Annotated in this window: 46 protein-coding genes, 6 pseudogenes and 1 other annotated feature; of the genes and pseudogenes, 18 read left to right on the top strand and 34 right to left on the bottom strand. The window is 52.1% G+C overall.

Going from position 1 to position 50,333, the window contains the following annotated elements; all coding sequences use genetic code 11:
• Positions 1–373 (top strand): MFS transporter (locus ACUU1I_RS05425; protein WP_449144812.1); only part of this gene is annotated, 373 nt, incomplete at its 5' end.
• 110 nt (positions 374–483) lie between these two features.
• The gene (locus ACUU1I_RS05420; RefSeq protein WP_000535957.1) at positions 484–1,407 is read left to right on the top strand and encodes a carboxylate/amino acid/amine transporter; all 924 of its coding nucleotides are present in this window, start codon (positions 484–486) and stop codon (positions 1,405–1,407) included.
• 3 nt (positions 1,408–1,410) lie between these two features.
• Here ACUU1I_RS05420 and nlpA read toward each other — a convergent pair whose 3' ends face one another.
• Positions 1,411–2,229: a lipoprotein NlpA gene (gene nlpA, locus ACUU1I_RS05415; protein WP_000779437.1), complete on the bottom strand. Its 819-nt coding sequence runs from the start codon at positions 2,227–2,229 to the stop codon at positions 1,411–1,413.
• 221 nt (positions 2,230–2,450) lie between these two features.
• Here nlpA and yicS point away from each other — a divergent pair, with 221 nt between their 5' ends.
• Positions 2,451–2,744, top strand: a complete 294-nt coding sequence (gene yicS / locus ACUU1I_RS05410) for a protein YicS (RefSeq protein WP_000805509.1) — start codon at positions 2,451–2,453, stop codon at positions 2,742–2,744.
• Between the two features lie 40 nt (positions 2,745–2,784).
• On the opposite strand, the gene nepI is transcribed toward yicS, so the two are convergent.
• From nepI to adeQ, 3 genes are all read right to left on the bottom strand, one after another.
• Entirely contained in the window at positions 2,785–3,975 is a 1,191-nt protein-coding gene (gene nepI / locus ACUU1I_RS05405; protein ID WP_001288549.1) for a purine ribonucleoside efflux pump NepI, read from the bottom strand.
• A gap of 210 nt (positions 3,976–4,185) precedes the next feature.
• Complete coding sequence (locus ACUU1I_RS05400; RefSeq protein ID WP_005051995.1) at positions 4,186–4,638, bottom strand: DUF1198 domain-containing protein; 453 nt, start codon at positions 4,636–4,638, stop codon at positions 4,186–4,188.
• A gap of 52 nt (positions 4,639–4,690) precedes the next feature.
• Positions 4,691–6,025 (bottom strand): adenine permease AdeQ, encoded by a 1,335-nt coding sequence (gene adeQ / locus ACUU1I_RS05395; protein WP_024260662.1) that lies wholly within the window; start codon positions 6,023–6,025, stop codon positions 4,691–4,693.
• Between the two features lie 174 nt (positions 6,026–6,199).
• On the opposite strand from adeQ, the gene adeD reads away from it, so the two are divergent.
• Positions 6,200–7,966 (top strand): adenine deaminase, encoded by a 1,767-nt coding sequence (gene adeD, locus ACUU1I_RS05390; protein WP_001065668.1) that lies wholly within the window; start codon positions 6,200–6,202, stop codon positions 7,964–7,966.
• Positions 7,967–8,011: 45 nt separating this feature from the next.
• On the opposite strand, the gene uhpT is transcribed toward adeD, so the two are convergent.
• The 7 genes from uhpT to ivbL all read right to left on the bottom strand — a co-directional run bounded on the left by uhpT (position 8,012) and on the right by ivbL (position 15,223).
• Positions 8,012–9,403, bottom strand: a complete 1,392-nt coding sequence (gene uhpT / locus ACUU1I_RS05385; RefSeq protein ID WP_000879206.1) for a hexose-6-phosphate:phosphate antiporter — start codon at positions 9,401–9,403, stop codon at positions 8,012–8,014.
• A 137-nt stretch (positions 9,404–9,540) separates the two neighbouring features.
• Positions 9,541–10,860, bottom strand: a complete 1,320-nt coding sequence (gene uhpC / locus ACUU1I_RS05380) for an MFS transporter family glucose-6-phosphate receptor UhpC (RefSeq protein ID WP_005115989.1) — start codon at positions 10,858–10,860, stop codon at positions 9,541–9,543.
• Between the two features lie 9 nt (positions 10,861–10,869).
• A complete protein-coding gene (gene uhpB, locus ACUU1I_RS05375; protein WP_005052000.1) occupies positions 10,870–12,372 on the bottom strand; it encodes a signal transduction histidine-protein kinase/phosphatase UhpB in 1,503 nt (500 codons plus the stop codon).
• Complete coding sequence (gene uhpA, locus ACUU1I_RS05370; RefSeq protein ID WP_000633668.1) at positions 12,372–12,962, bottom strand: transcriptional regulator UhpA; 591 nt, start codon at positions 12,960–12,962, stop codon at positions 12,372–12,374. Before uhpA ends, uhpB begins: the two co-directional genes overlap by 1 nt.
• Positions 12,963–13,036: 74 nt before the next feature.
• Positions 13,037–13,327, bottom strand: a complete 291-nt coding sequence (ilvN, locus tag ACUU1I_RS05365) for an acetolactate synthase small subunit (RefSeq protein ID WP_001181713.1) — start codon at positions 13,325–13,327, stop codon at positions 13,037–13,039.
• A gap of 3 nt (positions 13,328–13,330) precedes the next feature.
• Complete coding sequence (gene ilvB, locus ACUU1I_RS05360) at positions 13,331–15,019, bottom strand: acetolactate synthase large subunit (protein ID WP_000168492.1); 1,689 nt, start codon at positions 15,017–15,019, stop codon at positions 13,331–13,333.
• A gap of 105 nt (positions 15,020–15,124) precedes the next feature.
• Positions 15,125–15,223: an ilvB operon leader peptide IvbL gene (gene ivbL / locus ACUU1I_RS05355; RefSeq protein WP_001312198.1), complete on the bottom strand. Its 99-nt coding sequence runs from the start codon at positions 15,221–15,223 to the stop codon at positions 15,125–15,127.
• A 564-nt stretch (positions 15,224–15,787) separates the two neighbouring features.
• Here ivbL and tisB point away from each other — a divergent pair.
• The gene (tisB, locus tag ACUU1I_RS05350) at positions 15,788–15,877 is read left to right on the top strand and encodes a type I toxin-antitoxin system toxin TisB (RefSeq protein WP_000060506.1); all 90 of its coding nucleotides are present in this window, start codon (positions 15,788–15,790) and stop codon (positions 15,875–15,877) included.
• Positions 15,878–16,000: 123 nt separating this feature from the next.
• On the opposite strand, the gene ysdE is transcribed toward tisB, so the two are convergent.
• Positions 16,001–16,075 (bottom strand): protein YsdE, encoded by a 75-nt coding sequence (gene ysdE / locus ACUU1I_RS05345; RefSeq protein WP_211180519.1) that lies wholly within the window; start codon positions 16,073–16,075, stop codon positions 16,001–16,003.
• Positions 16,076–16,156: 81 nt separating this feature from the next.
• Here ysdE and emrD point away from each other — a divergent pair, with 81 nt between their 5' ends.
• A complete protein-coding gene (gene emrD, locus ACUU1I_RS05340; RefSeq protein ID WP_005115977.1) occupies positions 16,157–17,341 on the top strand; it encodes a multidrug efflux MFS transporter EmrD in 1,185 nt (394 codons plus the stop codon).
• Positions 17,342–17,348: 7 nt separating this feature from the next.
• Here emrD and ACUU1I_RS05335 read toward each other — a convergent pair whose 3' ends face one another.
• Genes ACUU1I_RS05335 through ACUU1I_RS05325 form a run of 3 tightly spaced genes read right to left on the bottom strand, consistent with a single transcriptional unit; the run spans position 17,349 to position 18,542 of the window.
• Complete coding sequence (locus tag ACUU1I_RS05335) at positions 17,349–17,846, bottom strand: radical SAM protein (protein ID WP_000148041.1); 498 nt, start codon at positions 17,844–17,846, stop codon at positions 17,349–17,351.
• Positions 17,843–18,205 carry a DUF202 domain-containing protein gene (locus tag ACUU1I_RS05330; protein ID WP_001113432.1) on the bottom strand — a complete coding sequence of 121 codons (363 nt, stop codon included), beginning with the start codon at positions 18,203–18,205 and terminating at the stop codon, positions 17,843–17,845. The genes ACUU1I_RS05335 and ACUU1I_RS05330 overlap by 4 nt, the downstream gene beginning before the upstream one ends.
• Positions 18,195–18,542: a YidH family protein gene (locus ACUU1I_RS05325; RefSeq protein ID WP_000703968.1), complete on the bottom strand. Its 348-nt coding sequence runs from the start codon at positions 18,540–18,542 to the stop codon at positions 18,195–18,197. The genes ACUU1I_RS05330 and ACUU1I_RS05325 overlap by 11 nt, the downstream gene beginning before the upstream one ends.
• A 108-nt stretch (positions 18,543–18,650) precedes the next feature.
• On the opposite strand from ACUU1I_RS05325, the gene yidI reads away from it, so the two are divergent.
• The gene (yidI, locus tag ACUU1I_RS05320) at positions 18,651–19,064 is read left to right on the top strand and encodes a protein YidI (protein ID WP_000511292.1); all 414 of its coding nucleotides are present in this window, start codon (positions 18,651–18,653) and stop codon (positions 19,062–19,064) included.
• Positions 19,065–19,110: 46 nt separating this feature from the next.
• On the opposite strand, the pseudogene ACUU1I_RS05315 reads toward yidI, so the two are convergent.
• A pseudogene (locus ACUU1I_RS05315) lies at positions 19,111–20,494 on the bottom strand (sulfatase-like hydrolase/transferase).
• 34 nt (positions 20,495–20,528) lie between these two features.
• A pseudogene (locus ACUU1I_RS05310) lies at positions 20,529–22,244 on the bottom strand (solute:sodium symporter family transporter).
• 166 nt (positions 22,245–22,410) lie between these two features.
• On the opposite strand from ACUU1I_RS05310, the gene ACUU1I_RS05305 reads away from it, so the two are divergent.
• Positions 22,411–23,304: a helix-turn-helix transcriptional regulator gene (locus ACUU1I_RS05305; RefSeq protein ID WP_005071780.1), complete on the top strand. Its 894-nt coding sequence runs from the start codon at positions 22,411–22,413 to the stop codon at positions 23,302–23,304.
• On the opposite strand, the pseudogene ACUU1I_RS05300 reads toward ACUU1I_RS05305, so the two are convergent.
• Positions 23,301–24,115: pseudogene (locus ACUU1I_RS05300) on the bottom strand (family 4 glycosyl hydrolase). The gene ACUU1I_RS05305 and the pseudogene ACUU1I_RS05300 sit on opposite strands and share 4 nt — an antisense overlap.
• Positions 24,115–25,731, bottom strand: a pseudogene (locus tag ACUU1I_RS05295) (PTS sugar transporter subunit IIB). The pseudogenes ACUU1I_RS05300 and ACUU1I_RS05295 overlap by 1 nt, the downstream one beginning before the upstream one ends.
• 294 nt (positions 25,732–26,025) lie before the next feature.
• On the opposite strand from ACUU1I_RS05295, the gene ACUU1I_RS05290 reads away from it, so the two are divergent.
• Positions 26,026–26,700: a GntR family transcriptional regulator gene (locus ACUU1I_RS05290; protein WP_005071775.1), complete on the top strand. Its 675-nt coding sequence runs from the start codon at positions 26,026–26,028 to the stop codon at positions 26,698–26,700.
• A gap of 38 nt (positions 26,701–26,738) precedes the next feature.
• On the opposite strand, the gene ACUU1I_RS05285 is transcribed toward ACUU1I_RS05290, so the two are convergent.
• The 3 genes from ACUU1I_RS05285 to ibpA form a co-directional block, all read right to left on the bottom strand.
• Complete coding sequence (locus ACUU1I_RS05285; protein WP_001279752.1) at positions 26,739–28,400, bottom strand: putative transporter; 1,662 nt, start codon at positions 28,398–28,400, stop codon at positions 26,739–26,741.
• 195 nt (positions 28,401–28,595) lie between these two features.
• On the bottom strand, positions 28,596–29,024 hold the full coding sequence (gene ibpB / locus ACUU1I_RS05280) for a small heat shock chaperone IbpB (protein ID WP_001243431.1): 429 nt from the start codon (positions 29,022–29,024) through the stop codon (positions 28,596–28,598).
• A gap of 111 nt (positions 29,025–29,135) precedes the next feature.
• Positions 29,136–29,549 carry a small heat shock chaperone IbpA gene (ibpA, locus tag ACUU1I_RS05275; RefSeq protein ID WP_001243437.1) on the bottom strand — a complete coding sequence of 138 codons (414 nt, stop codon included), beginning with the start codon at positions 29,547–29,549 and terminating at the stop codon, positions 29,136–29,138.
• Positions 29,543–29,615: a sequence feature (ROSE (Repression Of Heat Shock gene Expression) occurs in the 5'-region of heat shock genes and acts as an RNA thermometer to modulate expression.), on the bottom strand. (Overlaps the previous gene by 7 nt.)
• 238 nt (positions 29,616–29,853) lie before the next feature.
• Here ibpA and ACUU1I_RS05270 point away from each other — a divergent pair.
• On the top strand, positions 29,854–30,186 hold the full coding sequence (locus ACUU1I_RS05270) for a YceK/YidQ family lipoprotein (protein ID WP_000620886.1): 333 nt from the start codon (positions 29,854–29,856) through the stop codon (positions 30,184–30,186).
• A 1-nt stretch (position 30,187) separates the two neighbouring features.
• Here the strand turns inward: ACUU1I_RS05270 and ACUU1I_RS05265 are convergent, their stop codons facing one another.
• On the bottom strand, positions 30,188–31,402 hold the full coding sequence (locus tag ACUU1I_RS05265) for a DUF3748 domain-containing protein (RefSeq protein WP_005071768.1): 1,215 nt from the start codon (positions 31,400–31,402) through the stop codon (positions 30,188–30,190).
• Positions 31,403–31,502: 100 nt separating this feature from the next.
• Between ACUU1I_RS05265 and cbrA the strand changes: the two are divergent.
• Positions 31,503–32,521, top strand: a pseudogene (gene cbrA, locus ACUU1I_RS05260) (colicin M resistance lipid reductase CbrA).
• Here the strand turns inward: cbrA and ACUU1I_RS05255 are convergent.
• The 5 genes and pseudogenes from ACUU1I_RS05255 to dgoR all read right to left on the bottom strand — a co-directional run bounded on the left by ACUU1I_RS05255 (position 32,482) and on the right by dgoR (position 37,204).
• Entirely contained in the window at positions 32,482–33,819 is a 1,338-nt protein-coding gene (locus ACUU1I_RS05255) for an MFS transporter (RefSeq protein WP_000253451.1), read from the bottom strand. The pseudogene cbrA and the gene ACUU1I_RS05255 sit on opposite strands and share 40 nt — an antisense overlap.
• 74 nt (positions 33,820–33,893) lie before the next feature.
• A pseudogene (dgoD, locus tag ACUU1I_RS05250) lies at positions 33,894–35,042 on the bottom strand (galactonate dehydratase).
• On the bottom strand, positions 35,039–35,656 hold the full coding sequence (gene dgoA / locus ACUU1I_RS05245) for a 2-dehydro-3-deoxy-6-phosphogalactonate aldolase (protein WP_001198724.1): 618 nt from the start codon (positions 35,654–35,656) through the stop codon (positions 35,039–35,041). Before dgoA ends, dgoD begins: the two are co-directional and overlap by 4 nt.
• On the bottom strand, positions 35,640–36,518 hold the full coding sequence (gene dgoK, locus ACUU1I_RS05240) for a 2-dehydro-3-deoxygalactonokinase (RefSeq protein WP_000127103.1): 879 nt from the start codon (positions 36,516–36,518) through the stop codon (positions 35,640–35,642). Before dgoK ends, dgoA begins: the two co-directional genes overlap by 17 nt.
• Entirely contained in the window at positions 36,515–37,204 is a 690-nt protein-coding gene (gene dgoR, locus ACUU1I_RS05235) for a D-galactonate utilization transcriptional regulator DgoR (RefSeq protein ID WP_000174305.1), read from the bottom strand. The genes dgoK and dgoR overlap by 4 nt, the downstream gene beginning before the upstream one ends.
• 277 nt (positions 37,205–37,481) lie before the next feature.
• On the opposite strand from dgoR, the gene ACUU1I_RS05230 reads away from it, so the two are divergent.
• Entirely contained in the window at positions 37,482–38,138 is a 657-nt protein-coding gene (locus ACUU1I_RS05230) for a YidX family protein (protein ID WP_000772934.1), read from the top strand.
• A 45-nt stretch (positions 38,139–38,183) separates the two neighbouring features.
• Here ACUU1I_RS05230 and yidA read toward each other — a convergent pair whose 3' ends face one another.
• The 6 genes from yidA to dnaA all read right to left on the bottom strand — a co-directional run bounded on the left by yidA (position 38,184) and on the right by dnaA (position 45,772).
• Positions 38,184–38,996 (bottom strand): sugar-phosphatase, encoded by an 813-nt coding sequence (gene yidA, locus ACUU1I_RS05225; RefSeq protein ID WP_000985547.1) that lies wholly within the window; start codon positions 38,994–38,996, stop codon positions 38,184–38,186.
• Between the two features lie 113 nt (positions 38,997–39,109).
• The gene (locus ACUU1I_RS05220) at positions 39,110–39,508 is read right to left on the bottom strand and encodes a YidB family protein (protein WP_005052034.1); all 399 of its coding nucleotides are present in this window, start codon (positions 39,506–39,508) and stop codon (positions 39,110–39,112) included.
• Positions 39,509–39,747: 239 nt separating this feature from the next.
• Positions 39,748–42,162 (bottom strand): DNA topoisomerase (ATP-hydrolyzing) subunit B, encoded by a 2,415-nt coding sequence (gyrB, locus tag ACUU1I_RS05215; protein ID WP_000072067.1) that lies wholly within the window; start codon positions 42,160–42,162, stop codon positions 39,748–39,750.
• A 28-nt stretch (positions 42,163–42,190) separates the two neighbouring features.
• Complete coding sequence (gene recF, locus ACUU1I_RS05210; RefSeq protein ID WP_000060121.1) at positions 42,191–43,264, bottom strand: DNA replication/repair protein RecF; 1,074 nt, start codon at positions 43,262–43,264, stop codon at positions 42,191–42,193.
• The gene (dnaN, locus tag ACUU1I_RS05205) at positions 43,264–44,364 is read right to left on the bottom strand and encodes a DNA polymerase III subunit beta (protein WP_000673462.1); all 1,101 of its coding nucleotides are present in this window, start codon (positions 44,362–44,364) and stop codon (positions 43,264–43,266) included. Before dnaN ends, recF begins: the two co-directional genes overlap by 1 nt.
• A gap of 4 nt (positions 44,365–44,368) precedes the next feature.
• Complete coding sequence (gene dnaA / locus ACUU1I_RS05200) at positions 44,369–45,772, bottom strand: chromosomal replication initiator protein DnaA (protein WP_000059121.1); 1,404 nt, start codon at positions 45,770–45,772, stop codon at positions 44,369–44,371.
• Positions 45,773–46,068: 296 nt separating this feature from the next.
• Between dnaA and ACUU1I_RS05195 the strand changes: the two genes are divergently transcribed.
• The 6 genes from ACUU1I_RS05195 (at position 46,069) to mnmE (ending at position 50,235) form a co-directional block, all read left to right on the top strand.
• Positions 46,069–46,149 (top strand): protein YsdD, encoded by an 81-nt coding sequence (locus ACUU1I_RS05195; RefSeq protein ID WP_120795392.1) that lies wholly within the window; start codon positions 46,069–46,071, stop codon positions 46,147–46,149.
• 229 nt (positions 46,150–46,378) lie between these two features.
• Entirely contained in the window at positions 46,379–46,519 is a 141-nt protein-coding gene (gene rpmH, locus ACUU1I_RS05190; protein WP_000831330.1) for a 50S ribosomal protein L34, read from the top strand.
• Between the two features lie 16 nt (positions 46,520–46,535).
• A complete protein-coding gene (gene rnpA, locus ACUU1I_RS05185; protein WP_000239728.1) occupies positions 46,536–46,895 on the top strand; it encodes a ribonuclease P protein component in 360 nt (119 codons plus the stop codon).
• Positions 46,859–47,116: a membrane protein insertion efficiency factor YidD gene (gene yidD, locus ACUU1I_RS05180; protein WP_001307474.1), complete on the top strand. Its 258-nt coding sequence runs from the start codon at positions 46,859–46,861 to the stop codon at positions 47,114–47,116. The genes rnpA and yidD overlap by 37 nt, the downstream gene beginning before the upstream one ends.
• A gap of 2 nt (positions 47,117–47,118) precedes the next feature.
• A complete protein-coding gene (gene yidC / locus ACUU1I_RS05175; protein WP_000378252.1) occupies positions 47,119–48,765 on the top strand; it encodes a membrane protein insertase YidC in 1,647 nt (548 codons plus the stop codon).
• Between the two features lie 105 nt (positions 48,766–48,870).
• A complete protein-coding gene (mnmE, locus tag ACUU1I_RS05170; protein WP_001282349.1) occupies positions 48,871–50,235 on the top strand; it encodes a tRNA uridine-5-carboxymethylaminomethyl(34) synthesis GTPase MnmE in 1,365 nt (454 codons plus the stop codon).
• Positions 50,236–50,333 lie beyond the last annotated feature (98 nt).

Here is a 50,333-nt window from a genome sequence, read left to right as displayed (position 1 = left end):
AATCGCAGGCTATTACATGAAACGTATTGGCAAGCGACTATTAATGCTCATTGCTATCGTGAGTGGTATGTGTTTTTACGCCAGCGTACTCATGGCGACGACTCCGGCGGTTGAGCTGGAATTGCAAATTCTAAATGCCATCTTCCTTGGTATTCTCTGTGGTATCGGCATGCTTTATTTTCAGGACTTGATGCCTGAAAAAATAGGCTCTGCGACAACGTTATATGCAAATACTTCACGCGTCGGCTGGATTATCGCCGGCTCTGTTGACGGAATTATGGTTGAAATCTGGAGCTACCATGCGTTGTTCTGGCTGGCGATAGGGATGTTGGGTATTGCGATGATTTGCCTGCTGTTTATTAAAGATATTTAGCTCACCAGTCTGGGCTAAGAAAAATCGGCGTGGCGCAAACAGAGCCATCCTCGCCATTTTTGCTATCATGCCTGCATACATAAACGACAAAACAGTATGCAGAGGGAAAAATGGGTTCCACCAGAAAGGGGATGCTGAACGTTCTGATTGCCGCCGTGTTGTGGGGAAGTTCAGGGGTCTGTGCGCAATACATCATGGAGCAAAGCCAGATGTCGTCGCAGTTTTTGACTATGACGCGTTTGATATTCGCCGGTTTGATTCTGCTGACGCTGTCATTTGTTCATGGCGATAAAATCTTTTCTATTATTAACAATCACAAAGATGCCATTAGTCTGCTGATTTTTTCCGTGGTTGGCGCGCTAACCGTACAGCTCACTTTTTTGCTAACCATCGAAAAATCGAACGCAGCCACGGCAACGGTGCTGCAATTCCTCTCACCGACGATTATCGTCGCCTGGTTCTCACTGGTACGTAAATCGCGCCCGGGCATTCTGGTTTTCTGCGCTATTTTGACATCGCTGGTCGGGACTTTTTTATTGGTGACACACGGTAATCCGACGTCATTATCGATCTCTCCTGCCGCGTTATTCTGGGGCATTGCCTCGGCATTTGCTGCTGCATTCTATACCACCTATCCCTCAACGCTGATTGCCCGCTATGGCACGTTGCCTGTCGTCGGCTGGAGTATGCTGATCGGCGGTCTGATTCTATTGCCTTTTTATGCCAGACAAGGGACAAACTTTGTCGTTAACGGCAGTTTGATTTTGGCGTTTTTTTATTTGATCGTCATTGGTACGTCCCTGACATTTAGTCTGTACCTGAAAGGAGCACAATTAATTGGCGGTCCAAAAGCCAGCATTTTGAGCTGTGCAGAACCATTAAGTAGCGCGCTACTCTCTTTGCTGTTGCTGGGGATCACGTTCACATTACCGGACTGGCTGGGAACGCTGCTGATTCTGTCATCGGTAATTTTGATTTCAATGGATTCCCGTCGCCGCGCCAGAAAAATAAATCGTCCGGCGCGGGATGAGTGAGAATTACCAGCCAGGCACCGCGCCACCGTTAAAGATGGTTTCTGCCGCTTTAGCGACTTCGGATGATTGATAAGATTGCAGAAATTCCTTCACGTTTTCTGCATTCTTATTATCTTCCCGTGCCACCAAAATATTCACATACGGCGAATTTTTATCTTCAATAAATACACTGTCGTGCACCGGAGAAAGCCCGGTCTGCTGAATGTAAGTGGTGCTGATAATCGCCACATCAACTTTGGGATCATCCAGTACGCGCGGGAGCTGCGCCCCCTCGAGTTCCATAATCTGCAAATGACGAGGATTATCGGTTATATCCAGCGCGGTAGGTAATAACCCTTTTCCCTCTTTCAGAGTAATTAGCTTCTCTTTTTGCAACAGTAAAAGCGCACGACCAAGGTTGGTCGGGTCGTTGGGGATCGCCACTGTCGCGCCTTCTTTTATTTGCGCCACGGTTTTGATTTTTTTGGAATAACCCGCCATGGGGAAGACAAACGTATTTCCCACCGCTACCAGTTTATAACCATGCGCCTGATTATCTTGTTCAAGAAAGGGTCGATGCTGGAAGACGTTCGCATCAAGTTCGCCATGATTTGTCGCATCGTTCGGTAGCAACGAACCGCTAAATCCTACCAGTTGAACATCGAGGCCATATTTCTCTTTTGCCACCTTTTTAGCGACTTCCGCGACATCTTGTTCTGCGCCATTTATAACGCCAACTTTAATGTGTTTTGCATCGCTGCTACTCTGGTCGCAACCTGCCAGCAGAATTCCGGCCAGCAATAATGCGGCCCCTGTCCGTAGATGATGTGTTGTCAGTTTCATTTTTTTATCCTTTTATTAATGATTACCTGACTATAGCGGTAAGGTCGCTGCGGTTTAAAAAACGAAACGCTATCGATAAGAATAAAAAGGAATAAAAGTGGAATATAAAGTCTGGCACTTCTTACTGACCACGCAAGCGCGTTTCGTACAGCATGATGAGAGCGATGAAAGCAAACTACACTTATGCTTCATTCGATACACATTTGTAAAAGGTTGAATCCATGAAACCAACGACACTACTGCTTATTTTCACTTTTTTCGCTATGCCAGGCATCGTATACGCCGAGTCGCCTTTTAGCTCACTGCAGTCCGCAAAAGAGAAAACCACGGTATTACAAGATTTACGTAAAATTTGCACGCCACAGGCGTCATTATCAGATGAAGCGTGGGAAAAGTTAATGTTGTCAGATGAAAACAATAAACAACATATACGCGAGGCCATCGTGGCGATGGAACGTAATAATCAGAGCAATTATTGGGAAGCGTTGGGTAAGGTAGAATGCCCGGATATGTAAGAACAGCAACAACTACTGACCAACGCTTCTTTACCTGATATCAGGATTTCTTCATTTTCACCTTTGCAGTAACCAACAATGCAGTCAGCAACATCAATGTGCCGGACAACATCAACGGCGAAGTCAGACCAATATTATCCAGCGCATAACCGCCGATTGCCGCGCCACAGGTATTAGCAAGCTGAATAACCGCCACCTGAATAGACCCGGCTTTTTCTGCCTGATCGGCCAGCGAGCGGGTGATCCACGTTGACCAGCCGACGGGAACCAATGCAAAAGTTAGCCCCCAGATAATCGCCACGCCGGTAGCAACGATTTTATCGCTTCCCCACAACGTCAGTACCAACGCACTCACAGCCAGTATTAACGGCGCGCCTGCTAAGGCCAGTTTTACCGAACGTTTAAGAATGAACGACGAAAGCGACGTACCAATAAAGCTGGCGATACCAAAACTCAACAGCACCAGCGTTAAGCCATCCACGCCGAATCCCGCCAGGTTCATATACACCGGGCGAATATACGTGAAGAAAGCAAACTGCCCGGCGAAAGACATGAAGATGGCGATCATCCCTGCCATCACACCCGGACGTTGTAATAAGCGGAAAGTATTTTGTTTCTGATGCGAGGGTTCGCCTGGCAGTGAAGGCAATGATTTGATAATCCAGAAAATACACAGCACGCCCATCACCGCCGCCGCATTAAAGACATTGCGCCAACCGATAAGCTCGCCTAAAAAACTGCCCAACGGCGCGGCAATCACCAGCGCAATAGAAACCGCGCCGAAGATCACCGACAGCGCCTTCGGCACCGTACGCGGCGGTACCAGACGCATGGTCAGCGACGCCGACATCGCCCAGAACCCGCCCAGCGCCAGCCCCAGACAGGCACGACCGATTAAAAGCAAACTGAATGAGTTAGCAAAGGAAACCAGCAAGCAGGAGAGCGTCAGCAAAACGGCAAACAAAATAACAACGTAGCGGCGGTCAGTGGCCTGAATTGTCTGGGTAATAAACAAACTGGCAAACATTGCCACAAAGGCGGTCACGGTCACCGATTGCCCGGCAACCCCTTCCGAAATGCCTAAATCCTGGGCCATTGGCGTCAACAAACTGACGGGCAAAAACTCAACGATAATCAGACAGGCGACACAAAACGCCACCGAGAAAACGGCTGACCAGTTCGGTCGGGTGATGGCATCCGCGCCGCGGTTTTCGGCAATAAATTCACTCATGGTGTTACCCGTGGCATGTTTCAGGGGAAAAGCCGACCACTTTAACATTGAAATGTGTGACGCATTTAACGTTTTTGCAACTTTTACGGTGTTGCTTGAGCTGGAGTTAAGATCGAAACGGAACAGGGCAAAGATTACCGGATGCGGCGTGAACGTCTTATCCACCCGACAGGTCAGGCGCGGTCTGTAGGCTGATAAGACGAAACGGTTTCAATGCAACCAGTGAACGCCCTCGGCAGGCTGAAAGAACGCGTTATAGCGCATCTGAAAAGCATTAATATCCTGCATTTCAGGTTCGGTTTCACGCAGAAAACCCAGCGCCAGCCTGACCTGAGCATCGGTAATCGGCGCGGAAAGGCGGGCTTTTTGTAAAATCCGGTGCCATTGCAGCAGGTTCTGTTCGCTATCATCGACAATGACAATTTGCCAGATAAGCAACACCTGCGCGGCGTTTTGCAGGTGCGACTCATCCGGGCGATGCAAATAACGTAAAAATTCGTCACCGGCTGACTTTCCCATTTGATCGACCATCGACTCCACGGGTACGACATCGATATTCAGCCGATCGCTGAGACGGCGAATCGCTTTTCTGGCCCCGGATGTCAGCACCCGAAAACCAACCACAAACACTACCGCCAGCGTGGCGAGCATTATCCAGATCATGAGTTCTCCTGCGTAATCAGAACTCATGATATCTGGAAACCCTCGCCAGTTACTAATCCACCAGAATAATCTTCAATGCGAACAGAGCTGCGACCACCACCACACACAGGTTCAGATCGCGCCAGCGCCCGGTGCACACTTTCATGATGCAGTACGACATAAAGCCGAGTGCAATCCCTTCGGTGATCGAGAAAGTAAAGGGCATCATCACCGTGGTAATAAACGCAGGCACCGATTCGGTAAAATCATCCCAGTTAACGCGCGCCAGGCTCGAAGTCATCAGCACGCCAACAAAGATTAACGCTCCAGCGGTTGCGTAAGGAGGAACCATCGCCACCAGCGGTGAGAAGAACATAACTAACAGGAACATAACGCCGACCACGACAGCCGTTAGCCCCGTGCGACCACCGACTGCCACACCAGAAGTACTTTCAATATAGGCAGTAACAGACGAGGTACCGATAAATGCGCCTGCCACCGAACTGACGCTATCAACATACAGCGCCTTATTCATATTGGGGAATTTACCGTTGCTATCTATTAAGCCCGCTTTATCAGTTACACCAATTAATGTTCCTGATGAATCAAATAGGTTGATCAGCATAAAGGAGAAAATGATACCGGCGAGTTCAAGTGTTAACGCGCCGCTCAAATCTACTTCACCAATGACGCCGCTAATATCAGGCGGAATGGAATAGACGCCGCTAAAATGAACATCACCGAAAAATAATCCACAGCAAGACGTCACCACAATAGAAACCAGCACCGCGGCATGAAAATGACGTGATGACAACACGGTTATAATAAAAAACCCTAAAATACCTAACAACACGCCGTGAGAACTTAAATCGCCAATCATCACCAGCGTGTCTTTATTGGCGACAATAACACCAGTGTTTTTTAATCCCATTAAGGCAATAAATAATCCGATTCCACTGGTGATACCAATACGTAAACTTAATGGAATGTTGGAGATCATCCAGTACCGGATACGAAACAGCGTGAGCAAAAATAGCCCAATTGCGCCCCAGAATATCGCGCCCATCCCGGTCTGCCAGGAGATCCCCATCGCCCCCACGACCACGAACGCAAAGAAGGCGTTCAGCCCCATTGCCGGAGCCAGCACCACGGGTAAGTTAGCAAATATCCCCATCGCAATACTGCCGATACCGGCAATCAAACAGGTGGTAACAAACACCACTTTCGGGTCCATTTGTGCCGCGCCGAGGATTTGCGGGTTCACAAAAACAATGTACACCATGGTTAAAAAAGTGGTCATCCCCGCAATCAATTCTGTGCGGACGGTGGTCCCATGCTGAGGTAGTTTAAATAATCGCGAAAGCGTCCCTGATTCATTACTCACGTAATCGGTATTGTCATTATTCATTTTTTTGTCCATTGGAGGAGATTTAATCCCTTGCTTTTGTAAAACAAATGACAACAACGGTTCAGTGATAATTATCACATTTCAATTGCACATTAATAGATATTCTTTAATAATCTCGCGACGTTTCTTTATGATAAATAATAATCAAATTGATAAAATCAAAATGAGAAAAATATGAATAATTCTATTAACCATAAATTTCATCACATTAGCCGGGCTGAATACCAGGAATTGTTAGCCGTTTCCCGTGGCGACGCTGTTGCCGATTATATTATTGATAATGTCTCTATTCTCGACCTGATCAATGCCGGAGAAATTTCCGGCCCAATTGTGATTAAAGGACGTTACATTGCCGGTGTTGGCGCAGAATACGCTGATACTCCGGCTTTGCAGCGGATTGATGCTCGCGGCGCAACGGCGGTGCCAGGGTTTATTGATGCTCACCTGCATATTGAATCCAGCATGATGACGCCGGTCACTTTTGAAACCGCTACCCTGCCGCGCGGCCTGACGACCGTTATTTGCGACCCTCATGAAATCGTCAACGTGATGGGAGAAGCCGGATTCGCCTGGTTTGCCCGCTGTGCCGAACAGGCAAGGCAAAACCAGTACTTACAGGTCAGCTCTTGCGTGCCCGCTCTGGAAGGCTGCGATGTTAACGGTGCCAGTTTTACCCTTGAACAGATGCTCGCCTGGCGGGACCATCCGCAGGTTACCGGCCTTGCAGAAATGATGGACTACCCTGCCGTAATTAACGGGCAGAATGCGCTGCTCGATAAACTCGATGCATTTCGCTACCTGACGCTGGACGGTCACTGTCCGGGTTTGGGTGGCAAAGAACTTAACGCCTATATTGCTGCGGGTATTGAAAACTGCCACGAAAGTTATCAGCTGGAAGAAGGACGCCGGAAATTACAACTCGGCATGTCGTTGATGATCCGCGAAGGGTCCGCTGCCCGCAATCTCAACGCACTGGCACCGTTGATCAACGAATTTAACAGCCCGCAATGCATGCTCTGTACCGATGACCGTAACCCGTGGGAGATCGCCCATGAAGGGCATATCGATGCCTTAATTCGCCGCCTGATCGAACAACACAATGTGCCGCTGCATGTGGCATATCGCGTCGCCAGCTGGTCGACGGCGCGCCACTTTGGTCTGAATCACCTCGGCTTACTGGCACCCGGCAAGCAGGCCGATATCGTCCTGTTGAGCGATGCGCGTAAGGTCACGGTGCAGCAGGTACTGGTGAAAGGCGAACCGATTGATGCGCAAACCTTACAGGCGGAAGAGTCGGCGAGACTGGCGCTGTCTGCCCCGCCATATGGCAATACCATTGCCCGCCAGCCAGTTTCCGCCAGCGACTTTGCCCTGCAATTCACGCCCGGAAAACGCTATCGGGTCATTGACGTCATCCATAACGAATTGATTACGCACTCCCGCTCCAGCGTCTACAGCGAAAATGGTTTTGATCGCGATGATGTGTGCTTTATTGCCGTACTTGAGCGTTACGGGCAACGGCTGGCTCCGGCCTGTGGTTTGCTCGGCGGCTTTGGCCTGAATGAAGGCGCGCTGGCTGCGACAGTCAGCCATGACAGCCATAATATTGTGGTGATCGGTCGCAGTGCCGAAGAGATGGCGCTGGCGGTCAATCAGGTGATTCAGGATGGCGGCGGGCTGTGCGTGGTACGTAACGGCCAAGTACAAAGTCATCTGCCGTTACCCATTGCCGGGCTGATGAGCACCGACACGGCGCAGTCGCTGGCGGAACAAATTGACGCCTTGAAAGCCGCCGCCCGTGAATGCGGTCCGTTACCCGATGAGCCGTTTATTCAGATGGCGTTTCTTTCTCTGCCAGTGATCCCCGCGCTAAAACTAACCAGTCAGGGGCTATTTGATGGCGAGAAGTTTGCCTTCACTACGCTGGAAGTCACGGAATAATAAAAAAAGCCCGGCGTCATGCCGGGCAAAAGTCACCAGTTACGTTTATGCCACTGTCAACTGCTGAATTTTTTTCTCGCGGCGGATTTTGCGTTCTTCCATTACCGCCACTATCGCCATCAGGCAGATACAACCAATCGCGGCGATATCCAGCGCGGCGAAGGTGCCTGCCCAGCCGGTAAGGCCGAATACCGGCGTCCCATCGGCAATCATTCCCAGACCTAACTTGGCAAAGCTGTCACCAATCAGGTAAGCAAAGGTGCCTTTAATACCATCGGCAGCGCCAATCGCTTTTTTAGGTACAAAGCCAACAGCAGCCACACCAATCAACAATTGCGGGCCAAAGACCAGGAAACCCAACGCAAAGAGAGAAGCCAGATAGATATATTCGTTACTGGCATGTTGATACACACCGAGCGTGGCGATAATCAGCGCCAGCGCGATGCAGGCCACCAGGCCACGGCGACCGTTCGCCAGGTCAGAGAGCCAGCCCCACAGCAGCGTACCGACCAGCGCACCAGCTTCAAACAGCGTAAAGCCCTGAATCGCCACCGCTTTAGAGAGTTTCAGTTCCTGGAACGCGTATACGGTTGACCACTGGTCGATACCAATACGTACCACATAGAGGAAAATGTTGGCGAAGCACAGCAGCCAGATCACTTTGTTTTTCAGCACATACTCAACAAAGATCTGCCACTTGGTCATATCGGTAGATTCTGTCTCTTTGTCCTCTTCGCTGACCTCCTCGCCGAACAGTTCTTCAGCTTTGCCGAGGCCATAAGATTCCGGGGAGTCGCTACCGTAACGCAGGCCGATAAAACCGACAATCAGCGCGATAATCGACGGGAAGATAAACATGCCGATGACATGGCCATCGAACAGGTAATTTGCCCCGAACAGCGCCACACCTGCTGCGCCTGCACCGCCAAGGTTGTGAGAAATATTCCAGAAACCGAGGAATGTCCCGCGTTTACGACGCGGCGTCCATTTGGTGATGGTGGAGTAACTGCACGAACCGCCGGTACTCTGGAAAAAGCCGCTTAAGGCGTAGAAGGCAATCATCAGGAACAGGCTAACCGAGCCGCTGCCCATACTGGCACTGAAGCCCAGCATACAAATGGCAGAGAGGATAAGCATGAACGGCAGGAATTGTTTGGTGTTTTTGCCGTCGGCGTAGTATGAAACCAACGTTTTACCCACGCCATAAGTGATGGAGAAACCCAGGCCGATCATCCCCAGCTGCGTCATGCTCAACCCGTAGGTCGAAATCATATCGTTCTGCGCGATGTTAAAGTTCTTGCGAATCAGGTACATCGTCAGGTAGCCGATAAAGACCACCAGGTAGGATTGCATGAACGGTTTGAACCACATTTTGCGCCGCACTTCGAGCGGAAGGTCCAGGGTCGGCTTGCGAACCTGGTTTAGGAAAGCCAGCATGGGTTACTCCTGAAATGAATACCTGCGTGAGGCATGCATTGTAAAAATCAGCAGCAAATCAGGCCTGAGATAGCGTCCAAGAAAAACCTGGAAAATTTCTTAGTTTTGCCGGATATGAAGTGAAAAGGTGAGATGCATCACGCTTCACGCGGTGTCTGGGCGTTCAAAAAGGGCAGTAACAGCAGTGCGGAAATCCCGGCGGCGATAGCGATAACCACAAAAAATCCGCTCCAGTGCCAGGTATCGAGCACTTTCGCCAGCGGCCAACCAGCAAGCGACGCCCCCAGATAAGCAAACAAGCCGACAAACCCCGTCGCCGCCCCTGCCGCCTCTTTGTGGGAACACTCTGCCGCCGCCATACCAATTAACATCTGCGGGCCAAAGACAAAAAAACCAATGGTGAAGAAGCAGGTTGCCTGCATCACGTAGCTGGCAAATGGCATCAGCCACAGCGAGCCGACTGAAAGCAAAATTCCGGCGGCGAAAATCAAATTCATCGGCCCACGGTTGCCGTTAAACAATTTGTCCGAGCCCCAACCGGCTACCAGCGCACCGATAAATCCGCCCAGTTCAAACATCGTCACTGCCGTATTCGCCGTGACCAGATCGACGCCCAGCGTCTCGGACATATACAAATTGCCCCAGTCGTTGATCGCCGCCCGGACCACATAGACCAGCACATAGCAAAACGAAAGCAGCCAGATATACGGATTCAGCAACACATATTTGGTGAGGATCTCTTTACGCGTCAACCCTGCCCCTTCTTGTTGTTGAGCAATTTCCAGCGCGTCGTGCCGCCATTCACCGACCGCCGGTAAACCTAACGCCTGCGGGCGATCGCGTAGCCGCCAGCAGAGAAAAATCCCCACGACTATCGCCATACAACCAGCAATCATCATCCCGGCACGCCAGCCGTAATGCAGCGCGCTCGCTGCCATCACAATGGGAATGAGTGCGCCGCCGACGTTATGCGCCGTGTTCCATAATGCCCACCAACCGCCGCGCTCGGTACGTGAATACCAGGCCGTTAACAGACGCGCACACACCGGTGAACCCCAGCCCTGGAAAAAGGCGTTCAGCACCCAGAGCACGGCAAACGCCCATAGCGACGTCGAGAAGCCAAACAGAATGTTCATGATGCCCGTGGCGATAAGCCCTATCCCCATAAAATAACGGGCATTTGAGCGATCGCTGACAATGCCGGAGACAAACTTCGACACGCCGTAAGTAATGTAAAACAGGGTCGCTAACAGGCCGATATCGCTACGGCTGAGCACGCCGTTAGCAAGGATTTCTGGTACCGCGGCGTTAAAACTTTTCCGCGTGAAGTAAAACAGCGCGTAACCCAGCCAGATGGTCAGCAGAATATGCCGACGCCAGTAGCGATAACGGGCATCAATTTCATGTTTATCAGTCATTAATGGCGCATCGGCAGGCGCTTTCAGAAACGGCAACATCATCGAACCTTAGACATAACGTTGAGGTAGAGAAACGCTGACACGCGTGCCGTGCAGACAGGAAATGTGTAATGTGCCGCCCAGCGCCGTTACGCGCTCGCGCATTCCGGTGAGGCCAAAACCTTGTTGCCCGGAACCCGGCGGCAAACCGCTGCCATCGTCTTCAATCACCAGCATCAACCGTTCATCCTGCTGCCAGCCTTGCAGCGTAACCGCGCTGGCATCGGCATGTTTCACAATGTTGTTCAGCCCTTCCTGGCAGACACGAAACAGCGTCACGCGCTGGTTTTCGCTTAATGCTGATTCATCGATACGCCATTCGAGATGGCTGACAATGCCGCGCCCTTCCAGCTCCATTTCCCGCATCAGTGAGCGGATGGCCTGCTCCAGGGTGAGATCATCCAGCTGGCGCGGACGTAACCGTCCTAACAAACGGCGCACCGCGTCGTAAACGCCCAGCGACAGTTGTTCGATGAGCTGCCCGCTCTGCTTCACACTGGCGTTATCTGCCGCCAGCCGCTGAACAATGCCCGCCTGAGTACGAATAGCAGTGATGGTCTGACCGATATCGTCGTGCAGCTCACGCGCCACGTCGCGGCGCACGCTCTCTTCGGTTTCTAACAAACGTTCAGCCAGATGCTGATTGCGCGCCAGTTCCTTTTGTAGCGACTGGTTAAGTTCACGCAACCGCTGGATGCCTGCGCCCAGTAACAACCCTGTCAGACTTTGCACCAGCAACGAGAGTAATAAATCCACCAGATGATCGCGCCAGGTTTGACTGGCGATCAGCGCGATGGCGTTCATCAACGTCGCAATCAGCGCTCCTTGCCAGCCATAGTGCCAGGCCAGCGCGATAATCGGCAGCGCCAGACAGAATGGCGTAAAGCGCGACAGTTCGTCCGGCAATCCCAACTGGAGCCAGAGACTGATAACAAACAGCAGCAAGTACCAGACCAGATGCCGCCCGCGCCAGTTGATGGGCTGAGAAACCAGTGACGGGCCGAGCGGCAGCCAGGTGTTATTGGCGAGATAGTGCCAGAACACCAGACATATCGGGGCCAGCGTCAGACCGCCAGTTAAAGTCAGCAACAGCGCATTCCACGACTCTTTGCCGTGCCAAAGCCAGGGCAGCGACTGCAACAACGCCGCCGCCGTTAACGCCGCACCCTGTAACAGCAAGGTGCGCCAGTCACGCTGATGGCGATAGCGCGAGATCAGCGCTACGGGCAGTAACGTCAGTAAACTACCGATCATCAATAACGGAAAATGGGTTAAACCGACCGCCTGCGTTAGCCAGTAAATCAGCAGCCACTCCGCACCCAGCAATACGGGCCAGTATCCGCGCGGGCATTGCAGCATTAGCCCCAGACGCAGACCAAACGGAAATAACAGCACCGCCATATCAGGGCGCTCAACCAGATGCAGGCTGATACTCCATAGGCAAAACCATGCGGCAGAGAAGATAAAAAAGCAGGCAATAACGGTAATTAAGCGGGAGAACAACGTCTTCATCACCAGCCATCAAACATGCGGCGCGCCAGCTCTACGTCGTTACTGACGCCCAGTTTTTCCATCAGATTGGCGCGATGGACGTGTACCGTTTTCGGTGACAAGCCCAGTTCGGCGGCAATCTCTTTCACCGCCATTCCTTGCGCCAGTTTTTCCGCCACCTGGCGTTCACGTTTGGTCAGCGGGTCCTGACGACCGGATGCCAGTTTAATGGCAATATCCGGCGTCAGATAACAGCCGCCCGTGGCAACCGTATGCACCGCAGCAATGAGTTCATCCGGGCTACAGCGTTTGGAAAGAAAGCCGCGTGCCCCCGCGTTAAGCGCCTGCTCAACCAGCGCAGGACTGTCGTGAACGGAGAGCATAATCGTCGCCATACCTTTCGGCAGCTGGCTTAGCAGCTCCAGACCGGAGATATCGGGCATGGAGATATCGCAAATACACACCTGCACACCGCGCCCCGGCAGCCCCGCCAGCGCCTCGCGCCCCGAACCAAACTCGGCAACTACCTGCAAATCAGGTTCCAGCCCCAGCAGCTGCGCAAAGCCGGAGCGGACGATGAGGTGATCGTCTATAAGGGCAACGGTGATCATGGTCTTGTCCTGGCGGGTAAAAAAAAACGCGCTTACCTTAACGATAAGCGCGATGTTGTTCAAGCCTTGAGCGGTTACTGAAAAAACACCGCGATCTTGTTAAACATCGTCGGATCGGACTGATTACGCTGCACTTTCACGACATCTTCCAGCTTATCGATTTGGCTTATCATCTGCTCCAGACGCTGGTCGTCATTGACCAGTAGCCAGATATGGCTTTTGTCGCTGTCCTGAATCGGCAGACAAAGAATGCCTTCAACGTTAAAAGCGCGGCGGGCAAAAAGGCCACAAACGTGGGTCATTACGCCCGGATGGTTGCGAACGGTGAGCTCCAGAATTACGTTGTTATGAGTTGTGTTTTGCATGGCTTATTCCCCCACCATTTCAGTATTCGCCGCACCTGGCGGCACCATCGGGTAAACTTTTTCTTCGGCATCAATGCGCACATGGATCAGCGCCGGGCCAGGGCGATTGATTATTTCCTGCAATGCAGCCTGCGGATCGGCTTCGTTATTCAAATCACAGGTTTCGAGGCCGAATCCGGCGGCAATCTGCATAAAGTTGATTTTGCCCGGATAGGTGGCGGCAAAAACGCCTTGCTCGTAGAACAGACTCTGTTGCTGATGCACCAGCCCCAGCGCTTCGTTGTTCATCAGAATGATTTTGACATCCAGCTGATTTTCACTGGCGGTCGCCATCTCCTGAATATTCATCATCAGGCTGCCGTCGCCGGAGAAACACAACACTTTGCGATCCGGGTTCGCCAGCGCCGCGCCAATCGCCGCAGGCAGGCCAAAACCCATCGTGCCCAGCCCACCGGAGGTCAGCCACTGGCGTGGGCGATTGAGCGGATAAGCTTGCGCGGTCCACATCTGATGCTGACCCACATCGGTGGTGATAATCGCATTGTCATCGACACAGGCGGCAACGGCGTTGATCAGGCCGTAATGGCTTAATGGATCGCACGCTTTCGGGATTGGACACGGGAATTCGCGCTGCAAATCCGCTACCAACTGGTGCCACTCTGCACGCAGTTGCGCTTCCACCTGCGGGATCAATTGCGCCAGCACGTCATCAACATCCGCCTGAATCGCCACATGCGGCTGCTTGATTTTACCCAGCTCTGCGCGATCGATATCGACATGAATAATTTTGGCATTCGGACAGAACTGCTCGGTTTTGCCAATCGCCCGGTCATCAAAACGCGCACCGAGCACAATCAACAAATCCGCCTCTTGCAAAATATAGTTGGTACTGCGCACGCCGTGCATCCCCAGCATACCCAGCGACAACGGATGCGCTTTTGGCAGCATGCCCAGCGCCATTAAAGTCATGGTGGTAGGCAGTTGCGCTTTCTCCGCCAGTTCACGCACCCGCGCAGGCGCATTGATCACACCACCACCCAGATAAAGCACCGGGCGTTTGGCAGCGTTAATCATTGTAGCTGCGTCACGAATGCTTTCTTCGCTAAAGGAGGGTGCAGCGGCTTTTTCTGCCACCGCGGGCTGAGCTTCAATCTCAAAAACCGCCGTTTGTACATCCTTAGGAATGTCTATCCACACCGGGCTAGGGCGGCCTGATTGCGCAATGCGGAAGGCATCGCTCATGACCTGTGGGAGCTCTTCGATATGTCTGACCAGATAGTTGTGTTTGGTGATGGGGATAGAGATGCCGTAGGTGTCCACTTCCTGGAAGGCGTCGGTGCCGATCATCGAGGCGGGAACCTGACCAGTGATGCAAATCAGCGGGATGGAGTCCAGCCGCGCATCAGCAATGGCGGTCACCAGGTTAGTCGCACCCGGCCCGCTACAGGCCATACAGACCGCCGGTTTACCGTCGGTGCGCGCCATTCCCTGAGCGATAAACCCCGCGCCCTGTTCATGGCGAGCCAGAATATGGCGGATTTGCGTGCTTTGGCTTAAGGCGTCGTAAACAGGCAGGATAGAACCGCCCGGAATGCCCGTCACAATCTTAATGCCCTGCTGTTCCAGGAAATGAACGATAAATTCTGCGCCGGTAAAGCGCTTACGCGTCGATGTTGTGCCCGAACTTGCCATGCTCCAGTCCTTTTCTTCTGGGCCGACTTTCCGGGAGGTGCTTAAACGAAAAACCCCGCCCGGTTTGCGCCGGCGGGGTTTTGGAATCGTGTGTTGTTCCAGTCCCTACGGCGCATTGCCGACGACCACCACCACACGCACGACGACCACTGCGGCGGATGGCGCAGTTGGTAGTAGTTTTGCGTTGAACATGGAAGTAGTCATTGGGGACCTTGTTGGTTTTGTGTTTAACAATATTTATACAAGCACAGCTTTACAGGGGAGACAATGGAAAATTTTTCAGCAAGGGAAAATTGAGGGGTTGATCACGTTTTGTACTGAATTGCAGATAACAAAAAACCCCGCCGGAGCGAGGTTTCGTCAGCCGCCTGCGGCTGGTAACCGCAAAGCACACTGTATTATGTCAACACTGAAAGTATACGTGTTCCGCGCAGAACGCGCAATTTCGGCACGAATTTTGACGTATTTAGTGCATAGTTGAGTATCGTTCACAGTTTGCGTTTTGTCCAAATATTACTGTTTATTTATACAGTAAACTTCTATAATATCACTGTTCGCAATGTGTTATGCGGGGGCCGCATCGTTACCCGGCGCACTAAGTCCTGGCTGAAACGGGTGGTGCCGTCAGCGCCTTAACCCCGCGTGAGCACACTGTGTTATGTCAACAAGCACAACGTTTCTCCTTGAGATACCGCGTGCACAACAGCTGGCAACAGGCAGCGGAAAGGTACGTCAGCTGGCAGTGCTCCTGAACCACAGGAGACGCGTATGAGCCTGGTGGATATCGCCATTCTTATCCTCAAACTCATTGTTGCAGCACTGCAACTGCTTGATGCTGTTCTGAAATACCTGAAGTAATTCAGATTCAAGTCGCACCAAAGGGGAGCGGGTAACCGCTCCCCTTTTATATTTAGCGTGCGGGTTGGAGTCGGATGCGATGCTGACGCATCTTATCCGCCCTACCATCCCTCCCGGCAACATTTATTGCCGCTTTTGTTTACATATTCTGCCGCTAAACAATTCCCCATTCCTGGCGTATATCTGGCTAACATTCATCAATGTGATAGATTCCTCTCCCGCATTTATGGGAATGCGTAGTGACTTATTCTAATTATTTTTATAAAAGCATCCGTGATAATGAAAAGGCAAAGAAACGTCAATTTGTTATTGATGTTGGTATTACTCGTGGCCGTCGGTCAGATGGCGCAAACCATTTATATTCCAGCTATTGCCGATATGGCGCGCGATCTCAACGTCCGTGAAGGGGCGGTGCAGAGCGTAATGGGCGCTTATCTGCTGACTTACGGTGTCTCACAGCTGTTTTATGGCCCGATATCCGACCGTGTCGGTCGCCGACCAGTGATCCTCGTCGGAATGTCCATTTTTATGCTGGCAACGCTGGTCGCGGTCACGACCTCCAGTTTGACGGTATTGATTGCCGCCAGCGCGATGCAGGGGATGGGCACCGGCGTTGGCGGCGTAATGGCGCGTACTTTGCCGCGTGATTTATATAAACGGACACAGTTGCGCCATGCTAACAGCCTGTTAAACATGGGGATTCTCGTCAGTCCGTTGCTCGCACCGCTAATCGGCGGTCTGCTGGATACGATGTGGAACTGGCGCGCCTGTTATCTCTTTTTGTTGGTTCTTTGTGCTGGTGTGACCTTCAGTATGGCCCGCTGGATGCCGGAAACGCGTCCGGTCGATGCACCGCGCACGCGCCTGCTTACCAGTTATAAAACGCTTTTCGGTAACAGCGGTTTTAACTGTTATTTGCTGATGCTGATTGGCGGTCTGGCCGGGATTGCTGCCTTTGAAGCCTGCTCCGGCGTGCTGATGGGCGCGGTGTTAGGGCTGAGCAGTATGACGGTCAGTATTTTGTTTATTCTGCCGATTCCGGCGGCATTTTTTGGGGCATGGTTTGCCGGGCGTCCTAATAAACGCTTCTCAACGTTGATGTGGCAGTCGGTTATCTGCTGCCTGCTGGCTGGCTTGCTGATGTGGATCCCCGACTGGTTTGGCGTGATGAATGTCTGGACGCTGCTCGTTCCCGCCGCGCTGTTCTTTTTCGGTGCCGGGATGCTGTTTCCGCTGGCGACCAGCGGCGCGATGGAGCCGTTCCCCTTCCTGGCGGGCACGGCTGGTGCGCTGGTCGGCGGTCTGCAAAACATTGGTTCCGGCGTGCTGGCGTCGCTCTCTGCGATGTTGCCGCAAACCGGTCAGGGCAGCCTGGGGTTGTTGATGACCTTAATGGGATTGTTGATCGTGCTGTGCTGGCTGCCGCTGGCGACGCGGATGTCGCATCAGGGGCAGCCCGTTTAAGCGCACGTCACCGCAGCATCGTCATCAGCTCCATGGGAGAACGATGCTGCTTTATCAGATCACGCATCACCCGCATATGCGGTGCGGAGTAAGAATAAAACGCCTGATAGCCCGCACAAAGCACGCTGTCTGGCGTCTCCTGCCGAGCGTGCGGGCACAGGCGATGCCAGTCGCACGCCTGGCAGTCACGGCGCGGTTGCGGGTTTTCGCTGCCACACCATTTTTGTAAGGTGGCGTCAAAAAGCTCAATCGAGATACGACTGATATCTGCCCGCACCCAACACTCAAACAGGGCAATTAAAAATTTCCCCCACAGCTCTGCTGTCACCGAAGCGGCCGTCAGATCGCCCCGGTCATCAAATTCAAGATGGGGAATGAGCTGTACGGAGCGGATGCCCCGCTGTTTGAAATTGTGATAAAAATCGGCAGGTTGCAGAGCATCCTTGTACTCTACAACCAGCTTATGCCTGTCCTCTTCAGCATCAATGACCTGACTTCCTGTCATGCGACTCTCTCAATAAATACGATAAGTTGATGTATATGCGTTACAGCAAACAGTATTGCGAGAGATAACACCGCGAGGGAGATCAAAAATTTGTCACGGACTACGTGAAATTGGGAAAAATCGCTATTCGTGACATCCATTAAATTGCGATTACGGGTGTAGTGCCAGAGGATCAGCGCCACGATGGCGAGGATGCCAATCGAAATCCAGAATAACATGCCCGCCTGGTGCCAGTTGTGTTTGATAGCCAACGCCATCAACGCGCCGTAGCCCAGCATGGTACGAAACCACGCCAGTGATGTGCGCTCCGGCTGCAGCCCTGGGTCGGCAATGCGTCTGGCTTTACGGCTATCCGGCATACAACACCAGTCCCATAACGATCACCGCCACAACCATCAATATTAAGCTGATGATTAATAAGCTGTTGGTGTAGGGCAGGTCCTCTTTCAGACGCATCGCTTTTTCATTGCGTAACCAGCGCAGGTAGCCATACATTGCTAACCCGCCGGAAAACAGACACAACAACAACGCCAGCAGTTCACGAATGACGGGCGTGGCGAAATCTGGCGCAAGTTGATCAAGCCCAACCCCCGCCGCCAGAAATCCTAGTGCGGTACGGATCCACGTCAGAAAAGTACGCTCATTAGCCAGCGAGAAGCGGTAATCGGGCGCTTCTCCAAGGCGGGAAATTTTCATTGTTGCTCCTTTGCAATTTCACTAACGCTCTATCTTTAGCGGTTTTTTTTAAGAATTTCGTCCGCCCGTTTCCTGATATGCTTTTGCCATCCGCTACAAGGAGGTCAGATGGGTATCATAGCGCAAAATAAAATCAGTTCATTGGGCATGCTGTTCGGTGCCATCGCTTTAATGATGGGGATTATCCACTTTTCATTCGGCCCTTTTTCCGCACCACCGCCAACGCTTGAAAGCATCGTGGCGGACAAAACGGCTGAAATTAAAAGAGGTCTTCTCGCCGGAATAAAAGGCGAAAAAATTACCACTGTGGAGAAAAAAGAGGACATGGATATCGATAAAATCCTCGATCAAAGCGGTATCGCACTGGCCATTGCTGCGCTACTTTGCGCATTTATTGGCGGTATGCGTAAGGAAAATCGCTGGGGCATTCGCGGCGCGCTGGTTTTTGGTATCGGCATCGTGTGCAGCATTTTGCTGATATTCCTGATTTTTTCCTTCCTGACCGGCGGTTCGCTGGTTTAAGCAGCCTGAATAATGCCCGCCGGGTGATCATCAGCGGGCATTATCGTCAGAATTTCTGTTTTTTCTCCTCCACCTTCACTCCTTGCGTCGGTAGGCCGGTGTCATAGTCGCGTACCACTGGCGAATAGCCATCTTGTGGGCGTGGGCGAAACGCCCCCATCCAGCGCGGTCGTGCATCTTTACGCCACGGACGCAGACTCCATTGGTAACTGCGGAACGGATCGCGAATTTTGTCCATGTAATCCAATAAGGCGTCATGCATTTTGCTGCGAACGTCTGCAAAACGGATATCATCGATCAGGTTATGCATTTCATTTGGGTCATTACGGCGATCGTAAAGTTCATCACTGGTGAAGAGGTTGAGCACCAGTTTAAAGTCATCCGTCACCCAGCAACGCACCGGAATAAAACCGCCAAAGCTGTCATGCTCAATCTCGTAGCGGTTAAATTCCACCATCACGCCGCGTGGCTCTTTCACGGCAAGGATATTTTCCCCCGGCAGAATCTCTGGTTTTTCAATATCTGCCAGCGCCATCATTGTCGGCAGTAAATCAATATGACTGACTGGCGTATCGACCTGTCGCCGCTCCTTTACTGATCAGCTTATGTGCGCCCATCATTTCACCGTGATCGGAGGTATAAATGACCCACGTATTTTCACGTTGCTCTGGCGTTAAGGCATTGATGACACGTCCGATTTGGTCATCAACAAAGTCATTGCAGGCAAAATAGAGCGGATGGTGATAAAGCCCGTCATCACCGACTGGCGATGGCATCGCCTGCGCCCATAAGCGGTGATGTTCCGGTTTGTTCGCCAGGTCATCCTGTGATTTCTCGCCAAGTTCGTAGTAAAAATCAGCGTATTTCTCTAAATACTCCACCGGACAGGTGAACGGGTGATTCGGCTCATCATACGAAACCACCATCAGGAAGGGTTCCTCGGCGCGCACGGGCTGTTGCAGAAAATCTACCGCTCGATTGCTGATGCGGTGCGCCCAGGTGAAGGTTTCGTCAATATGGTTCGCCTGTAAATCTTCGACGCTGTTTAGGCCATTGCGCCACAGGCTGATCTCTTTTTCCGTCAGTTCGCTAAGATAGTTCGCCCCATCAAACCAGTAATCAGCATCCCACTCCGGCGGACACTCGCCAGTGCCGAAATAGTCATGACCGTCGAGATGCCATTTGCCGATGTAACAGGTGTGATAGCCGGCATCCTTAAAGTAGCGCCCCATAGTGGAGATGTTTTTGCCTGGCGCGACGTTGTTGGTCCACGGGCCGGACTGGTTAGCGTAGATACCGGTGAATAGTCCGGCGCGTGCAGGCGTACAAACCGGTGAACAAGTGTAGGCGGAATTAAAGCGAATACCTTCCGCCGCCAGACTATCAATATTTTGCGTATTCAGCGGTTTACCGCTATAGCAACCGACCATATTGGTGGCCTGGGTATCGGTCAATTGGGGCGTTTCATAGGCTATCCTTCGCGTCGGGAGTAAAGGTTACGGCTGGGTCGTGACGATGCCGCCAGCTGTCAAAAATCAGGTAGACAATCACTACGGCAGCGATGAAATAACTGATCATCGCTAACCAGCGCGTACCGTAGCCGCCGAATTCAGCCAGCCCGACATAGACGCCAATCATCGCGAACAGGATACCAATTGACGCGATCTTGACGTTTTTCCACGGTTTCATGTCCACCGCAAACGCATCTTTGAAGGTGAACGGCGTGGCGCGCGGTTTGATAAAACCGATCACCAGCATCACGACCACGTTGATGCAGAACGTACAGGCCAGCACATAGAGGAAATGGAAGTCGAACTTCACCAGATAGTTGATGGTGATGTAGCTGATTATGCCAATCCCCATCGCCACTTTTGCCGCCAGCGCCGGGATGCGCGGGAAGAAAAAGCCCATAATGATGATGGTAACCAGCGGCACGTTGTAAATGCCGTTGAGCTGTTTCATCCAGCTATACAGCCCCTGCGGCGCGTTGGCGATCCACGGCGCTACCAAAACCGAAACGATAGCGATAAAGAAACCAAATTTGCGCCCGACGGTGACCAGCTGCTGCGGCTCGGCATTCTGGTTAATGATGCGACGGTAAATACCCATACTGAATAATGTACTGGCGCTATTCAGAAAGCCGTTGAAGGTACTGATCACCGCACCAAATAACACCGCGCCGAAGAAACCCACCAGTGGCACTGGCAGAACGTTATTGACCAGCGTCGGGTAGGCCATGTCGGCTTTCGGTAGATCCTGATACAGATGAAACGCAATCAACCCTGGCAGCACCAGTACCAGCGGGTCGAGCATTTTCAGCACCGCCGTTAACAGCGCCCCCTTTTGCCCTTCCGCCAGGCTTTTTGACGCCAGCGTGCGTTGCACGATGCCCTGATTTGTACACCAGTAAAAGGTGTTCACCAGAATTAAACCGGTAAATGCCGCGCCAATCGGCAAGGGATCGGTCGGGCCACCGACTGAGTTTAATTTCTCGGCGTGAACGGTGGTAATTTGCTCAATGCCCTGCATAAAGCTGCCCTTGCCCATCGCGATCAGGCCAAATACCGGCACCATCAACCCGCCGATAACCAGCCCAATACCGTTGATGGAGTCCGCCACTGCCATTGCGCGCAGTCCGCCGATCACCGCATACAAAATTCCCGCCAGACCAAGCAAAATTACCAGTAGCCAGATAGCCGCACCGTGAGAAATCTGTAGCGATTCCCCGACGTGAAACAGGCTGTTGAGCGCCAACGCGCCGGAGTAGAGAACAATCGGCAGAAAGCAGACGCCGGTGGCAATGAGGAAGCAGAAGTCGATGATAATACGCGTCGTTTTATCATAACGTTCCTCCAGAAAATCGGGGATGGTGGCAATGCCGCGCTTCAGATAGCGCGGTAAAAAGATTAGCGCGAGGAAGATCAGCGTCACCGCTGAAGTCACTTCCCAGCCCATCACCGACATGCCGCTTTTGTAGGCCTGCCCGGAAAGACCAACCAGTTGTTCCGTGGAAAGGTTGGTTAACATTAACGAAGCGGCAATAACCGGCGCTTTTAGTGAACGTCCGGCAAGAAAATAGCCTTGTTGCGATCCGGTATCTGTTTTGCGAACCTTCCACTAGGTGATCACCGCCACCAGCAGCGTAAAACCGACAAAACTCAAGATTTGTAACGAATTCATCTCATAGCCCTTATTTATGTTTATGTCCCGGACGCATGAATATAGGGAGAGGTAAAATGTGTCGGGTCAGGCAGTCAGATTCTTAAAATACAAACGTCGTATCCCTGAACGGATTGTTTTCTGTTAAGTTCAGGTTGTGAGCATAATTCGCCGGAGGGATATTAAAATGAATGGAAAATTGCAAAGTTCAGATGTAAAAAACGAAACTCCGTACAATATTCCCTTATTGATTAACGAAAATGTGATCTCCAGCGGAATTTCTCTGATCTCGCTCTGGCATACCTACGCCGACGAGCATTACCGGGTGATCTGGCCGCGGGACAAGAAGAAACCGCTTATCGCCAACTCATGGGTTGCGGTGTATACCGTACAAGGATGTGGGAAAATTCTTTTAAAGAATGGCGAACAAATAACTCTGCATGGCAACTGTATTATATTTTTAAAGCCAATGGATATTCACTCTTATCACTGTGAAGGTTTAGTCTTGGAACAGTACTGGATGGAATTTACCCCCACCAGTATGATGGATATTCCCGTTGGTCAGCAAAGCGTTATTTATAATGGCGAAATTTATAATCAGGAACTCACCGAAGTTGCTGAGTTAATAACTTCACCAGAAGCAATAAAAAATAATCTGGCAGTCGCTTTTCTGACGAAAATTATTTATCAGTGGATTTGTCTTATGTCTGCAGATGGTAAAAAAGATCCACAACGGCGGCAAATTGAAAAATTAATTGCCACTTTACATGCCAGTCTGCAACAACGCTGGAGCGTAGCTGATATGGCTGCCACGATCCCCTGTAGCGAAGCCTGGTTGCGTCGTCTGTTTTTACGCTATACCGGCAAGACGCCGAAAGAATATTACCTCGATGCGCGTCTGGATCTGGCGCTATCGCTATTAAAGCAACAAGGAAACTCGGTTGGCGAAGTCGCTGATACGCTCAACTTCTTCGACTCCTTTCATTTCAGCAAAGCCTTTAAACATAAATTTGGTTATGCGCCGTCAGCCGTGCTAAAGAATACGGACCAGCACCCAACGGATGCCAGTCCACACAATTAACGTAACTCTGGCCAGTACGCTTTGTTGGCCTCCAGCAACTCATCCAGAATAGCTTTGGCGACCGAGGCGCTCGGTACCGTTTTCGACAACGTAATCGCCTGCCACAGGTGCTGATATGAACGCTGTTCCCAGGCGTCCACGACCAGTTTTTCCACCGCCACTTGCTGACTCATTAACCCTTTCTGAAACTGCGGGATATCGCCGACCACCAGTGGTTCAGGCCGTAGTAGCGCACGCGCATCTGTTTGCGATCTTGCAGCCCAACAATTTGCGCCATCCGGCTTTCAATACCGATTGGCATGTCACAGATGTTGAGGATTTTCGCATTCGGGCGCAGACGACGCGTGGCTTCTGCGACAATTGCTGCCGGGTTGGAGTAGTTGAGCATCTAGGCGTTTGGTGAATATTTTTCCATATAATCCACCAGTTCCAGGACGCCGCCAATGGAACGCATGCCGTACGCTATTCCGCCGGGTCCGCAAGTTTCCTGACCAACAACACCGTGGCGCCGTGGGATTTTTTCATCCAGTTCGCGCATCGGGTACTTGCCGACGCGGATGTGCGCCATAACAAAATCAACGTCGCTGAACGCCACTTCAGGATCGGTGGTGTAACTAAACGCAATGTCCGGCGCTTTTTCTTTAAGGATGACTTTACAGGCTTCGGCAATCACTTCCTGCCGCGCGCCATCGTTATCATAAAATTTCAGTGCACGAAGCGGGAAACGGTCCTGATTCGCCAGGAGCATCAACACGATGCCTGGCGTAAAGGTGCTTCCACCGCCTGCGACAACCACTGAGAATTTGGTCATTATACTGCCTCCGTAATGGCAACATTTTCTGCTGATTGATGAGAATTAATTAAGCTATCGAGCTGTTCACGCAATTGGGATACATGCAGACCAATGATCACCTGAATGGCATCGCCACTACGGAAGACGCCGTGCGCTCCCAGCTTTTTAAAGACTTCGTCATCCAGCGTTTGTGACATGTCATGCAGTGCAATACGTAGACGCGTCGCGCAATTGTTAATGCTGGAGATATTGCCGACCCCGCCCAGGGCTTGCAGGATACCGGCAGCCTGATCCAGCTCTTTTTTTGGCTCTGCAGCGGTGGTTTAGCCTCGCGAGGCTTTGTATTCGGCTTTTGAGTAGAGTTTCACTTCCGCATCTTCACGTCCCGGCGTGCACATGTTGAACTGCAGAATCAGGGGGCGGAAAACCACGAAGTACAGCAGGGTAAAGCACAACCCAATGGCGATTTGGGTCAGCATCATATCCGCGTGGTTGCTGAACATCGGGATCCAGTTTTGCGGTAAAACCTGGTCAATCAGACCTCCGCCCATGTTGCCCACCACACCAAAGAGATACATTACGGTCGACATTGAGGCCGCCAGCACGGCGTGTACCGCAAACAGCAACGGTGAAATGAACAGGAAGGTAAATTCCAGCGGTTCGGTAATTCCCACCAGCATGGCGGTTAAGGTTGCGGGAATCAGCAAGCCCGCCACTTTTACCCGATTTTCCGGTGCGGCAGTGAAGTACATCGCTAAAGAAATGCCCACGGCACCAAAGATTTTTGAGTTACCGTGCAGGGCAAAACCGCCTTCCGGGAACAACGATTTCAGCGGCTCGGCGCTCAGACTGAACTCTTGCAGATGCTGCGCCCAGTACATCTGAATGCCGCCTTCAACAGCTGCCGGACCAAAGATAAACGGTCCGTAGATGAAGTGGTGTAAACCGGTTGGGATCAGAATACGTTCGAGGAAGGTGTAAACCCACACCCCAAGCGCACCCGCCGAACGCAGGAACGCTTGCAGAGATTCAATCCCCATTTGTACTTTTGGCCAGCCGAGCAATGTCAGCCAGGCACAGGGGATCATCACCAGGAAGGCGATAATCACCACATAAGACGTCCCCTGGAAAATGCCGAGAAAAACCGGCAGTTTTTTATCGAACAGACGGTTATGCAGCGCCGTCACAATGCCGGAAATGATAATTGCGCCGATAATGCTGGTATCGAGGGTTTTAATCCCGGCCATCATTGTCAGACCGCTACCTGCCACCGCGTCCTGAGTGAAATCGACGCCGAAGTAGCTTCCCCAGGTCATTCCCATCGCATTGATGAAATAGTTCCAGGTCAGGAAACTCACCATCACCGCCAGACAAGCACGTCCCTGCGCTTGCTTAGCAAGGCCAATGGGTAAACCGACAGCAAAAATCAGCGGCATATTACGGAATACCGTCCAACCGCCCTCTTCAATAATGTGTACGATTTGCGCGAATAAACTGTTCGGATCGGTCAGTGATTCCCCGACAAACATCGGGTTTTGCAGCAAGATGGCAAGACCCACCACAATCCCGGCGAAGGGAAACAGCAGCACTGGCGTGAACATCGCGCCGCCAAAGCGTTGAATTTGACTGAGCATTTCCACATCCTCTTTTCTCAATTCTGTAAGTAGGAAGCCTGATTGGTTATGCGGCAGACCTGGAGCGAGGATAGGAAGATGCGATCGGCAGAACATGACGACCCAATGGGATTCGTGATCGCTTTCATGCTTTTCGTTGGGCGGTAGAGATCTACGTTTTCGCGAAAAAGTAGACATCTGTGAGCACAGGTACACAGCATCGAACACATCTTTAAAAAAAAGATTTTTTTCAATCGATTAAGCAGAACTTGTGGGCGCATTACCCGTGCTTGCAGGCAAAAAAGAGAGCTAGAGATGATCTACAAAAGCATTGCGGAGCGGTTAAGAATTCGACTTAATTCCGCGGATTTCACGCTAAACGGCCTTCTTCCCGGTGAAAAAAAGCTGGCGGAAGAGTTTGCGGTATCGCGGATGACTATCCGTAAAGCCATTGACCTGCTGGTAGCGTGGGGGCTGGTGGTCCGCCGCCACGGCAGCGGCACTTACCTGGTGCGCAAAGATGTGCTGCATCAAACCGCCAGCCTGACCGGACTGGTGGAGGTGTTAAAACGGCAGGGAAAAACGGTCACCAGCCAGGTGCTGATTTTTGAAATCATGCCTGCGCCTCCGGCCATTGCCAGCCAGTTACGGATTCAAATCAACGAGCAGATCTACTTCTCCCGTCGCGTTCGTTTTGTGGAAGGGAAACCGCTAATGCTGGAAGACAGCTATATGCCGGTAAAACTGTTCCGTAACCTTTCACTGCAACATCTGGAAGGGTCGAAGTTTGAATATATTGAACAAGAGTGCGGGATTTTGATTGGCGGTAATTATGAAAGCCTGATGCCGGTGCTCGCCGATAGACTGCTGGCGCGGCAAATGAAGGTAGCGGAACACACGCCACTGCTGCGGATCACCTCGTTGTCATATAGCGAGAGCGGGGAGTTTTTGAATTATTCAGTGATGTTCAGAAATGCCAGCGAATACTAGGTGGAGTACCATTTACGGCGACTCCACCCGGAAAAGAGTTAACCGATACTCCAGAAGAGCACCGCCAGTAATTGGGGGGTGATAATGCGCAGGAACATCACTAACGGATAGACAGTGGCGTAAGAGAGCGCCGCCGCACCACTGGTTGGATGAAGATTATTAGCAAACGCCAGCGCCGGAGGATCGGTCATGGAACCTGCCAGCATCCCGCACATGGTCAGGTAATTCATTTTGGCTAACATCCGCGCCAGAATGCCAACAGTAATCAGCGGAACGGCGGTGATCAGGGCACCATAACCAATCCAGCTTAGCCCTTCGCCATTGACCAGGGTATTCACAAAATCCCCACCAGATTTCAGACCAACGACCGAGAGGAACAGCACGATCCCCAGCTCCCGCAGCGCGAGGTTGGCACTTGGCGGCATAAACCAGTACAGCTTGCCGATACTGCCGATACGCCCGAGGATCAACGCCATAATCAGCGGACCGCCCGCCAGCCCCAGTTTCAACGCGGCCGGGAATCCTGGCACAAAGACGGGAATAGAACCTAACAATACGCCAAGCCCGATGCCAATAAACACTGGCAGCATCTGAACCTGTTGCAGTTTTTGCTGCGCATTCCCCAGCACATTGGCAACGGCATCAATTGCGGACGGACGCCCCACCAGGTTGAGGATATCGCCGAACTGCAGGCTGATATCGCCACTGGCGACCAGTTCGACCCCGGCACGGTTCAGGCGCGAGATAACAACGTCATAGCGTTCTTTAAAGTGCAGGTCGCGAATACGTTTTCCGAGCACGTTTTCATTGGTGACCACCACACGCTCGACGCGCAAATCAGTGCCTTTCGTAGACAGCGAGGTATCGACCTCCTGACCAATCACCAGTTGCGCATTATGTAAATCCGCTGGCTGCCCCACCAGATGCAGCAAATCGCCCAGTTGGATAATGGTATCTGGCGAAGGTACTTTTAGGGTTTCTTCTCGTTTCAGACGCGAGCAGATAATTTTGTCGCCGTTGAGAATCGGTACATCTTTAATGGCTAAATCATGCAGGTTAGGGTTCTCAACGCGAATATTGATAGTCTTGATCAGCGCGCCGCCATTGGTGCGTGAAGACTCGTGCTGCTGAGCTTCTGTCTCGACATTGACGCGGAAAATAACCCGCAACATCCACATGGTGAACAAAATCCCGCAAATGCCGAATGGATACGCCATCGCGTAACTCATCCCCATCTGATCGACCATTTCCATTGGTGTACCCAGGTCGCGCAAGATCTGCTGCCCTGCCCCCAGCGCTGGCGTATTGGTTACCGCACCGGAGAAAATCCCCAGCACTACCGGCAGTGGAATATCAAACAGTTTATGCAGGATGGCGGTAACCAGACCACCGATGATGACGATCAGAACAGCAAACAGGTTGAGGCGTAATCCGGAGACGCGCAATGAGGCAAAGAAGCCCGGCCCTACCTGAATCCCGATGGTATAAACGAACAGGATCAGGCCAAATTCCTGAATAACATGCAGCATATCGCTACTTAATGTCATCCCCGCCTGAGAAACAAAATGGCCGACGATGATCCCACCAAACAGCACGCCGCCAATACCTAATCCTATGCCGCGAAATTTGACGTTGCCGATAAACAAACCGACGACTGCCACCAAAGCCAGAATACTGACCGTTAATGCTATATCACTCATCGTCCATTTCTCTTGAGATAACATTTTAATTGCTACGGATTATGGCTGAATCGGTGAAGCAGATTTGCCTTATAGCGCACATTATCACGGGAAAGAACGTGCCGAAATATCTTAAACAGTCGAAATTTAACGCATTGTTGAAGAAGAAAGACAAAAAAAGCCCCACCAGAATGGCGGGGCAAAGAGAATAGCTAGTTAGCTATTTAACGCGGGACGTTCGCTGATAGCGATACGCTGCGCTGCGATGGGTTCTGGCTCATTACGAATTAAATCAATATGCAGTAAACCGTTTACGAAGGTTGCGCCAGAGACTTCCATATTTTCAGCCAGCGTAAAACTCAGGCTAAATGGCTGATTCATAAGCCCTTGATGCAGCCATTTTTTCTCTTCTTTTGGCTGCTCCGGCGTGCCTTTTACGCTCAGGCGCGTACCTTCCAGTTGAATCTCTAAATCTTCCTGACGGAAACCTGCCAGCGCAAGGGTAATGCGGTAGTGGTTATCGTCGCTTTTCTCAATGTTGTACGGCGGGAAGCTCTGGCTTTCACCGGCGTTTTGCAGTGCGTTGGCCAGTTTGTCAAAACCGATCCATTGACGCATCAGTGGGGATAAATCGAAGTTACGCATAGTCATTTCTCCTTCTAAGAAGCGAGTAAGTACCTGCAAATCCGAAGATTCGCATATGCTCCCTGACGGCGAGCATGGAGATGTCAGGCCGCGCCAGGCGGCCTTAGGGAATTAGTTGATTTCGATACGGCGCGGTTTTTTCGCTTCCGGAATCACGCGTTCGAGATCGATATACAGCAAACCATTTACCAGGTTAGCCCCACGAACATGAATGTTCTCAGCTAACTGGAATTTGCGTTCAAAGTTGCGTTCAGCGATGCCCTGGTACAGATAGGTGCGCTCTTTTTGTTCGTCGGCGTGAGCACCTTTCACCACCAGCAGATTATCCTGGGCGGTAATTTCCAGTTCGCTCTCAGCAAAACCAGCCACAGCGATAGCAATGCGGTAATGGTTTTCGTCTACCAGTTCAACGTTATACGGAGGGTAGCCGCCATTACTCTGGCTCTGGTTGTTTTCTAAGTGGTTAAACAAACGGTCAAATCCAATAGCAGAACGGTAAAGCGGGGATAAATCAAAGTTACGCATAATCAATAGCTCCTGAAATCAGCGAGAATGTAAGACCTTCCACAATGGACAGGTCAGGTAGCCAGAACACCCATCAGGCGCGTCCTCATCGACTACGATGTAAAATGGGTCTGGAAATGAACTTTTCAAGCCTTATCAGCGGACTTTTTTTTGCAGTTTATGGTCTATTGCATAGACTGAGGGGGCAGCACGAAACGTTAAAGTGCGATAGCCGCCACAGTGCGACGTAATGATGATGTTATTTTCAGCAAGGGATCGCTATAACTCATCAGGCCAACACCCACGATCAACAGATGAATTTATTATGATAAGAAATGTGTTGTTAGCGTTCATGATATGCAGCGGAATGACATTACTCGGAGGATGCTCCAGCGTGATGTCCCATACCGGGGGGAAAGAAGGAACGTATCCCGGCACCCGCGCCAGCGCCACCATGATTGGCGACGATGAAACCAACTGGGGCTCTAAGTCGCTGGCGATTCTCGATATGCCGTTTACCGCTGTGATGGACACGCTTTTACTGCCGTGGGATGTGTTCCGCAAAGACAGCTCGGTGCGCTCGCGCGTTGAAAAAAGCGAAGCCAACGCGCAAGCCACCAATGCGGTTATTCCACCGGCCAGAATGCCTGATAACTGATTTAGCGATCGGTTTCGGTGATCCACAGCTGGCCACCTTCCATCCACGCCAGCCATTGACCATCCGGCGAGAAGACCACGGCGTCCGCAGAAGGTGGATTGGCGTGGTTTTCGGTTAAATACTCAACCTCGCCGCTTTGCGCATGGGCACAAACAATTCGATTATCCAGCACAAAGCCCAACCATTCTCCTGACGGATGCCAGTTAAATGCAGACTGAATATCCGTTTTGTTATGGGTTAACTTGCGCGGTTCGCCGCCCTGTGGCGAGATAAGCCACAGTTGCACAATGCCGTTATCATCACGCATTAAAAACGCGATTTGCGTACCCTGCGGATTACAGCGCACCCAGTGGCGCGGGACGTTGACTAACCCCGGATAAGCCCGATGATGGGTAAAGGTTAAACGTCGCTGCACGACGCCACGCGGTGGCGCGGGTAGGGTTGTTTCCGTTCCACTTAACGGCGCATCACCTGCCGATTTCCAGCTAGCTTCATCTTGCGGTAACTCAACGATAAATAGCTCCGGCACTTTCTCGCCCTTTGGCGAAAGTGTGTCGCCAATAAACGCCAGCGCGTGATTTCCTACCCATCCTTCTTCATAAGCACGATTGATTTCATCACTGCCAGGCTGCGGCGTGGGCGTGGTTTTACTCACCAGCACACACCAGTGGCTACCGCTGTATTCACGCGGATGTTGCTTTTGTACGTTGACCGGGCCAAACGGTGCAGCAACCCCGACGTTTCGCAAATCCAGCGCCGGATCGAGTTGATGCATTACATGGTCGTTATAGGTAAAGCTCCCCCTTTCACCGTTCGGGCTAAAGACATGCACATGGCTGCCACCGCGCAGCGCTCCTGGCGTATACGGCGCGGTAATATCCATTGCATCGAGATTGCTCACCTTGCCGCCTTCAGCAATGACTCCGCGTCGATGATGGAAGTCGTAATGCCATGTTTCATCAGGATTTTCAGGGCCGTGAATAAAGACATATTTCTCTGACTTCGGATGAACGGTCACCACGCCGACGTGTGCGCCCTGTGACGCGCGATAGATAACCTCGACCTCGCCTGTATGGATATTCACACGCTCAATGGTCTCGCCGGTAAACGACGCCCCAGAAGGACGCACGTCAAATACCAGCCACTGGCTGTCGGGCGTCCAGGTATTGGTATTGGTGAGCAGGTGATTACGGGGAGCAAAGGTTATCTGTTTCATGGCGCGGTCCTGATACAAAACGGTTCCCGCCATCATACTTCACAAGGACTTCACTTTCAGACAATAGTCTTTTGCCATCGTGATGAATGTGAGTGAAAAGATGGAACATTTCGACGTGGCGATTATTGGCCTCGGCCCGGCAGGGTCGGCGTTGGCACGAAAGTTAGCCGGCAAAATGCAGGTGATCGCGCTGGATAAAAAGCACCAGTGCGGTACTGAAGGTTTCAGCAAACCTTGCAGATTTTCAGCGTCAAAACTGTCGACGTCGCCGCATCGCTCACGCGTAACTACCAGCGAAGCTATATCAATATTAATCGCCATGCTTTCGACTTGTGGATGAAATCGCTGATCCCCGCCAGCGTTGAGGTTTATCACGATAGCCTGTGCCGAAAAATCTGGCGTGAGGATGATAAATGGCATGTCATTTTTCGTGCAGACGGCTGGGAGCAACATATTACCGCCCGCTATCTGGTCGGTGCCGATGGCGCAAACTCGATGGTGCGGCGACATCTCTACCCGGATCATCAAATCCGTAAATATGTCGCTATCCAGCAGTGGTTCGCAGAGAAACATCCGGTGCCGTTCTACTCCTGCATCTTTGATAATGCGATAACTGACTGTTACTCATGGAGTATCAGCAAAGATGGTTATTTTATCTTTGGCGGTGCCTATCCAATGAAAGACGGTCAGACGCGTTTCACGACGCTGAAAGAGAAAATGAGCGCCTTTCAGTTCCAGTTTGGCAAAGCGGTGAAAAGTGAGAAATGCACGGTGTTGTTTCCCTCACGCTGGCAGGATTTTGTCTGTGGTAAGGACAACGCCTTTCTGATTGGTGAAGCGGCGGGATTTATCAGCGCCAGCTCGCTGGAGGGGATTAGCTATGCGCTGGATAGCGCAGAGATTCTGCGTGCGGTGTTCCTGAAACAGCCGGAGAAGAGCAACGCCGCTTACTGGCGCGCCACACGCAAACTGCGTTTAAAACTCTTCGGCAAGATAGTAAAAAGCCGATGCCTGACCGCACCGGCTTTAAGAAAGTGGATTATGCGCAGTGGTGTGGCGCATATTCCACAGTTGAAAGATTATCCAACGCGCTTCACATCACCCACCAGCAGGATGTAAGAGAGCGCGCCAATCAACGCGACGGCGGAGATATAAACCAGTGCAGGCGCGAAACCGTAACCCTGCGCCAGGTACCCCACCACCAGCGGAACGGTGATGCCGCCCAGACCACCGGCGAAGTTAAACACGCCGCCGGTTAAACCAATCAGGCGCATCGGTGCCAGAGAAGAGACCAGCGACCAGGTAATCGAAGCAAAACCGTTGCCGAAGAATGCCAGCGCCATCAGGCACATAATCATCATCGGATCGTTGGTGTAGTTAGCGCCCATAATGCAGGTGGAGATCAGCAAGCCGCAGATAATCGGCGTTTTACGCGCAAAGCCCAGTGAAAAGCCCTTACGTACCAGCAGATCCGCGACCCAGCCAGAGAGCAGGACGCCGACAAACGCCGCGAGGAATGGCACCGTGGTCATAAAGCCTGCTTTCAGCGCCGTGATTCCTTTTTCCTGGGTTAAATAGTTCGGGAACCAGGTTAAGAAAAACCACAGTGCAGAAGCCACCGCAAATTGCCCAAGATAAACGCCGATCAGTTTACGATGGAACACCAGTTTCCAGTCTTTGGCTGTTAACGGCTGACGCGCCTCTTTCTTCACCGGCGCATCACCATCCACCAGACCGCCGCCATCACGAATGTAATCCAGTTCAGCTTTGCTGATACCTTTGGTCAGGCGCGGCGGCTGATAAACCTTAAACCAAATCAGCGACCAGATAATGCCGATACCACCAGTGACAATGAACACCCAGTGCCAGCTCAACATCTCCTGAATCCAGATCAGCAGCGGAGTCAAAAACGCCAGACCGACAAACTGACCAGACGTATAAAAACCAACGGCGGAAGCGCGTTCATGTTCCGGAAACCAGCTGGTCACCATCCGGTTATTGGTCGGGAAAGCGGGCGCTTCGAAAATACCGGTTATCGCACGCAGACCAATTAATGACATTAATCCCGTGGCAAAGCCCTGGAATAAAGTCGCCACTGACCAACCAAATATCGCAATAAAATAAGTCACGCGAGAACCTACGCGATCTAAAAACCAACCGCCGGGGATCTGGCATAGCGTATAAAGCCAGGCGAAGGCCGAAAATACATAGCCCATTTCCGCTTTCGTAATGCCGAACTCTTCCTGAATATGGGCGGAAGCCACGGCCAGGTTAGCGCGGTCAACATAACAAATGACCACCGTAATAAAGATCATCACCAGCGTCAGATAACGCCGACGCCCCGGCTTTGCTGCATTAACGGGAATATCCATAGCGAGCTTTCTCCAGATTTTGGGCATAGCGAAGCCGCTCACCATGCCCTGTAATTTACAGAGGGTTATATTTTTGTATTGCTGTTTTAGTGCCCGATGAGGGGCTTACGTGGCAGGAATTACCACTCTGCTACGCTGTTATCTTCATGACGCCAGAGCGGATTACGCCAGTCCGGGGCATTTTTACTGAACTCAATAACTTTAGCTTCGTCGATTTCCACACCTAAGCCCGGTTTCGTTAACGGTTTAAAGAAGCCGCCAACCATGCTGAAGTCTTCTTTGTTTTTCACAAAGTCGAGTAACTCCGCGCCTTTGTTGTAATGAATGCCCATACTTTGTTACTGAAGTACCGCGTTATAGGAAACAAAGTCGATATGCAGGCAAGCCGCCAGTGCAATCGGTCCGAACGGACAGTGCGGCGCAAGGGTCACATCATAGGCTTCTGCCATTCCAGCAATTTTGTAGCATTCGGTAATACCGCCTGCATGGGAGAGATCCGGTTGCAGAATCGAAATACCGCCTGCCTCCAGCACGCGTTTAAAATCGAAACGTGAGAACATGCGCTCACCCGCCGCCAGTGGAATATGCGTTTGTGCCGCCAATTTCGGGTAGTATTCGGCTTGTTCCGCCAGCACCGGCTCTTCAATAAACAGCGGGCGATACGGCTCCAGTTCTTTAATCAGCACTTTCGCCATTGGCGCGCTGACGCGACCGTGGAAATCAAGACCAAACTCAATCTGATTGCCAAAAGCTTCACGAATTTGTGCCACGGTGTTGACTGCCGCATCTACCGCGCGGGAGTTATCAATTAGCCCCAGTTCTTCACAACCGTTCAGTTTGAAGGTATCGAAGCCGATTTCGCGCAGGGTTTTAATGCCGTCGATAACATCCGCCGGACGATCGCCGCCGACCCAACTGTAGGCTTTAATTTTGTCGCGAACCAGGCCGCCCATCAGTTGCCAGACTGGCGCATTCAGCACTTTGCCTTTGATATCCCATAACGCCTGGTCGATCCCGGCGATGGCGCTCATCAGGATTGGACCGCCACGATAAAATCCGGCGCGATACATCACTTGCCATAAGTCGTTGATGCGCGAAGGATCCTGACCAATCAAATAGTCACCCAGCTCGTGAACTGCCGCTTCCACCGTACGGGCGCGGCCTTCAATCACGGGCTCGCCCCAACCGACCACGCCTTCATCGGTTTCAATTTTCAGGAACATCCAGCGGGGAGGTAAACGATACGTGGTAATTTTGGTGATTTTCATTGCACTGCCTCTCGATACGCCTTAACAAATGCTGCTGCCTGCTGCGCGGTGCGTTCTACGGACTGCCCGGCGCGATAAAGATCGCTGCCTAAGCCCGCCCCAACACAACCTGCGTCTATCCACTGCGCCAGGTTTTCTGGCGTCACGCCGCCAACGGCAAAGACTGCGATGTCCGGTGGTAATACCACTTTTAACGCTTTGATGTATTGCGGACCAAAAGCCGATGACGGAAATATTTTCAGCGCCTGCGCGCCCGCTTCGAGCGCGGTAAAGGCTTCGGTCGCCGTCGCGCAGCCGGGGCAAACGGTCATGCCGTAGCCCACCGCGCGGCGGATCACTTCACTATGGATATTGGGCGTAACGATGAGCTGACAGCCCATCCTGGCGAGCGCATCGACCTGTTCAGGTTTCAGTACCGTACCTGCGCCAATCAACGCCTTGTCGCCATACGCATCAACGATGGCGGGAATGCTCTGCTCCCATTGTGGGGAATTCAGCGGGATTTCAACCGCGTCGAACCCGGCGTCAATCACCGCGCCAACATGCGCCAGCGCCTCGTCGGGCGTAATGCCGCGCAAAATGGCGATCAGCGGGAGTTTAGTTTGCCACTGCATGAGCGATGCTCCTTATACCAGCCTGAAATGCCGTGTCGCCCGCCACCGCCGCCACGTCGCAACCCATCGCCTGAAAGGCTTGCTGGTAGCGCGCGGTCAGCGATGTTCCGGCGACAAGGGTGATGGCGTGTTGATGGGTCACATAGTCGCGCATACTGGCAACCTCTGCGCCAATCAACAAACCAGAGAGAAATTCGCTGACCTGTTCGCGGAGAAGTGTTCCCAGCACATGCGAGGCGCGAACTTCAAAAAGCTGCGGCAATATGGCGGGCGCATTAAGGCCGCGCTCAAGGCCAGCCGCGAAGGCATCGGCAGAGTTTTCCTGCGGCGGCAAACCTGCGCCAATCAATGAGTGATTTAACAGTAAATGATGTAATTCACCGGTCATCACGGTGCGAAAATCGTTGATTTGCTGGCTATCGGCCTGCACCCATTTGCAATGCGTACCGGGCATAACATAAAGAGAGGAAGGAGCCAGAGCTCGCGCGCCGATCAATTGTGTTTCTTCGCCGCGCATCACATTGTGGTTATCGTCATGAGAGACGCATAATCCGGGAATAATCCAGATATTGTCGCCAACAGACGTTAATTGTTCGCCAATAGACGAAAAACGGGCAGGAACAGATAAATACGGAGCAACTTTCCAGCCGACATTGCTGCCGACCATTCCTGCCATCACCACTGGCGTATTTTCTTCACGCCAGTCGGTCGTGACTTCTGCTAACACCGCAGCCGGAGATTTTCCGTTCAGGCGCGTGACGCCTGCTTCTGATTGCCTGCTCTCCAGGCAGTGGTCGCCCTGATAAAGCCAGGCGCGCAGATTGGTCGATCCCCAGTCAATTGCGATGTAGCGAGCTGTCATGTGATTTCCTTTAACCTTCGTGTCGAGCTGGCAATCATGGTAAGCGCCGCCTGCTCTGCCGCATCGCCGTCCTGATGCCGTATCGCATCGAACAGCGCCTTATGTTCCTGGAGCGTTTGCGGCATGTTGGCCTCATCGCCCATCCAGGTTCGTTCAAAAACCGCCCGCTGCAGCGAACTGATCGCAATGCTAAGTTGCTGTAACACCGGGTTATGCACCGACTGCAGCACCGCCTCGTGGTAGCGAATATCCGCTTCGTTAAACGCTTCGCGGTCCTGATTGTTGGCAATCATCTCGTTCAGCGCCGATTCAATCTGCGCCAGATCGCTGGAGGTCGCGCGCTCTGCTGCCCAACGGGCAATCGCCGGTTCCACCAGATTTCGCACTTCGCTCATGGCACTGATAAGCCGTGGGTCGTAGTCGTTTTCCAGCACCCATTGCAGTACGTCAGTGTCGAGGTAATTCCACTGGTTACGCGGTGCCACAAACGCCCCGCGATAACGTTTCATTTCAATCAGCCGCTTCGCCATCAGCGAACGGAACACCTCACGGATGATGTTGCGCGAGGTTGCAAACTCTTCACAGAGCTCCGCCTCAGCCGGAAGTGGCGAGCCAGGTACGTATTTGCCGTGAACGATCTGTTTACCCAGCGTAATGACAATGCGATCGGTTTTATTGAGAGTCATGGAGAGTCCTTGTGCTCTGTATGTTCTTCTCTACTTTACCCCGATCGATGCATAACGCGGCAACTTTGTAGTACCAGCGTGATGACGTTCGCGTTTGCCGTGCGTGTAATGTAGTACAAACTTATATTGTTGTGCTACAATTTAGATCAAAAAAAGAACAATGTATAAAAAAATGACATGCGTCGGGCAGAAATCTGAAAAGGGATATCAGGCGCTAAACAGGAGGGAAAGAAGAGTATGCTTTCAACGGCTTAGCTACTCGTTTAAAAGATTAATCATGAAGTTGAATTTTAAGGGATTTTTTAAGGCTGCCGGTTTATTCCCACTGGCGCTGATGCTTTCAGGCTGTATCTCGTATGCTCTGGTTTCCCATACCGCAAAGGGTAGTTCAGGAAAGTATCAATCGCAGTCAGACACCATCACTGGGCTATCGCAGGCAAAAGATAGTAATGGAACAAAAGGCTATGTTTTTGTAGGGGAATCGCTGGATTACCTTATCACTGATGGTGCCGATGACATCGTTAAGATGCTCAATGATCCAGCACTTAACCGGCACAATATTCAGGTTGCCGATGACGCAAGATTTGTTTTAAATGCGGGGAAAAAGAAATTTACCGGCACAATATCGCTTTACTACTACTGGAATAACGAAGAAGAAAAGGCACTGGCAACGCATTATGGTTTTGCCTGTGGTGTTCAACACTGTACCAGGTCACTGGAAAACCTAAAAGGCACAATCCATGAGAAAAATAAAAACATGGATTACTCAAAGGTGATGGCGTTCTACCATCCATTTAAAGTGCGATTTTATGAATACTATTCACCCAGAGGCATTCCGGATGGTGTTTCCGCAGCATTACTGCCAGTGACTGTTACGCTGGACATCATTACTGCACCGCTGCAATTTCTGGTTGTATATGCAGTAAACCAATAATCAGTAAGCGGGCAAACGCGTTTATGCTGTTTGCCCGCCCACAGATTAATTCAGCACATACTTCTCAATAGCAAACGCCACGCCATCTTCAAGGTTGGATTTTGTGACAAAGTTCGCCATTTCTTTCACCGAAGGAATAGCGTTATCCATCGCCACACCGACGCCTGCATATTCAATCATTGCGATGTCGTTTTCCTGATCGCCAATCGCCATGATTTCTTCCGGTTTAATACCTAACACGTCGGCCAGTGATTTCACACCCGTACCTTTGTTAACGCGTTTATCGAGGATTTCGAGGAAGTACGGCGCACTTTTCAGCACGGTATATTTCTCTTTCACTTCCTGCGGAATACGCGCGATAGCCTGGTCGAGGATGGCGGGTTCATCAATCATCATCACTTTCAGGAACTGGGTATTGGGGTCCATTTTCTCCGCTTCGCAGAACACCAGCGGAATTGTGGCAACGAAGGATTCATGCACCGTGTAGTAGCTGATATCGCGGTTAGCGGTGTACAGCGTGGTGCGGTCCAGGGCGTGGAAATGAGAACCGACTTCGCGAGAGAGTTTTTCCAGGAAACGATAGTCGTCATAGCTGAGAGCGGTTTGCGCCACGGTGCTACCATCAGCGGCCTTCTGTACCAGCGCGCCGTTATAAGTAATGCAGTAGTCGCCCGGCTGTTCCATATGCAGCTCTTTCAGGTAGTTGTGCACACCTGCATACGGACGACCCGTCGTTAGCACGACATTCACGCCACGGGCGCGAGCTGCGGCAATCGCATTTTTAACGGCGGGTGAAATGGTGTGATCGGGCAGCAGAAGGGTGCCATCCATATCGATAGCAATGAGTTTGATAGCCATGAGTTCCCAAGGTAGATTAGTTCCTGACCCATGCTAACGCGATTCCGCTCAAAAATCAGTACAACACCCGAGGGAAAAGGGGATGCAACGCGGGTTGCATGCTCCCCATTTGCTTAGCGGAAGAGTTTCCCTTTCAGCAGTTCCATGCCTGCGGAAAGCAGATCGTTATTGGCTTGTGCTGACACTTCACCTTGCGGTGAGAGCGCATCAATAATCTTCGGCAATTGCTCTGCCAGTAAACTGGAAGCCGTACTGGTATCCACGCCAAGTTTTTGCCCGAGATCGGACACCGCATTTGTGCCGAGCGCCGATTCCAGTTGCTCGCCGCTAACTGATTGATTTCTCTGTTGATTACTCAACCAAGTTGAGAGAATGGCCCCTAAGCCGCCACTTTGCAGTTTTTCCAGCAGCACCTGAATGCCACCCTGCTCCTCAACCCAACTTAAAATCGCCTGATATTTCCCCGCATCGCCTTTCAGAAAGGCACCGACAACTTCATCAAAAAGCCCCATGATAATCACCTGTAAAGCGTTACGTGTTGACCCAAAAAGTATAGATCTGCGGGATGATAATTGCGGATTGCAGAAATAAAAAGGGCGGAGATGATCTCCGCCCTTTTCTTATAGCTTCTTGCCGGATGCGGCGTGAACGCCTTATCCGGCCTACAAAATCATGCAAAATCAATATATTGCAGGAGTCTCGTAGGACTAATAAGCGTAGCGCATCAGGCACGCTCGCATGGTTAACGCCATTAAATATCAATATTCGCCGCTTTCAGGGCGTTCTCTTCAATAAACGCACGACGCGGTTCTACGGCGTCGCCCATCAGCGTGGTGAACAACTGGTCAGCGGCAATCGCATCCTTAACGGTAACGCGCAGCATACGACGGCTTTCCGGGTCCATGGTGGTTTCCCACAGCTGTTCCGGGTTCATCTCGCCCAGACCTTTATAACGCTGGATGGAGAGGCCACGACGGGACTCTTTCACCAGCCAGTCCAGCGCCTGCTCGAAGCTGGCTACCGGCTGACGACGCTCGCCACGTTCGATAAACGCATCTTCTTCCAGCAAGCCACGCAGTTTCTCACCCAGCGTGCAGATACGACGATATTCGCCACCGGTGATAAACTCGTGATCCAGCGGATAGTCAGTATCCACACCGTGGGTACGCACGCGAACAATCGGCTCGAACAGGTTTTGTTCGGCATTGGTGTGGACATCAAACTTCCACTGGCTGCCGTGCTGTTCTTTGTCGTTCAGTTCGCTGACCAGCGCGTTCACCCAGCGGGTAACGGTCTGCTCATCAGAAAGGTCAGCTTCCGTCAACGTCGGCTGATAGATAAGCTCTTTCAGCATTGCTTTCGGATAACGACGCTCCATGCGGTTGATCATTTTCTGCGTCGCGTTGTACTCAGATACCAGTTTCTCTAACGCTTCGCCAGCCAATGCCGGTGCACTGGCGTTGGTGTGCAGCGTTGCGCCGTCCAGCGCGATAGAGATCTGGTACTGATCCATCGCTTCGTCGTCTTTAATGTACTGTTCCTGCTTGCCTTTCTTCACTTTGTACAGCGGCGGCTGAGCGATGTAGACGTGACCGCGTTCAACGATTTCCGGCATCTGACGATAGAAGAAGGTCAACAGCAGCGTACGAATGTGCGAGCCGTCGACGTCCGCATCGGTCATGATGATGATGCTGTGATAACGCAGTTTGTCCGGGTTGTACTCGTCACGACCGATACCACAGCCAAGCGCGGTGATAAGCGTCGCCACTTCCTGAGAAGAGAGCATCTTATCGAAGCGCGCTTTCTCGACGTTAAGGATTTTACCCTTCAGCGGCAGAATCGCCTGGTTCTTGCGGTTACGCCCCTGCTTCGCAGAGCCGCCCGCGGAGTCCCCTTCCACCAGGTACAGTTCGGAAAGCGCCGGATCGCGTTCCTGGCAGTCTGCCAGTTTGCCCGGCAGGCCAGCTAAGTCGAGCGCACCTTTACGGCGGGTCATTTCACGCGCGCGACGCGCCGCTTCACGGGCACGGGCAGCATCGATAATTTTGCCAACCACGATTTTCGCATCAGTTGGGTTTTCCAGCAGGTATTCCGCCAGCAGTTCGTTCATCTGCTGTTCAACCGCCGATTTCACCTCAGAAGAAACCAGTTTGTCTTTGGTCTGGGAGGAGAATTTCGGGTCCGGCACTTTTACGGAAACGACCGCAATCAGGCCTTCACGCGCATCGTCACCGGTGGCGCTGACTTTGGCTTTTTTGCTGTAGCCTTCTTTGTCCATGTAGGCATTCAGGGTACGGGTCATCGCCGCACGGAAGCCTGCCAGGTGAGTACCGCCGTCACGCTGCGGAATGTTGTTGGTAAAGCAGTAGATGTTTTCCTGGAAGCCATCGTTCCACTGCAGCGCCACTTCAACGCCAATACCGTCTTTTTCGGTGGAGAAGTAGAAGATATTTGGGTGGATCGGCGTTTTGTTCTTGTTCAGATATTCAACGAACGCTTTGATGCCGCCTTCATAGTGGAAGTGGTCTTCTTTGCCGTCACGCTTGTCGCGCAGACGAATGGAAACGCCGGAGTTGAGGAACGACAACTCACGCAGACGTTTCGCCAGAATTTCATATTCGAACTCGGTCACATTGGTGAAGGTTTCGAGGCTGGGCCAGAAACGCACCATGGTGCCGGTTTTTTCAGTCTCGCCGGTAACCGCCAGCGGAGCCTGCGGTACACCGTGTTCGTAGATCTGACGGTGAATTTTACCCTCGCGCTGAATAACCAGCTCCAGTTTTTGCGACAGGGCGTTTACTACCGAAACACCAACGCCGTGCAGACCGCCGGACACTTTATAGGAGTTATCGTCAAATTTACCGCCTGCGTGCAGAACGGTCATGATCACTTCCGCCGCCGATACGCCCTCTTCCGGGTGAATACCGGTCGGAATGCCGCGCCCGTCATCCTGTACAGAGACAGAGTTATCGGCGTGAATGGTGACGATAATTTCTTTACAGTGACCCGCGAGCGCTTCGTCGATAGCGTTATCTACCACCTCGAATACCATGTGGTGCAGACCGGTGCCGTCATCCGTGTCGCCGATATACATACCCGGGCGCTTACGCACCGCATCCAGCCCTTTCAGGACTTTGATACTGGAGGAGTCATAAGAATTCGACATCAACGTTTCTCGCTCATTTATACTTGGGTTAATCCGTTATTTTACCCTTTTCCACGGTAAACATCTTCGAATTTTCGTCCGACATGTCTATAACGTGTTCAGCACTGATCGCGCTGACAAAGACCTGTGATTGCGTCGCTTTTAAGCGGCTGGCAAGCAACCCGCGACGCTCATCATCAAGCTCAGAGGCAAAATCATCTATCAGGTAGAGACACCGCCGCCCGCTTTCACGAGTGAGGAACTCTCCTTGCGCCAGACGTAAGGCGCACATCAACAGCTTAAGCTGCCCACGCGATAAGGTATCTTCCACCGGCGCACCGTCGGCGCGAATGCGTAAGTCCGCTTTATGCGGGCCATGCGCGGTGTAGGTTAGCTGGCGATCGCGTTCAAAATTACGTTCCAGCACCTCAGCGTACTCTGTCTCTTTCTCCCAGCCGCGCTGGAAAGAGAAAGTCAGAGAAAACTCAGGGAGAAATTGCTTACAGGTATCATCCATATCGGCCGCGATACCGGCGCTATACTCCGCGCGCCAGGTGCTGATTTGCTCCGCCAGCGGGATCAGTTCTTTATCCCACGGGCGTAGCTGTTCGTAACGAGTCACCTGGCGCAGCGCCGCATTGCGCTGCTTGAGCAATCGCTTGAGATTGCTCCAGGCGGTGAAAAATCTAGGTTCGTTGTGAAAGCATCCCCAGTCGAGGAATGCTCTTCTGTATTTGGGGCCGCCGTTGAGTAAAGTAAACCCTTCTGGCGTTATCAACTGCATCGGCATCAGGTGCGCCAGTTCCGCGACTTTATGCCCGTCCGTACCGTCAATACGGACTTTGCTGTCGCCCTGTTTGTCTTTGGTTAAGCCAATCGCCGTCTCGCGCTCTTCGCCCTGTAATCGCCCGTGGAGAACAAATGCCTCCTGCTCATGGCGAATGACGCGACCAATCTGCAAACTGCGAAACGCCCGACCATGGCCGAGCGTATAGATGGCTTCCAGCACGCTGGTTTTGCCACTGCCGTTGGCACCTACCAGAAAGTTAAAGCCGGGAGATAAAGCGAGATCCGCGGTTTCAATATTGCGGAAATCGCGGATCAACAAGCGGGTGAGGGACATTACAGTCTCATTGGCATGACAACATAGGCAGCCGACTGTGATGCGGCATCTTCAATCTGCACGCTGGAAACCGAATCGGTCAGCATCATGCGGACGTTTTCGCATTTCAGCGCGTTCAGAACATCCAGCACATAGCTGACGTTGAAGCCGATTTCCATCTCCGCACCGCTATAGGTAACGTCGAGGATCTCTTCCGCTTCTTCCTGTTCCGGGTTGTTGGCAGTAATTTTCAGCTGGTTTTCGCTGACATACAGGCGCACACCGCGGAATTTCTCGTTAGAGAGAATCGCCGCGCGAGCAAACGCCTGCTTGAGCAGATCGCAGCCTGCTTCCAGATGTTTGTCCGGGTTCTTCGGCAGAACGCGACGGTAATCCGGGAAGCGACCATCCACCAGTTTCGAGGTGAAAATAAAGTCGCCAACGTGGGCACGAATGTTATTGCTGCCAATCTGCACACGCAGCAGATTGTCGCCGCCGTCGAGCATACGCATCAGTTCAATCACGCCTTTACGCGGTACGATCACCGAATGGCTTGGCAAAGATTGACCAATTGGCATTGAACAGACCGCCAGACGGTGGCCGTCGGTTGCCACGGTGCGCAGTTCTTCACCTTCGGTTTCAAACAGCATACCGTTTAAGTAATAGCGAACATCCTGATGCGCCATCGAAAACTGGGTTGCTTCAATCAGACGCTTCATCGTCGCCTGCGGCAGGGTAAATTCGACTTCGCTCTGCCAGTCATCGAGGTTCGGGAAATCCGCCGCTGGCAGGGTAGACAGCGAAAAACGGCTACGCCCGGAGCGCACCAGCATCCGTTCACCTTCCAGCTGCACGGCAATTTCCGCGCCTTCAGGCAGACCACGGCAGATATCAAAGAATTTGCGCGCCGGAACGGTCGTCGCTCCTGGCTCGTGTGGCTGAACCAGCGCAACGCGTGCCACCATTTCCATCTCGAGATCAGTACCGGTCAGCGACAACGTACCGTCAGCAACCTGTAACAGCAGATTACCGAGAATCGGTAGCGTAGGACGACCACCTAACGGACCGCTCACCTGTTGTAGCGGTTTTAATAAATGCTCACGTTCTACGGTAAATTTCATAGGTTTACGATGACAATGTTCTGATTAAATTTGAAAAATCTTCTTTGATATCGTGGCTCTCTTCACGCAACTGCTCGATCTTACGGCAGGCATGAAGCACCGTCGTGTGGTCACGCCCACCAAACGCATCGCCAATCTCTGGCAGACTGTGGTTAGTCAGCTCTTTCGCTAGCGCCATCGCCATCTGGCGCGGACGCGCCACCGAGCGGGATCGACGCTTGGAAAGGAGATCCGCGACTTTGATCTTGTAGTACTCCGCCACCGTCTTCTGAATATTGTCGATGGTGACCAGTTTTTCCTGCAATGCCAGCAAGTCGCGCAGCGCCTCACGCACGAAGTCGATGGTGATCGCCCGTCCGGTAAAGTTGGCGTTAGCAATAACGCGGTTCAGCGCCCCTTCCAGCTCACGTACGTTAGATCGTAGACGCTTGGCGATAAAGAACGCCACTTCACCCGGCAAACGAATGTCATTTTCGTCGGCCTTTTTCATCAGGATCGCCACACGGGTTTCCAGCTCTGGCGGTTCGATCGCCACAGTCAGTCCCCAACCGAAGCGGGATTTCAAACGATCCTCAACGCCGTTGATCTCTTTCGGATAGCGATCCGAGGTGAGAATGATCTGTTGATTACCTTCCAGCAGGGCGTTGAAGGTGTGGAAAAACTCTTCCTGAGATCGTTCTTTATTAGCAAAAAACTGAATATCGTCGATCAGCAGTGCATCTACGGAACGGTAGTAGCGTTTAAACTCTTCGATCGCGTTGTTTTGCAGGGCTTTAACCATGTCCTGAACAAAGCGCTCGGAGTGCATATAAACCACTTTGGCATTCGGCTTGCGCGCCATAATGCCGTTACCCACCGCATGCAGCAGGTGAGTTTTACCCAGACCCGTGCCGCCATAAAGGAACAACGGGTTATAGGCACCGCCAGGGTTATCCGCCACCTGGCGAGCCGCCGCGCGCGCCAGTTGGTTAGATTTACCTTCAACGAAGTTATCAAACGTGTGTTTGACGTTTACGTTAGAACGATAGGTCGGTTCTGCCGGGGCCGGGACGTTATCCCAACCTGAGCGCGTAGAAGGCGCAGCACGTTGCGGCTGCGTTTGCGCCACCTGTGCAGGGGCCGCGACGTTGCTCGTCACTGCCGCTTGTGGCGTTTGCGTCACCGGTTTGGTGCCGACTTCAAAACGCAGCTGTGGGGCATCCGCTCCGCAGAAACTGGTTAGCAGTCCATTGATATTATTAAGGTACTTGTCCCGTACCCAATCGAGGACAAAACGGTTTGGCGCGTACAGGGACAGCGTGTTATCGCTCAGTTCCGCCTGCAATGGGCGTATCCACATACTGAATTCTGTGGCTGGTAACTCATCCTGCAATCGGGCAAGACACTGCTGCCAAAGCGAAAGTGACACGGCGGACTCCACTCGAACAAAAGTCGATAATGACTAAGGCTGAAACATTCATGATTGTTGACGTACGTCGAAAAGACCCTGCTTGAGGGTGACGCACGAACCGCTGTCTGCGGTTATATGCCCGATCAAGATCCTGCAAAACGATCGGGACCGCGGATCATAGCCTAAACTGCGCAAGAGATCTTCTGTTTCTCACAGATTTTCCCTATTTATCCACAGGACTTTCCAGAACTCGCTAAGTGTAAACGATCCTGCCGCGAGGCGGGCACGATTTACGCCGCATATTGGAAAATTTAATGACCATAGACAAAAATTGGCTTAATCGATCTAATAAAGATCCAGGACGATCCTTGCGCTTTACCCATCAGCCCGTATAATCCTCCACCCGGCGCGCCATGCTGGTTTCCACTGGTGTGAGGCCGTACATTTTCCCTGCGAAAAGGTGCGGAAAAGCGCGGTAAATAAGGAAAGAGAATTGACTCCGGTGTGTACAATTATTACAATCCGGCCTCTTTAATCACCCATGGCTTCGGTGTCCATCGTTTCATTTTTCGGCGGATATCCAATAAAGCCATTGAATTTATTCAAGTTTAGGTAGAAATCGCCATGAAACGCACTTTTCAACCGTCTGTACTGAAGCGCAACCGTTCTCACGGCTTCCGTGCTCGTATGGCTACTAAAAATGGTCGTCAGGTTCTGGCACGTCGTCGTGCTAAAGGCCGCGCTCGTCTGACCGTTTCTAAGTAATAAAGCTAACCCCTGAGTGGTTAAGCTCGCATTTCCCAGGGAGTTACGCTTGTTAACTCCCAGTCAATTCACATTCGTCTTCCAGCAGCCACAACGGGCTGGCACGCCGCAAATTACCATTCTCGGCCGCCTGAATTCGCTGGGGCATCCCCGTATCGGTCTTACAGTCGCCAAGAAAAACGTTCGACGCGCCCATGAACGCAATCGGATTAAACGTCTGACGCGTGAAAGCTTCCGTCTGCGCCAACATGAACTCCCGGCTATGGATTTCGTGGTGGTGGCGAAAAAAGGGGTTGCCGACCTCGATAACCGTGCTCTCTCGGAAGCGTTGGAAAAATTATGGCGCCGCCACTGTCTCCTGGCTCGCGGGTCCTGATAGCCCTCATTCGGGTCTATCAACGCCTGATTAGTCCGCTACTCGGGCCGCATTGTCGTTTCACTCCAACCTGTTCAAGCTACGGAATTGAGGCATTGCGCAGGTTTGGAGTGATAAAAGGCAGTTGGTTGACGGTGAAACGCGTATTAAAATGCCACCCTTTACACCCTGGTGGTGACGATCCCGTCCCGCCCGGACCATTTGATACCAGAGAACACTAACGATGGATTCGCAACGCAATCTTTTAGTCATCGCTTTGCTGTTCGTGTCTTTCATGATCTGGCAAGCCTGGGAGCAGGATAAAAACCCGCAACCTCAGGCCCAACAGACCACGCAGACAACGACCACCGCAGCGGGTAGCGCCGCCGACCAGGGCGTACCGGCCAGTGGCCAGGGGAAACTGATCTCGGTTAAGACCGACGTGCTTGATCTGACCATCAACACCCGTGGTGGTGATGTTGAGCAAGCTCTGCTGCCTGCTTACCCGAAAGAGCTGAACTCTACCCAGCCGTTCCAGCTGTTGGAAACTTCACCGCAGTTTATTTATCAGGCACAGAGCGGTCTGACCGGTCGTGATGGCCCGGATAACCCGGCTAACGGCCCGCGTCCGCTGTATAACGTTGAAAAAGACGCTTATGTGCTGGCTGAAGGTCAAAACGAACTGCAGGTGCCGATGACGTATACCGACGCGGCAGGCAACACGTTTACCAAAACGTTTGTCCTGAAACGTGGTGATTACGCTGTCAACGTCAACTACAACGTGCAGAACGCTGGCGAGAAACCGCTGGAAATCTCCTCGTTTGGTCAGTTGAAGCAATCCATCACTCTGCCACCGCATCTCGATACCGGAAGCAGCAACTTCGCACTGCACACCTTCCGTGGCGCGGCGTACTCCACGCCTGACGAGAAGTATGAGAAATACAAGTTCGATACCATTGCCGATAACGAAAACCTGAACATCTCTTCGAAAGGTGGTTGGGTGGCGATGCTGCAACAGTATTTCGCGACGGCGTGGATCCCGCATAACGACGGTACCAACAACTTCTATACCGCTAATCTGGGTAACGGCATCGTCGCTATCGGCTATAAATCTCAGCCGGTACTGGTTCAGCCTGGTCAGACTGGCGCGATGAACAGCACCCTGTGGGTTGGCCCGGAAATCCAGGACAAAATGGCAGCTGTTGCTCCGCACCTGGATCTGACCGTTGATTACGGTTGGTTGTGGTTCATCTCTCAGCCGCTGTTCAAACTGCTGAAATGGATCCATAGCTTTGTGGGTAACTGGGGCTTCTCCATTATCATCATCACCTTTATCGTTCGTGGCATCATGTACCCGCTGACCAAAGCGCAGTACACCTCCATGGCGAAGATGCGTATGCTGCAGCCGAAGATTCAGGCAATGCGTGAGCGTCTGGGCGATGACAAACAGCGTATCAGTCAGGAAATGATGGCGCTGTACAAAGCTGAGAAGGTTAACCCGCTGGGCGGCTGCTTCCCGCTGCTGATCCAGATGCCAATCTTCCTGGCGTTGTACTACATGCTGATGGGTTCCGTTGAACTGCGTCAGGCACCGTTTGCACTGTGGATCCACGACCTGTCGGCACAGGACCCGTACTACATCCTGCCGATCCTGATGGGCGTAACGATGTTCTTCATTCAGAAGATGTCGCCGACCACTGTGACCGACCCGATGCAGCAGAAGATCATGACCTTTATGCCGGTCATCTTCACCGTGTTCTTCCTGTGGTTCCCGTCAGGTCTGGTACTGTACTATATCGTCAGCAACCTGGTAACCATTATTCAGCAGCAGCTGATTTACCGTGGTCTGGAAAAACGTGGCCTGCATAGCCGCGAGAAGAAAAAATCCTGATTCGGTGAGTTTTCGCTAAAATAAGGGCGGTCAGTTGACCGCCTTTTTTCTTTTCGTAGGGCGGATAAGCACCGCGCATCCGCCACACAAAGCAACAGGAACATCATGAGCGATAATGACACTATCGTAGCCCAGGCCACACCTCCGGGACGTGGCGGCGTTGGCATCCTGCGCATCTCCGGCTTCAAAGCCCGTGAAGTTGCCGAAACCGTGCTGGGTAAACTGCCTAAGCCGCGCTACGCCGATTATCTTCCGTTTAAAGACGCCGACGGCAGCGTGCTCGATCAGGGGATTGCGCTATGGTTCCCTGGCCCGAACTCGTTCACCGGCGAAGATGTGCTGGAACTGCAAGGTCATGGCGGTCCGGTGATCCTCGACCTGCTGTTAAAACGCATTCTGACCATTCCCGGCCTGCGGATTGCTCGCCCTGGTGAGTTTTCCGAACGCGCGTTTCTTAACGATAAACTTGACTTAGCCCAGGCCGAGGCGATTGCCGATCTTATCGACGCCAGTTCGGAACAGGCGGCCCGTTCGGCACTTAACTCGCTGCAAGGCGCATTCTCCGCACGGGTTAATCATCTGGTAGAAGCCCTCACCCACTTGCGCATTTACGTCGAAGCGGCAATTGATTTCCCTGATGAAGAGATCGATTTCCTCTCCGACGGCAAAATTGAAGCCCAGCTTAATGACGTGATGGCCGATCTCGATGCAGTGCGTGCTGAAGCACGTCAGGGTAGTTTGTTGCGCGAAGGGATGAAAGTAGTGATTGCCGGACGTCCTAATGCCGGTAAATCGAGCCTGTTAAACGCGCTGGCGGGCCGTGAAGCGGCAATCGTAACCGATATCGCCGGAACCACGCGTGACGTGCTGCGTGAGCATATCCACATTGACGGAATGCCGCTGCATATCATCGACACTGCCGGGCTACGTGAGGCCAGTGACGAAGTGGAACGTATTGGTATCGAGCGCGCGTGGCAGGAAATTGAACAGGCCGACCGCGTGCTGTTTATGGTCGATGGCACCACGACAGACGCCGTTGATCCGGCAGAGATCTGGCCGGAATTTATCGCCCGTCTGCCCGCGAAACTGCCGATCACCGTGGTACGCAATAAAGCCGATATCACCGGCGAAACGCTGGGAATGAGTGAAGTGAACGGTCACGCGTTAATTCGTCTCTCGGCAAGGACTGGTGAAGGCGTGGACGTGCTGCGTAACCATCTCAAACAGAGCATGGGCTTTGACACCAATATGGAAGGCGGCTTCCTGGCGCGCCGTCGCCACTTACAGGCGCTGGAACAGGCAGCGGAGCATTTGCAGCAAGGTAAAGCGCAACTGTTGGGAGCCTGGGCAGGTGAACTGCTGGCGGAAGAGTTGCGCCTGGCACAGCAGAACTTAAGCGAAATCACCGGGGAATTTACTTCAGACGACCTGCTGGGGCGGATTTTCTCCAGCTTCTGTATTGGTAAGTAACCGCGCTTACGAAGCCGTATTCTGACTGTCAGATGCGGCTTCGCTTCATTGTTAGCACTCCTGTTATGCCTCAACCCTTTTTTAAACATTAAAATTCT

This window comes from Shigella sp. SIG3, assembly GCF_053555855.1.
The sequence above is the reverse complement of the archived record's forward strand: the minus strand, read 5'-3'. Positions and strand labels throughout refer to the sequence as shown.

Coding starts and splice junctions, on each gene's coding strand:
- ACUU1I_RS05420 (WP_000535957.1), top strand. CDS start 484: ATGGGTTCCACCAGAAAGGGGATGCTGAACGTTCTGATTGCCGCCGTG.
- nlpA (WP_000779437.1), bottom strand. CDS start 2,229: ATGAAACTGACAACACATCATCTACGGACAGGGGCCGCATTATTGCTG.
- yicS (WP_000805509.1), top strand. CDS start 2,451: ATGAAACCAACGACACTACTGCTTATTTTCACTTTTTTCGCTATGCCA.
- nepI (WP_001288549.1), bottom strand. CDS start 3,975: ATGAGTGAATTTATTGCCGAAAACCGCGGCGCGGATGCCATCACCCGA.
- ACUU1I_RS05400 (WP_005051995.1), bottom strand. CDS start 4,638: ATGATCTGGATAATGCTCGCCACGCTGGCGGTAGTGTTTGTGGTTGGT.
- adeQ (WP_024260662.1), bottom strand. CDS start 6,025: ATGAATAATGACAATACCGATTACGTGAGTAATGAATCAGGGACGCTT.
- adeD (WP_001065668.1), top strand. CDS start 6,200: ATGAATAATTCTATTAACCATAAATTTCATCACATTAGCCGGGCTGAA.
- uhpT (WP_000879206.1), bottom strand. CDS start 9,403: ATGCTGGCTTTCCTAAACCAGGTTCGCAAGCCGACCCTGGACCTTCCG.
- uhpC (WP_005115989.1), bottom strand. CDS start 10,860: ATGTTGCCGTTTCTGAAAGCGCCTGCCGATGCGCCATTAATGACTGAT.
- uhpB (WP_005052000.1), bottom strand. CDS start 12,372: ATGAAGACGTTGTTCTCCCGCTTAATTACCGTTATTGCCTGCTTTTTT.
- uhpA (WP_000633668.1), bottom strand. CDS start 12,962: ATGATCACCGTTGCCCTTATAGACGATCACCTCATCGTCCGCTCCGGC.
- ilvN (WP_001181713.1), bottom strand. CDS start 13,327: ATGCAAAACACAACTCATAACAACGTAATTCTGGAGCTCACCGTTCGC.
- ilvB (WP_000168492.1), bottom strand. CDS start 15,019: ATGGCAAGTTCGGGCACAACATCGACGCGTAAGCGCTTTACCGGCGCA.
- ivbL (WP_001312198.1), bottom strand. CDS start 15,223: ATGACTACTTCCATGTTCAACGCAAAACTACTACCAACTGCGCCATCC.
- tisB (WP_000060506.1), top strand. CDS start 15,788: ATGAGCCTGGTGGATATCGCCATTCTTATCCTCAAACTCATTGTTGCA.
- emrD (WP_005115977.1), top strand. CDS start 16,157: ATGAAAAGGCAAAGAAACGTCAATTTGTTATTGATGTTGGTATTACTC.
- ACUU1I_RS05335 (WP_000148041.1), bottom strand. CDS start 17,846: ATGACAGGAAGTCAGGTCATTGATGCTGAAGAGGACAGGCATAAGCTG.
- ACUU1I_RS05330 (WP_001113432.1), bottom strand. CDS start 18,205: ATGCCGGATAGCCGTAAAGCCAGACGCATTGCCGACCCAGGGCTGCAG.
- ACUU1I_RS05325 (WP_000703968.1), bottom strand. CDS start 18,542: ATGAAAATTTCCCGCCTTGGAGAAGCGCCCGATTACCGCTTCTCGCTG.
- yidI (WP_000511292.1), top strand. CDS start 18,651: ATGGGTATCATAGCGCAAAATAAAATCAGTTCATTGGGCATGCTGTTC.
- ACUU1I_RS05305 (WP_005071780.1), top strand. CDS start 22,411: ATGAATGGAAAATTGCAAAGTTCAGATGTAAAAAACGAAACTCCGTAC.
- ACUU1I_RS05290 (WP_005071775.1), top strand. CDS start 26,026: ATGATCTACAAAAGCATTGCGGAGCGGTTAAGAATTCGACTTAATTCC.
- ACUU1I_RS05285 (WP_001279752.1), bottom strand. CDS start 28,400: ATGAGTGATATAGCATTAACGGTCAGTATTCTGGCTTTGGTGGCAGTC.
- ibpB (WP_001243431.1), bottom strand. CDS start 29,024: ATGCGTAACTTCGATTTATCCCCACTGATGCGTCAATGGATCGGTTTT.
- ibpA (WP_001243437.1), bottom strand. CDS start 29,549: ATGCGTAACTTTGATTTATCCCCGCTTTACCGTTCTGCTATTGGATTT.
- ACUU1I_RS05270 (WP_000620886.1), top strand. CDS start 29,854: ATGATAAGAAATGTGTTGTTAGCGTTCATGATATGCAGCGGAATGACA.
- ACUU1I_RS05265 (WP_005071768.1), bottom strand. CDS start 31,402: ATGAAACAGATAACCTTTGCTCCCCGTAATCACCTGCTCACCAATACC.
- ACUU1I_RS05255 (WP_000253451.1), bottom strand. CDS start 33,819: ATGGTGAGCGGCTTCGCTATGCCCAAAATCTGGAGAAAGCTCGCTATG.
- dgoA (WP_001198724.1), bottom strand. CDS start 35,656: ATGCAGTGGCAAACTAAACTCCCGCTGATCGCCATTTTGCGCGGCATT.
- dgoK (WP_000127103.1), bottom strand. CDS start 36,518: ATGACAGCTCGCTACATCGCAATTGACTGGGGATCGACCAATCTGCGC.
- dgoR (WP_000174305.1), bottom strand. CDS start 37,204: ATGACTCTCAATAAAACCGATCGCATTGTCATTACGCTGGGTAAACAG.
- ACUU1I_RS05230 (WP_000772934.1), top strand. CDS start 37,482: ATGAAGTTGAATTTTAAGGGATTTTTTAAGGCTGCCGGTTTATTCCCA.
- yidA (WP_000985547.1), bottom strand. CDS start 38,996: ATGGCTATCAAACTCATTGCTATCGATATGGATGGCACCCTTCTGCTG.
- ACUU1I_RS05220 (WP_005052034.1), bottom strand. CDS start 39,508: ATGGGGCTTTTTGATGAAGTTGTCGGTGCCTTTCTGAAAGGCGATGCG.
- gyrB (WP_000072067.1), bottom strand. CDS start 42,162: ATGTCGAATTCTTATGACTCCTCCAGTATCAAAGTCCTGAAAGGGCTG.
- recF (WP_000060121.1), bottom strand. CDS start 43,264: ATGTCCCTCACCCGCTTGTTGATCCGCGATTTCCGCAATATTGAAACC.
- dnaN (WP_000673462.1), bottom strand. CDS start 44,364: ATGAAATTTACCGTAGAACGTGAGCATTTATTAAAACCGCTACAACAG.
- ACUU1I_RS05195 (WP_120795392.1), top strand. CDS start 46,069: ATGACCATAGACAAAAATTGGCTTAATCGATCTAATAAAGATCCAGGA.
- rpmH (WP_000831330.1), top strand. CDS start 46,379: ATGAAACGCACTTTTCAACCGTCTGTACTGAAGCGCAACCGTTCTCAC.
- yidD (WP_001307474.1), top strand. CDS start 46,859: ATGGCGCCGCCACTGTCTCCTGGCTCGCGGGTCCTGATAGCCCTCATT.
- yidC (WP_000378252.1), top strand. CDS start 47,119: ATGGATTCGCAACGCAATCTTTTAGTCATCGCTTTGCTGTTCGTGTCT.
- mnmE (WP_001282349.1), top strand. CDS start 48,871: ATGAGCGATAATGACACTATCGTAGCCCAGGCCACACCTCCGGGACGT.